At 48.7% G+C, this 57,671-nt stretch carries 47 protein-coding genes, 1 pseudogene and 1 riboswitch; of the genes and pseudogenes, 20 read left to right on the plus strand and 28 right to left on the minus strand.

The annotated features are described in order from the left end of the window. Positions 1-146 precede the first annotated feature (146 nt). Positions 147-1,295: a sporulation integral membrane protein YtvI gene (gene ytvI, locus H1R82_RS09575; RefSeq protein ID WP_181732467.1), complete on the plus strand. Its 1,149-nt coding sequence runs from the start codon at positions 147-149 to the stop codon at positions 1,293-1,295. A 51-nt stretch (positions 1,296-1,346) separates the two neighbouring features. Here ytvI and H1R82_RS09580 read toward each other — a convergent pair whose 3' ends face one another. From H1R82_RS09580 to H1R82_RS09635, 12 genes are all read right to left on the minus strand, one after another. After that, a complete protein-coding gene (locus tag H1R82_RS09580) occupies positions 1,347-1,751 on the minus strand; it encodes an FxsA family protein (protein ID WP_232333883.1) in 405 nt (134 codons plus the stop codon). After that, positions 1,748-2,179 carry an acyl-CoA thioesterase gene (locus tag H1R82_RS09585; RefSeq protein WP_198054046.1) on the minus strand — a complete coding sequence of 144 codons (432 nt, stop codon included), beginning with the start codon at positions 2,177-2,179 and terminating at the stop codon, positions 1,748-1,750. The genes H1R82_RS09580 and H1R82_RS09585 overlap by 4 nt, the downstream gene beginning before the upstream one ends. Positions 2,180-2,500: 321 nt before the next feature. Continuing rightward, positions 2,501-4,255: a pyruvate kinase gene (gene pyk / locus H1R82_RS09590; RefSeq protein ID WP_181732468.1), complete on the minus strand. Its 1,755-nt coding sequence runs from the start codon at positions 4,253-4,255 to the stop codon at positions 2,501-2,503. Between the two features lie 21 nt (positions 4,256-4,276). Next, positions 4,277-5,236 carry a 6-phosphofructokinase gene (pfkA, locus tag H1R82_RS09595; protein ID WP_181732469.1) on the minus strand — a complete coding sequence of 320 codons (960 nt, stop codon included), beginning with the start codon at positions 5,234-5,236 and terminating at the stop codon, positions 4,277-4,279. Positions 5,237-5,329: 93 nt separating this feature from the next. Then, entirely contained in the window at positions 5,330-6,295 is a 966-nt protein-coding gene (locus H1R82_RS09600; RefSeq protein ID WP_181732470.1) for an acetyl-CoA carboxylase carboxyltransferase subunit alpha, read from the minus strand. Continuing rightward, entirely contained in the window at positions 6,295-7,152 is an 858-nt protein-coding gene (gene accD / locus H1R82_RS09605) for an acetyl-CoA carboxylase, carboxyltransferase subunit beta (protein WP_181732471.1), read from the minus strand. Before accD ends, H1R82_RS09600 begins: the two co-directional genes overlap by 1 nt. 28 nt (positions 7,153-7,180) lie before the next feature. Then, entirely contained in the window at positions 7,181-7,903 is a 723-nt protein-coding gene (locus tag H1R82_RS09610; protein WP_232333884.1) for a FadR/GntR family transcriptional regulator, read from the minus strand. Between the two features lie 28 nt (positions 7,904-7,931). Then, a complete protein-coding gene (gene ystJ / locus H1R82_RS09615; protein ID WP_269747552.1) occupies positions 7,932-9,170 on the minus strand; it encodes an NADP-dependent malic enzyme in 1,239 nt (412 codons plus the stop codon). A 204-nt stretch (positions 9,171-9,374) separates the two neighbouring features. After that, positions 9,375-9,764, minus strand: coding sequence for a hypothetical protein (locus tag H1R82_RS09620; RefSeq protein ID WP_181732473.1), 390 nt, complete (start codon positions 9,762-9,764; stop codon positions 9,375-9,377). Between the two features lie 159 nt (positions 9,765-9,923). Continuing rightward, complete coding sequence (locus H1R82_RS09625; protein WP_181732474.1) at positions 9,924-10,382, minus strand: hypothetical protein; 459 nt, start codon at positions 10,380-10,382, stop codon at positions 9,924-9,926. 183 nt (positions 10,383-10,565) lie between these two features. Further along, positions 10,566-11,060 (minus strand): phosphatidylglycerophosphatase A family protein, encoded by a 495-nt coding sequence (locus H1R82_RS09630; RefSeq protein ID WP_181732475.1) that lies wholly within the window; start codon positions 11,058-11,060, stop codon positions 10,566-10,568. Between the two features lie 4 nt (positions 11,061-11,064). Continuing rightward, positions 11,065-14,538 (minus strand): DNA polymerase III subunit alpha, encoded by a 3,474-nt coding sequence (locus H1R82_RS09635; RefSeq protein ID WP_181732476.1) that lies wholly within the window; start codon positions 14,536-14,538, stop codon positions 11,065-11,067. Positions 14,539-14,642: 104 nt separating this feature from the next. Between H1R82_RS09635 and H1R82_RS09640 the strand changes: the two genes are divergently transcribed. From H1R82_RS09640 to H1R82_RS09650, 3 genes are all read left to right on the plus strand, one after another. Further along, a complete protein-coding gene (locus H1R82_RS09640) occupies positions 14,643-14,972 on the plus strand; it encodes a YtrH family sporulation protein (protein WP_037997636.1) in 330 nt (109 codons plus the stop codon). After that, on the plus strand, positions 14,973-15,509 hold the full coding sequence (locus H1R82_RS09645; RefSeq protein WP_181732477.1) for a sporulation membrane protein YtrI: 537 nt from the start codon (positions 14,973-14,975) through the stop codon (positions 15,507-15,509). It abuts the gene before it with no gap. Positions 15,510-15,635: 126 nt separating this feature from the next. Then, positions 15,636-15,950 (plus strand): YtpI family protein, encoded by a 315-nt coding sequence (locus tag H1R82_RS09650; RefSeq protein WP_181732478.1) that lies wholly within the window; start codon positions 15,636-15,638, stop codon positions 15,948-15,950. A gap of 72 nt (positions 15,951-16,022) precedes the next feature. Here the strand turns inward: H1R82_RS09650 and H1R82_RS09655 are convergent, their stop codons facing one another. The 3 genes from H1R82_RS09655 to H1R82_RS09665 form a co-directional block, all read right to left on the minus strand. Continuing rightward, complete coding sequence (locus H1R82_RS09655) at positions 16,023-17,333, minus strand: DRTGG domain-containing protein (RefSeq protein WP_181732479.1); 1,311 nt, start codon at positions 17,331-17,333, stop codon at positions 16,023-16,025. 139 nt (positions 17,334-17,472) lie between these two features. Next, positions 17,473-17,739: a hypothetical protein gene (locus H1R82_RS09660; protein WP_181732480.1), complete on the minus strand. Its 267-nt coding sequence runs from the start codon at positions 17,737-17,739 to the stop codon at positions 17,473-17,475. 183 nt (positions 17,740-17,922) lie between these two features. Continuing rightward, complete coding sequence (locus H1R82_RS09665; RefSeq protein WP_181732481.1) at positions 17,923-18,612, minus strand: metal-dependent hydrolase; 690 nt, start codon at positions 18,610-18,612, stop codon at positions 17,923-17,925. A gap of 237 nt (positions 18,613-18,849) precedes the next feature. On the opposite strand from H1R82_RS09665, the gene H1R82_RS09670 reads away from it, so the two are divergent. The 5 genes from H1R82_RS09670 to H1R82_RS09690 are packed head-to-tail and all read left to right on the plus strand — an operon-like array spanning position 18,850 to position 24,583. Continuing rightward, positions 18,850-20,274, plus strand: a complete 1,425-nt coding sequence (locus H1R82_RS09670; protein WP_181732482.1) for a YheC/YheD family endospore coat-associated protein — start codon at positions 18,850-18,852, stop codon at positions 20,272-20,274. Further along, entirely contained in the window at positions 20,271-21,371 is a 1,101-nt protein-coding gene (locus H1R82_RS09675; protein ID WP_181732483.1) for a YheC/YheD family endospore coat-associated protein, read from the plus strand. Before H1R82_RS09670 ends, H1R82_RS09675 begins: the two co-directional genes overlap by 4 nt. A 10-nt stretch (positions 21,372-21,381) precedes the next feature. Next, positions 21,382-22,749 (plus strand): YheC/YheD family endospore coat-associated protein, encoded by a 1,368-nt coding sequence (locus H1R82_RS09680; protein WP_181732484.1) that lies wholly within the window; start codon positions 21,382-21,384, stop codon positions 22,747-22,749. A 20-nt stretch (positions 22,750-22,769) separates the two neighbouring features. Continuing rightward, complete coding sequence (locus H1R82_RS09685; RefSeq protein WP_181732485.1) at positions 22,770-24,089, plus strand: YheC/YheD family endospore coat-associated protein; 1,320 nt, start codon at positions 22,770-22,772, stop codon at positions 24,087-24,089. Then, positions 24,086-24,583: a GNAT family N-acetyltransferase gene (locus tag H1R82_RS09690; RefSeq protein WP_181732486.1), complete on the plus strand. Its 498-nt coding sequence runs from the start codon at positions 24,086-24,088 to the stop codon at positions 24,581-24,583. Before H1R82_RS09685 ends, H1R82_RS09690 begins: the two co-directional genes overlap by 4 nt. A gap of 105 nt (positions 24,584-24,688) precedes the next feature. Here the strand turns inward: H1R82_RS09690 and H1R82_RS09695 are convergent, their stop codons facing one another. After that, positions 24,689-25,363, minus strand: a complete 675-nt coding sequence (locus H1R82_RS09695) for a C40 family peptidase (protein WP_181732487.1) — start codon at positions 25,361-25,363, stop codon at positions 24,689-24,691. 210 nt (positions 25,364-25,573) lie between these two features. Here H1R82_RS09695 and H1R82_RS09700 point away from each other — a divergent pair, with 210 nt between their 5' ends. Further along, positions 25,574-29,233, plus strand: coding sequence for a WIAG-tail domain (locus H1R82_RS09700; RefSeq protein WP_181732488.1), 3,660 nt, complete (start codon positions 25,574-25,576; stop codon positions 29,231-29,233). A gap of 42 nt (positions 29,234-29,275) precedes the next feature. Here H1R82_RS09700 and H1R82_RS09705 read toward each other — a convergent pair whose 3' ends face one another. Further along, positions 29,276-30,679, minus strand: a complete 1,404-nt coding sequence (locus tag H1R82_RS09705; protein ID WP_181732489.1) for a SpoVR family protein — start codon at positions 30,677-30,679, stop codon at positions 29,276-29,278. Between the two features lie 292 nt (positions 30,680-30,971). Then, a riboswitch (M-box (ykoK) riboswitch) is annotated at positions 30,972-31,138 on the plus strand. 91 nt (positions 31,139-31,229) lie between these two features. Between H1R82_RS09705 and mgtE the strand changes: the two genes are divergently transcribed. The 6 genes from mgtE to H1R82_RS09735 all read left to right on the plus strand — a co-directional run bounded on the left by mgtE (position 31,230) and on the right by H1R82_RS09735 (position 39,326). Then, on the plus strand, positions 31,230-32,582 hold the full coding sequence (gene mgtE, locus H1R82_RS09710; RefSeq protein WP_037994408.1) for a magnesium transporter: 1,353 nt from the start codon (positions 31,230-31,232) through the stop codon (positions 32,580-32,582). 275 nt (positions 32,583-32,857) lie between these two features. Beyond that, the gene (locus tag H1R82_RS09715) at positions 32,858-34,159 is read left to right on the plus strand and encodes a M14 family metallopeptidase (protein WP_181732490.1); all 1,302 of its coding nucleotides are present in this window, start codon (positions 32,858-32,860) and stop codon (positions 34,157-34,159) included. A 242-nt stretch (positions 34,160-34,401) separates the two neighbouring features. Further along, positions 34,402-35,955, plus strand: a complete 1,554-nt coding sequence (locus tag H1R82_RS09720) for a spore germination protein (RefSeq protein WP_181732491.1) — start codon at positions 34,402-34,404, stop codon at positions 35,953-35,955. 13 nt (positions 35,956-35,968) lie between these two features. Beyond that, complete coding sequence (locus H1R82_RS09725) at positions 35,969-37,072, plus strand: GerAB/ArcD/ProY family transporter (protein ID WP_181732492.1); 1,104 nt, start codon at positions 35,969-35,971, stop codon at positions 37,070-37,072. Positions 37,073-37,083: 11 nt separating this feature from the next. Beyond that, positions 37,084-38,259, plus strand: coding sequence for a Ger(x)C family spore germination protein (locus tag H1R82_RS09730; protein ID WP_181732493.1), 1,176 nt, complete (start codon positions 37,084-37,086; stop codon positions 38,257-38,259). Positions 38,260-38,321: 62 nt separating this feature from the next. After that, on the plus strand, positions 38,322-39,326 hold the full coding sequence (locus H1R82_RS09735; protein ID WP_181732494.1) for a zinc-dependent alcohol dehydrogenase family protein: 1,005 nt from the start codon (positions 38,322-38,324) through the stop codon (positions 39,324-39,326). Positions 39,327-39,364: 38 nt separating this feature from the next. Here the strand turns inward: H1R82_RS09735 and kynB are convergent, their stop codons facing one another. Both kynB and H1R82_RS09745 read right to left on the minus strand, forming a co-directional pair. Next, entirely contained in the window at positions 39,365-39,997 is a 633-nt protein-coding gene (kynB, locus tag H1R82_RS09740) for an arylformamidase (RefSeq protein WP_181732495.1), read from the minus strand. Positions 39,998-40,290: 293 nt separating this feature from the next. Beyond that, the gene (locus H1R82_RS09745; protein ID WP_181732496.1) at positions 40,291-40,782 is read right to left on the minus strand and encodes a hypothetical protein; all 492 of its coding nucleotides are present in this window, start codon (positions 40,780-40,782) and stop codon (positions 40,291-40,293) included. 168 nt (positions 40,783-40,950) lie between these two features. On the opposite strand from H1R82_RS09745, the gene H1R82_RS09750 reads away from it, so the two are divergent. From H1R82_RS09750 to H1R82_RS09760, 3 genes are all read left to right on the plus strand, one after another. Then, complete coding sequence (locus tag H1R82_RS09750) at positions 40,951-41,250, plus strand: hypothetical protein (protein WP_131470844.1); 300 nt, start codon at positions 40,951-40,953, stop codon at positions 41,248-41,250. Positions 41,251-41,336: 86 nt separating this feature from the next. After that, positions 41,337-43,040, plus strand: coding sequence for a pyruvate oxidase (locus H1R82_RS09755; RefSeq protein WP_181732497.1), 1,704 nt, complete (start codon positions 41,337-41,339; stop codon positions 43,038-43,040). A gap of 104 nt (positions 43,041-43,144) precedes the next feature. Beyond that, positions 43,145-43,696, plus strand: a complete 552-nt coding sequence (locus tag H1R82_RS09760; protein WP_181732498.1) for a flavodoxin family protein — start codon at positions 43,145-43,147, stop codon at positions 43,694-43,696. Positions 43,697-44,036: 340 nt separating this feature from the next. Here the strand turns inward: H1R82_RS09760 and H1R82_RS09765 are convergent. The 9 genes and pseudogenes from H1R82_RS09765 to ald form a co-directional block, all read right to left on the minus strand. After that, positions 44,037-44,631 (minus strand): annotated as a pseudogene (locus H1R82_RS09765) (GrpB family protein). A gap of 197 nt (positions 44,632-44,828) precedes the next feature. Further along, on the minus strand, positions 44,829-46,610 hold the full coding sequence (locus tag H1R82_RS09770) for an IucA/IucC family protein (RefSeq protein ID WP_181732499.1): 1,782 nt from the start codon (positions 46,608-46,610) through the stop codon (positions 44,829-44,831). 15 nt (positions 46,611-46,625) lie between these two features. Beyond that, the gene (locus H1R82_RS09775; RefSeq protein WP_198058689.1) at positions 46,626-47,996 is read right to left on the minus strand and encodes a lysine N(6)-hydroxylase/L-ornithine N(5)-oxygenase family protein; all 1,371 of its coding nucleotides are present in this window, start codon (positions 47,994-47,996) and stop codon (positions 46,626-46,628) included. Next, entirely contained in the window at positions 47,983-48,570 is a 588-nt protein-coding gene (locus tag H1R82_RS09780) for a GNAT family N-acetyltransferase (protein WP_181732500.1), read from the minus strand. Before H1R82_RS09780 ends, H1R82_RS09775 begins: the two co-directional genes overlap by 14 nt. Next, entirely contained in the window at positions 48,548-50,383 is a 1,836-nt protein-coding gene (locus H1R82_RS09785; RefSeq protein WP_181732501.1) for an IucA/IucC family protein, read from the minus strand. Before H1R82_RS09785 ends, H1R82_RS09780 begins: the two co-directional genes overlap by 23 nt. Beyond that, positions 50,373-51,899, minus strand: coding sequence for a pyridoxal phosphate-dependent decarboxylase family protein (locus H1R82_RS09790; protein WP_181732502.1), 1,527 nt, complete (start codon positions 51,897-51,899; stop codon positions 50,373-50,375). The genes H1R82_RS09785 and H1R82_RS09790 overlap by 11 nt, the downstream gene beginning before the upstream one ends. A 12-nt stretch (positions 51,900-51,911) precedes the next feature. Further along, positions 51,912-53,273, minus strand: coding sequence for an aspartate aminotransferase family protein (locus tag H1R82_RS09795; RefSeq protein WP_181732503.1), 1,362 nt, complete (start codon positions 53,271-53,273; stop codon positions 51,912-51,914). Positions 53,274-53,386: 113 nt separating this feature from the next. Next, positions 53,387-54,595, minus strand: coding sequence for an MFS transporter (locus tag H1R82_RS09800; protein ID WP_181732504.1), 1,209 nt, complete (start codon positions 54,593-54,595; stop codon positions 53,387-53,389). Positions 54,596-54,759: 164 nt separating this feature from the next. Continuing rightward, positions 54,760-55,875: an alanine dehydrogenase gene (gene ald / locus H1R82_RS09805; protein ID WP_181732505.1), complete on the minus strand. Its 1,116-nt coding sequence runs from the start codon at positions 55,873-55,875 to the stop codon at positions 54,760-54,762. Between the two features lie 134 nt (positions 55,876-56,009). On the opposite strand from ald, the gene H1R82_RS09810 reads away from it, so the two are divergent. Beyond that, entirely contained in the window at positions 56,010-57,668 is a 1,659-nt protein-coding gene (locus tag H1R82_RS09810) for a PucR family transcriptional regulator (RefSeq protein ID WP_181732506.1), read from the plus strand. Positions 57,669-57,671: the final 3 nt, after the last annotated feature.

Genomic DNA, 57,671 nt, shown 5'->3' on the forward strand with positions numbered 1-57,671 from the left:
GAACAATTTATCACATCAGTTATTCACTATTGTTTATAATTGAACAAATTAAACGAATATTTTGCTTTGATTTTCTCCTTGGTTTGTCTTTTTCCATGGTATAATAAAAATGGCAAAGAACGTTGTAACTGGGAGGTCCCCGTCAGATGGTTTATCCTAAATGGATGGGAATCATTCTCCGGTCCCTTCTGGTGGCCGGCATCCTGCTGGGTACATATTTATTGGTTTCGGTCACCATGCCGCTGGTGTATCCCTTTGTGATCGGCTGGTTGATCGCCATGTTCATCGAGCCGATGGTCCGCTGGCTGAACAAAAGGGCCAAAATCCCCCGTTGGGCGGGAGTGACATTGATCCTGCTGTTGCTTCTGAGCCTGTTGTTGACGCTGATTATTTTTTTGGTTGCCGAAATCGTGGTTGAATTAACGAAGTTGGCGGACTTCCTGCCGGTGATTTTCAATAAGATCGGGCAAACTTTTGTTCAGACATTCACGAAAGAAAACACTGATTTTCGCCGGATCATTGATACCGTGCAAACGTATCTGGAAAAAAATCCCGAGCATGAACAACGCATTTCCCAAAGTATCCAGGAAAACATCGGGGTGATTGCCGATAAAGGAAGCGAATTCATCACCGGAATCCTGGTGGCAATCGGCCAGTTTATCAGCAATCTGCCTTATTTAATCACGGTCCTTGTCTTTATCACGCTTGCCGCCCTTTTTATCGGTTGGGATTGGCCGCGCTTACGTAAAAAAATATTATGGGTGATCCCCGTTGACATACAAAAAACAATCCGGTCCATTTTAACGGATTTAAAAAAAGCGTTACTCGGATTTGTCCGTGCACAACTTGCCCTGGTCACCATCACGGCTGTGATCATGTTGGTCGGGCTGACGATATTAAAAATTCCGTATGCCTTTACCATCGCATTTATCATCGGGCTGGTGGACTTGCTGCCTTATCTGGGTGTCGGCGCCGTTTTGGTTCCTTGGATCATTTATCTGTTTTTGACCGGTAACCTCCAATGGGCAATCGGCCTTTCCATCACTTACGGAATCATTATCACCGTCCGTCAATTCCTTGAACCCAAACTCGTGGCAAGCAGCATCGGCATTGATCCGTTGCTCACCCTGATCTCGTTGTTTGTCGGCTTAAAGCTGTTTGGCATCATCGGGCTGATCCTTGGGCCGGTCACGGTTGTGATTTTAATGGCTCTTCACCGGGCACGAGTCTTCCAAGATATTTGGAAATACATCCTCGGTCATGAACCGCCGGTTCTCCGGCAGAAAAAAGATTGAAATGAAAAAATCCCGTCCAAAGCAAACAAGGAGTCCGATTCGGACTCCTTTTCAATATCTCCGGTACCATATGATTTCCCCACGTTCAAATTTTTTCTTCAACCATCGGATGATCCAATGCTTGACTATTGCACGGGTATAAGGAAAGACCAAAAGAAAACCGGCCGCATCCGTAAAAAATCCAGGCGTGATGAGCAAAATGCCTCCGCTCAAAATACAGGCCCCGTCAATCAAAGCTTCGCCGGGCAATTCCCCTTTTTGCATTTGGATCATGGCCAACCGGTACGTATTCCAGCCTTCCCGTCTGGCTAACCAGGCTCCCAGCACTGCACTCAAAAAGACGAGCATGATGGTTGGCAGTGTCCCGATCCAGCCGCCGATTTCAATAAACAACCAGATTTCCAATGCCGGGATGACAATGATCGCAGTGAGAAGAAGCAAAAACAGATTTCTCATTTTCCTTCCCCCGTGAAACGGATGAACCAATCATAAAGCTCCGGAACCGCTTTCTTCAAATTCACCCGCTTCATGTCCCGGTCCACCCATAAATGAGAGGATTCCCCTTTTGCCAGACATTGGCCGGTCTCATGGTTCAGCACTTCATAAGAAAAAATGATTTTCCACTTGTTCCAGTCTTTGATGCTTGTCCGCACAACCACCAAATCATCATATTTTGCCGAATACAGATATTTGCAGTGAATATCCACAACCGGCAGCAAAATACCTTTCTCTTCCAATTTTTTATATGAAAATCCGTGTTCTCTCATGAATTCGGTACGCCCCGACTCAAACCAAACCAGATAATTGGCATGATAGACCACACCCATTTGGTCTGTTTCCTGATAACGGACACGCAGCTTCGTTTCGGACGTCTTTTTCATCATACGGATTCCCCCTTCGAATAGCACCGGTGACTTTTGACATATTGTTTTATTTGTCAACCTTTTTTTATAATAGCCTTAGCATTAACCAAACGGGAGCTTTCTTCACACATAATTTAAATCTTCCTCTCACATAATGTGAGTAACCACCCTCTTCATCCAATCCATATACAAACAAGGAGGGAGATCAATGAGCCGCAAAAAGAAGAAAAAGTTGCGCAGGAAACTTCGCTGGTGGGTCTTTCCGCGTTTGGGCCTGGTTCCATTTTCATTTTAATCATAAACGTTTTAAAGAAAAAGCGCTGGTGGATCCAGCGCTTTTTTCTACAAAACGTTTGCCCTTCCGGAGTAAATTTGTCCGTGTTCCCCGTCGACGGTCACTTCACTTTCGTTTGCCAACAGTTTCACGGCGTCTTGCACTCCCACTACCACCGGGATGCCCAGGCTGACACCGACAACCGCAGCATGCGAAGTCAAACCGCCTTCTTCGGTAATCACGGCCGAAGCCTTTTTAAATGCTTCCATCATGTCTTTGTCCGTACTGTGTGTCACAATGATACCGCCTTTGACCATCTTGCGATTCAACTCATCCGCATTTTTTGCCACGATCACCGGACCGGTCACGACGCGTTTGCCGATTCCCTGTCCTTGCGCCAACACGCCGCCGATCACATGCACTTTCATCAAATTGGTGGTTCCTGATTTTCCGACTGGCACCCCGGCCGTAATGACGACCAGATCTCCTTGTTTCACATATTGGTTTTCCAGTGCCGTGGAAATGGCATAAGTGAACATTTCATCCGTTGTTTCCGCATTGATTCCCTTGATGGGATAAACTCCCCAAACCAGCGATAATTTTCGCAAGGTCGATTCATTGGGTGTCACGGCAATCACGGGAGTTTTCGGGCGGTATTTGGACACCATGCGTGCGGTATATCCGGTTTCGGTCGGGGTCACGATTGCCGAACATTCCAATTTGTAAGAGGTATGCACCACGGCCTGGCTGATGGACTCGGTAATCGTGTGGCTGATCTCTCTGATTTTTTGTTGAAAACGTTCCTGATACCGAAGCGATGATTCCGTGCGAATGGCAATCCGCGCCATGGTACTGACGGATTCCACCGGATATTTCCCGGCCGCCGTTTCCCCGGACAACATGATGGCATCGGTTCCGTCCAAAATCGCATTGGCCACGTCGCTGGCTTCCGCCCGGGTGGGCCTTGGATTGCGTTGCATGGAATCCAGCATTTGCGTCGCCGTGATCACCGGTTTGCCCAGGTGGTTGCATTTTTTGATCATTTCTTTTTGCACAATCGGCACTTCTTCAACGGGAATCTCCACTCCCAAATCGCCACGGGCCACCATCAAGCCGTCACTGACATCCAAGATACTGTCCAGGTTGTCAATTCCTTCCTGGTTTTCAATTTTGGAGATGATTGGGATATGGGCTTGGTGCTCCTCCAAAATTTCCCGGATTTCCAAAACATCCTGGGGCTTTCTCACAAAAGAGGCCGCGATAAAATCGACTCCCTGTTCAATGCCGAAAAGAATATCCTTGGCATCTTTTTCCGTGATGCCCGGAAGATTTATTTTGACCCCCGGAATATTCACCCCTTTGCGGCTTTTTAAAACGCCGCCATTGTCAATGGTGCATTCGATCTCGGAGCCATGGACCCGTTCCACGGTTAAACCGATCAAACCGTCATCAATCAAAATCGTGGCGCCCGGTTGGACATCCTGCGGCAATCCTTGGTAGGAGACGGAAATCCGTTCTTCATTCCCCAAGACCGGTTCTGTTGTCAGTGTGACCTTGTTTCCGGCAACCAATTCAATTTCCGGCTTTTCCAAATCGCCGGTGCGAATTTCCGGACCTTTGGTATCCAGCAAAATCGCAATATTTTTTCCTTCTTCTTTTGCCGCTTGCCGGATATTTTCAATCCGCTGTTTATGTTCTTCATGAGAGCCGTGGGAAAAATTCAAGCGGGCCACATCCATGCCGCTTTGAATCAGCTTTTTTAACACCGGGATCTTTTCACTCGCCGGGCCAATCGTACAGACAATCTTTGTTTTACGAAGCATCCTGCTACTCATCTCCTCATGTTAAATCGATAATATCTTTGCCAAGTCATATAGTTCCATATCGGGTTGATGCTTCATGGAAAAAGCCTCATCAAAGTCAATTCCGACCAATTTATTGTTTTGGATCGCCACCATTTTATCCTTTTCTCCCGCACGCAAAAGATCGACCGCTTTAGCTCCCATCCGGCTGGCTAAAACACGGTCGAAAGCAGTAGGAGACCCTCCGCGTTGCACATGTCCCAACACGGTCACTCTTGTCTCAACGCTGAGTTTTTCTTTGATTTTCTCCGCAAATTCGACGCCGCTGCCCACACCCTCGGCAACAATGATGATGCTGTGTTTTTTCCCGCTTTCCGTTGCTTGTTTCAACCGGCGCACCACATCATCCAGATCATACGGCGATTCCGGAATCAGGATGGATTCGGCCCCGTCGGCCAATCCGGACCAGAGGGCAATGTCCCCCGCATTTCTTCCCATCACTTCGATCACATATGTGCGCTCATGGGAAGTGGCAGTATCCCGGATCTTGTCAATGCAGTCGATGACGGTGTTGACCGCTGTGTCAAACCCGATCGTGAAATCTGTACCCGGAATGTCATTATCAATGGTTCCGGGAACACCCACAGCAGGGAAACCCAATGCCGTCAATTTTTGGGCTCCCCGGAAACTGCCGTCTCCGCCGATAACCACCAATCCGTCGATTTCATGCTTTCTCAATTGCTCAACCGCTTTTTTCCGGCCTTCCTCGGTTTGAAACTCTTTGCAACGAGCACTATATAAAATGGTACCGCCGCGATGAATGATATCCCCGACTGATCTTAAACTCAACGGACGGATATCCCCGTTGATCAAACCGGTATATCCGCGGATCACTCCATACACTTCCAGGCCGTGATAATGTCCGCTGCGCACAACGGCACGAATGGCGGCGTTCATGCCCGGAGCGTCACCGCCACTGGTAAGTACAGCTATACGCTTCATTGTTCAAATCACCTCATCAGATTCAGTATATCCCAGCCCTCAGGGACACAAAACGTCCAACCGGGACAAAAAGAGAAACCGTCAAAACGGCTTCTACTTTGTGACCATCGAAGTAAATTCTCCGATCTTGGAAAATTTTTGATACCGATCCTCAATCAGTTCGTCTCCTGAGAGCAAAAGCAAAGATGTCAGATGTTTATTTATTGCTTGTTTAATATATTTTGATTGTAACATGGGATTATGGTGAGCTCCACCTTTTGGTTCTGAAATAATTTCGTCAATGACTCCTAATTTTTTCAAATCGGCGGAGGTTATCTTCAAAGCTTCGGCTGCTTCCTGGGCTTTTGCCGCATCCCGCCACAAAATGGCTGCGGCCCCTTCCGGCGAAATCACCGAATAATAAGCATGTTCCAGCATCAACAAGCGGTTGCCGACACCGATGCCGAGTGCGCCTCCACTGCCTCCTTCCCCGGTGATGACACAGATGATCGGGACCGAAAAACCGGCCATTTCCCGCAAATTGCGGGCGATCGCTTCACTCTGTCCCCGTTCTTCCGCTTCAATTCCCGGATGGGCCCCTTGTGTATCGATGAAGCAAATGATCGGACGGCCGAACTTATCCGCTTGCTGCATCAAACGAAGCGCTTTTCGGTATCCTTCCGGATGGGGAAGACCGAAATTGCGGGCAATTTTATCTTTTGTGTCCGTGCCCCGTTCATGCCCGATCACCGTCACCGGACGCCCGTCCAACTTGGCAATGCCTCCGACAATCGCCGGATCATCCCCGTAGAGCCGGTCCCCGTGCAATTCCATAAAATCGGTAAAAATGGTCCGGATGTAATGCAAGGTCGTCGGACGGTTCGCATGCCGGGCAATCTGGATCTTTTGCCAGGTTGTCAAATTCCCGTATATCTCATTTTCCAAACGGGCGGCTCTGTCTTGCAACTTTGCAATTTCATCCGACAAATCAAGATTTTTTTCCTGCGAAAAATTCTCCAGTTCCTCAATTCTTTTTCTCAATTCAATCAGTGGTTTTTCAAATGGCAATGCATTTTTCATCAAGCTTCCCTCCTATCCGCGTGAAAATCCAAAATCCGTATCAGGGTTTCACGCATATCTGAACGGGGAACCACTTGATCCAACTGGCCGTGTTTCAACAAAAACTCCGCTGTCTGAAAATCATCCGGCAGTTTTTGGCGAACCGTCTGCTCGATGACCCGGCGCCCTGCAAATCCGATCAAGGCCCCCGGTTCCGCGATGTTGATATCCCCGAGGGAAGCAAAGCTCGCAGAGACTCCGCCCGTGGTCGGATGGGTCAAAACAGAAACAAACAATACATGATTCCGGTGCAATTTTTCCAGAGCCGCACTGGTCTTGGCCATTTGCATCAAGGATAAAATCCCTTCCTGCATCCGTGCCCCTCCGGAAGCACAAAACAGAATAAACGGGTACTTCTTCAGTATCGCTCTTTCCGCCGCACGGGCAATTTTTTCCCCGACGACCGACCCCATGCTCCCCATGCGGAAACGGGAGTCCATCACACCCAACACAACCGGATAGCCTCCCATGTTCCCTTCGCCGGTGACAATGGCTTCATTCAGGTTGCTTTTTTCCATATCTTTTTTCAGTTTCCCCTGATAGCCCGGAAACTCCAAAGGGTCGGCCGACTGCAAATCCGCGTCATATTCGATGAAACATCCGCTGTCCACCAATGACTCAATGCGCTCCCATGCGGTCATGGGAAAATGATAACCGCACGCCTTGCACACTTTCAGGTTTTTTTCCAGCTCTTTTGTAATCAAGATTGTCCGGCATTTCGGGCATTTTTGCATAATCCCTTCGGGAATCTCTTTTTTGACCTGTTCTGAAGGAATGGTTGCGTACTTTTTCTGTTTCCTGAATAAATCTCGTAACACGTTAACACCTTCTCTGAAAGTCTTCTTTTCAATCTGTCAAATCGAGTTCCATTCCACTTGTTGATTCATGATGACTGATTCCGGTCCGAATCGAACGCCAGGCGGCAAAGAGCCGTTCCAAGCAAGAGATGGCGGACCACTCCCGTTTTTCCTTGATTGCATCCACAATTTCCTCGTAGCACACGATCATCTTCGGATAGATCTTCTCCTCATCGCCCTTCTCTTTGCTGATCGCCTTTTCAAAACAAACGACGGGATGCCAAACACGGGTTAACAGATAGTTGTCTGTTAACTTGATCAAATAAGCATGAAAATCCATCATCACTTTTTTTGGATTTTGATGATCATAAACCAGCCTTTTCATTTTTTCCACCAGATATTCCAAATGAGCCGTTTGCTCTTTGGTCACCTGGTGCCTTTGAATGAGACGAACCGCCCCGATCTCCAGGATCATCCGCATTTCCATGACGTCTTTCTTGGCATTTTCGTTTTTTAAAATGAATCCTGCCAACAGATCGACAAATTGATGGGCATAGACAGGCTCCAGGAAAGTTCCTTCCCCTCTCCGGGTACTGATCAATCCCAACAGTTCGAGTGAGCGCAAAACCTCCCGCACCGACGATCGTCCGGCATTCAACCGCTCGGACAATTCTCTCTCAGAAGGGAGGCGGTCACCCGGCCTGAGCCCGTCTTCTTCTATCAGTTGGTGTATTCCTTTAAAGATTGCTTCAAATTTACTGGATCCACTCATCGTTTTCATCCATCACGCCTTATTTCTGTCATGGTACATATACTTTGGTCAATTGCATGGTTTTTTGGCGAATTTCCTCCGGGTCGACTTGAATTCGCGCCTCACCGGTTTCCATCGCCGCTTTGGCAACTTCCATGGCCACTTTCGGGGCCACCCGCGGATCAAAAGGAGCAGGAATCACATAATCCGGACTCAACTCATGCTCCTCAATCAGACTGGCGATTCCATACGCGGCGGCAATTTTCATTTCCTCATTGATCGCTTTGGCCCTCACATCCAGGGATCCCCGAAAAATGCCCGGAAAGGCCAGCACATTGTTCACCTGATTGGGGAAATCGGAACGTCCGGTTCCCACCACTTTGGCCCCGGCTTGTTTCGCTTCTTCCGGCATGATTTCCGGAACGGGATTGGCCATGGCAAAAATAATCGGGTCTTTGTTCATGGATCGTACCATTTCCGGCGTCACCGCACCGGCAACCGAAACACCGATAAACACATCGGCGCCTTTCATCACATCGGCCAATTCCCCGCGAAGCATCCGGTGATTGGTCATTTCAGCCACTTTTTCCTTCACGGGATTCATCCCGTAGGGACGCCCTTTGTAAATGGCGCCTTTGCTGTCACACATCACCACATCGCGGACGCCCATATTGAGCAACATTTGAATAATGGCAATTCCCGCGGCTCCGGCACCATTGGCGACAACCCGGATTTCTTCCATCTTTTTGCCAACCACTTTCAAAGCGTTGATCAACCCGGCCAAGGTGACAATGGCGGTGCCGTGCTGATCATCGTGAAAGACCGGGATGTCCAGTTCTTTTTTCAACCGCTCTTCAATGATGAAACAGTTGGGAGCCGCGATATCCTCCAAGTTAACCCCGCCAAATGTGGGGGACATGAATTTGACCGTCTCTACAATTTTATCGATTTCTGTCGTATCAAGGCAAATCGGAATTGCATCCACCCCTGCAAATGATTTGAACAGGACCGCTTTTCCTTCCATCACCGGCAGGGCGGCTCCGGGACCGATGTTTCCCAACCCCAACACGGCGGTGCCGTCCGTAACGACAGCAACCAGATTCCCTTTCATCGTATAATCATAAATGACACCCGGATCCTTGTGAATTTCCCGGCAAGGTTCGGCAACACCCGGTGAGTAAGCCAAACTGAGATCATACGCCGACTCGACAGGAACCTTTGATTGCATCGTCAGCTTCCCGCGCTTTTCCCGATGCAACCGCAATGCTTCTTCGCGCAAATTAGCCAATACCGACTCGCTCCTTTTCTCCGAATAAGTGGTCTGACCACTAATAAGTCACATTATACCAGAACAGCCGGGGAAGTGAAAATGGCTGTTGTGACTTTGTATAACCCCTCACAAAGCCTGTGCTTGTCTCATCGAATGCACACAGTTATTTTTCTTTATTTTCAGACTTTTATTCATCGTTCCGGATTTTTGCCCCTTAACCCGTTATTTTGTCAGCAAAACCTCCTCTTTTTGTTCGTCCCACCGGATTTCCAGCGTCAACCGGTCCGTTCCCTCCACCGGGGAAGTGTCTTTCAAAACCGAATTCATGACCACCTGGCCATTGCCATCCAAAAACGTTTTCTCCTCGCTTAAAACGTTTTGCCCGGATTTCAACAGATAGTGAACCGGTCCCACAAAAGCCGCTTCCCCGCCGATATACCGGATCATCAGTTTTTCTTCGCTGGTGTCTTCTCTGTGATGGTATTCCACCGACGCTTCCCAGTGTTTCGTTTTTCCGGACAAACGCTCTGTCGTTTCCGGACGGGCACAAGCCGACATCAAAATCAAACCAGCCAAAAGAGAAAGAAAAACCGGAAACCGGATGTTTTTCATCTGCTCTCCACCTTTCTGAACCATCTTTTCTTATGTATCCAATCAGCTTTTCATCCCGCTGACCATTCTCGGTGTTTATGTTTTTATTCATTCGGATAAATAAAATCTATGATCTCCCGCAGAAGAAAAGCCCGCATGCGAGCTTTTCCGTATTTCCTTTCACAGCACCAAACCCATTTCTTTTTTGGCTTCCCGTTGAAACCAGCATTCCCCCTTTGTGATCAATCCCAAAACATATTCCCTCGCTTCCCGGTGCTGCAAAGTCAAAAAGCTTAAATCTTCTCCCATCCACACTTCCCATCCGGGCTCTTCCTTCTGACGGTTCACCCTGATATCCAACCCGTAATTCACATCAAAGAAACGCCAAACTTTTTGGGACGCAAACACATTTTCCAGATAATCATCAATTCCGGATTGAAACCGTTCGTACAAAGGCTCCAGTTTTTGCGCAACCAATTTTTCATTTGTAAAAACTTCTTCTTTTTTTATTTCATTTATAAACGAAACGAAAAAAATCTTTTCTTTTTCAAAATAGATACAGTATTGCTCATGATAAACGGGATCCAACAGTTCACGGGACTCTTGCTGTTTCCACAGCCTGCGGATGGCCTTTTTCATTCACATCCTCCTTGTCAAATATAAAAAAATATTCTAAAAACAATTTGTGAATGATTTCATCTACTTTTATTATAAACAATCAGGGGAATTTTTCATTAAAGAAAGCAAATAAAAAGAAAAACTTGTGAACAAACGGTCAAAAAAAGAAGTGTCCGCCTCCCGGCAAACACTTCTTTGCAAAGATCAAGGTTGATTTTTCATATATGGATTGGTATCGGGATGTTGATGAGCAATCCTGGCGGATGCCGCCGCCGCCACGCCGGCGACAATGTCATCCAAAAACACATGAATCTGTTTCCCGTGGTTATTTAATTTCTCCATGATCCCGACTTTGTTTTTATCCAGATAACCAAAACTGGTCAGGCCGATGGTTCCATAGACATTCGTGATGCTGAGTGCCAGAATTTCATCAATTCCGTACAGCGGTTCGTCCACTTCCATGATGGTTTGAAAAGGCTCGGGCAACTTCTTTTGTTCTGCCAGCATATCCAAGGACACACCCGTGATAATGGCATGTTGCACTTCCCTTTTTTTCAATACGGCTTTCACATTTTCAACGCAGGTTTGAAGCGACAGATCCTTGTTGTACGGCGATTGCAACTGATAAACGATCTCCGCGATTCCTTCGACGGTCACCCCGCGTTCTTCCAGCAGCTTCAAGGAATGTTCATAAAACAAAATCTCACCTTCTCTTAGCGGCTTGTCGCCTGTTTGTGCCTTCCGTCTCTCTTTTGACCCGCAGCCCTTCTTCCCCGACAATCTGTTTCAGTTGGTTGACACACGCCTCTGTCCATGCGATCCCGTATTGATCAACCGGCAACGCACGCACTTGTTTCATCCGCTCATAATAAAGATAAACGGGAATCCGTCCCCGGTTTCGAAGAATGACTGCTTTTAACCGGTTTAATTTTTCCGCTTGTTCCAACTCAGGGGTAATGCGCAAATACACCCCCTGCGGATTATCCGGCCGGCGTGCTTTCACCGCTTTCAAATCCATCAATGCATCCACAACCACTTGAACCCGGTCATCCGGGTCGGTTTGGACGCTTCCTTTGACCAGCACCATCGTCCCGTCTTTCACATCATCCCGGTATCGGGAGAAAGCTTTGGGAAACAAGATCGTTTCCACTTCGCCGTGCCGGTCGGCAAGCGTCATAAAGCCCATGGGTTCCCCTTTTTTGGTTTGAATGACTTTTAATCTGGTGACTTGCCCGGCAATCCAAACCCGGCTTTTGTCCGGCAGGCACTTTAATTCCGGAATCGTATGAGTGGTGGATTTCCGGATCTCTTCTTGATAAGCATCCAGAGGGTGGCCCGACAAATACAATCCCAAAAGTTCTTTTTCCTTTTCCAACTTTTCTTCCCGCGAGTAAGGGGTCACCCGGCTTTGGGACAGGTGAAATTGAATGTCCTCCCCGTTGGAACCGGAAAATGCAAAGCTTAACTGGTCTTTGTCGGCCAGTTGTTTTTCCAGCATTGCCTGCTCCATAACATCGTCGAGAACGGATAAATTTTGTGCCCGGTGCCCCGGAAACGAATCCGTCGCCCCGCATTCGATCAACGATTCCAAGACACGCCGGTTGCAGATTCTTAAGTCCACACGCCGGCACAAATCCAACAAATCCTTAAACGGCCCTTCTTTCCGCGCTTCAATGATATTGCGGATGGCATGGGCGCCAACGTTTTTGACGGCCAACAGCCCGAACCGGATCGCCCGGCCTTCCACCGTAAACGTCCGTTGGCTCTTTTGAATGTCCGGAGGCAGGACCGGCAAATTCATCCTTTTCGCTTCCTCAATATATTCGGCCATTTTGTCATGATTCCCCATCACGGTGGCCAAAAGCGCCGTCATGAATTCAAGCGGATAATTGGCTTTCAAATAAGCCGTCTGATAAGCAAGCACGCCATAGGCCGCCGAATGGCTCCGGTTAAACCCGTAATCGGCAAACCGGACAATCAAATCATAAATTTGTTCTGCCGTCGATTCATCATAGCCTTGTCCGATGCAACCTTTGACAAACGCCTGCCGCTGTTCCAACAACAAGCTTTTTTCCTTTTTGCTGACGGCCCGTCGCAAGATATCTGCCTGCCCCAGTGAAAAGCCGGCCATTTTGGCGGCGATTTTCATGATTTGCTCCTGATAGACGATAATCCCGTACGTACCTTCCAGGATCTCTTCCAGATCCGGATGCAGATAATCCACCTTCTCCAGCCCGTGTTTGGCGCGGATAAACCGCGGAATCTGTTCCATGGGGCCCGGACGATATAAGGCGAGCACCGCGATCAGATCCTCAAAACGGGTCGGCTTTAATTCTTTGAGCACTTGCCGCATCCCGAAAGACTCCAACTGGAAAACGCCGACGGTCTCGCCACGGGACAACATCCGGTAAGTGGCCGGGTCATCATATTCCATTTGCGAAAAATCCGGTGTCTGTCCGTGGGTTTCTTTGATGAGTCGAAGCGCATTTTCAATAATGGTCAAATTGCGAAGCCCCAAAAAATCCACTTTGAGAAGGCCGATCTTCTCCAAGACCTCCATCGGATATTGCGTCAGCGGAATTCCTTCACTTCCTTCCTGTAACGGAACGAAGCGGGTCAGGGGTTCGCTGGAAATGACCACACCGGCGGCATGCGTGGATACATGTCTCGGCATCCCCTCCACTTTTTCCGCCGCTTTCAGCAATTTACCCACAGCCGGGTCCAAGGTTTGCTGTTTCAACCGTGGTTCAGATTGATAGGCCTTCTTCATGGTCATCCCGGGGCTTGCCGGAATCATTTTTGCCAGCCGGTCCACCTCTGGATAGGGATAATCCATCACACGCCCCAGATCCCGGACCGCCGCCTTGGGGGCCATGGTTCCAAAGGTAATGATGTGCGCAACGTGATCCGCGCCGTATTTTTCGACAACATACCGAATCACTTCATCCCGCCGCTCATAGTTAAAGTCGATATCGATGTCCGGCATGCTGATCCTCTCCGGGTTTAAAAACCGTTCAAACAACAGACCGTACCGGATGGGATCGATCTGGGTGATGTTCAGCAGGTAGGCCACCAGGCTTCCGGCGGCCGAACCGCGTCCGGGACCGACCGCAATCCCGTTTTCATGCGCAAAACGGACAAAATCCCAAACCACCAGAAAATAATCGTTCAGATCCATTTGATCAATGGTTTCCAATTCATAGTGAAGCCGGTTTAATATTTCGTCGGTGATTTTTTCATACCTTTCCTCCGCTCCCTTTAAACATAGTTTTTTCAAGTAATCTCTCGCGCTCATCCCGTCCGGGACAGGGAAGCGGGGAAACCATTTTTGCCCGAGTGGAATCGTCACATGACAACGCTCGGCAATTTTGGCCGTATTTTGGATGGCTTCCGGCACATGCCGAAAACGCTCCTTCATCTCATTTTTCGACTTTAAATAAAATTGATCCGAACCGAAACGAAACCGATGCACATCATCCAATTTACTGCCTGTTCCTATACATAATAAACAATCATGAATTTCATGATCATTTTTTTCCACGTAATGGACATCATTGGTGGCAATGAGTGGAATCTTGAATTCTTCCGCCCACTTGATCAGCACCCGGTTCACCTGCTTTTGTTCCGGCAACCCATGATCCTGCAATTCCAGATAAAAGCAATTTTTCCCAAAAATATCCAAATATTCCCGGATCAAACGACTGGCTTTTTCATATTGGCCGTTTAAAATCGCCTGCGGAATCTCCCCCTTCAGACAAGAACTGGTTGCGATCAAACCGGCAGCGTGTTTTCGAAGCAAGTTCCGGTCAATTCGCGGTTTATGGTGAAATCCCCGCAAATGGGCTTCGGTACATAGGCGGATCAAATTTTGGTATCCTTCATTGGACTCGGCAAGGAGCAGCAAATGGTATGTTTTTTGCTCCTTGAGGGGCGTTTTTTTCGTGTAATCGTCCGTCAAATACATTTCACAACCAATGATGGGTTTGATTCCTTCTTCCAGACAGGCCCGGTAAAAAGGGATCACACCGTACATCACGCCGTGGTCGCTGATGGCCAGCGCCTTCATCCCCAGCTGTTTTGCTTTGGCAACCACCTCTTTGATCCGGGCCGCCCCGTCCAACAAACTGTATTCCGTGTGCAGGTGTAAGTGGACAAATTCATCCGGTTCCACAGCCATCACCTCCCATCTTTCTCCCATTATATCAAAGAAGGTCGTCCTCATATTTTACAAGAAGCGTTCATAGGGTGAATAGAAGAAACCAAATGGAGGACGGTTAAGCGATGGAACAGGAATTTTGGACCACAGCCATTTTGGATTTTCTGATTGCATTAGGCGTCGTGTTGGGCGGAGTCATGTTGGGAGGATTGGGTGCTTTTGTGGCGGATGATTACCCGATGTACAAAATGTTGCGGTTGTCCGAACAGCTGAAAATCTGGGCCATGGTTGCCGCCATCGGGGGAACGTTTGATACCATCAAAAATTTTGAAATCACCATTTTGGGGGGACAATTAAACTTAGCATTCCAACAATTGATTTTTATCGTCAGTGCTTTCTTGGGTGCCCACACAGGAACCATTCTGGTTCGTTGGTTGATCCAAGGTGAATTTTAAATGATAAGTGGCGTTTGGCAAATGCTGAAAAAAAACCGCCGTTCTTTTGTGATGTTCCTGTTGGGCGTTGTCACGGGCAGCAGTGTCTTTCTGATTCTCTACGGGCAAAAACTGGACGGTTTGCTTTCCGAGAGAAACACCATCTATTATGCAAACAACCAAAAATACAAAGAGATCCTGAAATTGGAGAAAGAGATTGAGCAACTCACCAAAAAAGGAAACCGGCGGCAAGACGAGGAAGAACGAATCAAAAAAATCGTCGTGGAGGTGGATGCTGAACAGCCTTTTATCTCGGATGCCGTCAAAACGCGGATCGAGAAAAAATTATCTCCCTTTCTGGACAAATCCATGCAATGGATCAGCAATAATCCGGATATCATTGAACTGATCCTTGAAAAAGAACAAGTGACCATTGATGACACCCAACGCACCAAAGTGGAAGTTCACTTAAAATATGTCTCGTTGTACGATGAAACGCTGAAAATCTGGCTGGAAGCCAAAAGCCTCACCAATGACGTGGCAAACACGAACAGTTGATGCAATGCGTTAAGATATACGATATGATGGAAAGGAAACAGGACTTTCAGCCGAAACAAGGCAAAACGCCTTTGTTCCATCTTGAATGTGACCAAACGCCGCATGCGGTTTCAGGAGGTATTATCAGTGGAAGCCCTTGTCATCCTGTTGATTTCATTGATTTGCATCAGCATTTTCGGAACTTTTTTCAACAGCATTTTATCACGTCGCAAACAAGGAATAGCCAAACATCTTCACCGGGCCCGGATGAATATTCATATGGGCGTCATGTTTGTTTCCATTGCCCTTTTGCAATTTGTCACCATCCAAACGACAGCGATTCAGAAAGCGTTCATCGCCATCATTTTTGTGCTTGGCCTGATCAACGGCTATTACGGAATCAAAAACCATCACTATTTCAAACAACAAAGGCAAGAAAATCAAGAAGCCTCACAGTCCTGAAAAAACAAAAGGCTCAAACCTGAAAAGATTTGAGCTTACCATGACGGCATGGGCATGAAGTCCATGCTTTTTTTAACGGTCGATGGCGTGCGCCGTGATGAGCGCTTTGGCCACAACTTGTTGGTCCAAAAGCATTTCCACATCCATTTTCGCCTGTTTCCGCCCCAGATCCAAAATTCTGGGTTGAATTTTTACGTGACTTTCGATTTGAACCGGTTTTAAAAAATACAGGGTCACATTTTGAATGGTGAGATCCCCGCGCCGTTTCCGGCGAAGGGCCCGAATGGCGGCCTCCGTCATCAACGTGGTGCACACCCCCGTGCTTAACATCCCCAAAGAATCCGTCATTTGCGGGGTAATTTGCCCGCTGAACACGGTTTCTCCATTGGTCCCTTCTTCCGAGAATCCGCGAAAACTCAATTCCTGGATCGTTTCGCCGACTTGCGGCTGTTTTTGCATATAGTGCAGCGATTTGATCACATCTTCGCGGCTGATCACCCCGATGATTTTCCGGTAATCATCCACGACCGGCAACAATTCAATGCCTTCCCACACCATTTCATGCGCGGCGGAAGCGAGGGAGGTTTTTAAATTCACCGTGATCGGATTTTTGGTCATCACTTTTTCAATTTTCTCTTCCGGGGGAAATCCCATCACGTCTTTCGCCGTCACCATCCCGACCACGCGGTCTTTGTCATCGGTGACCGGATACCGGCTGTGCGAGGTTTCCCGCAACAACTCGTGAAAACGGGAAATGGTGTCATTCGCCCGTAAATAAACGGGGCGGTTGGATGTTTTGATCACATCCTCCACCATCAAAATCTCTTTTTTGATCAGCCGGTCATAAATGGCCCGGTTGATCATCGTCGCCACCGTAAAGGTGTCATAACTGCTGGAGATCACCGGCAACTCCAGCTTGTCCGCCAACCGCTTCACTTCATCGGTTGTGTCAAACCCGCCCGTAATCAGCACGGCGGATCCTCTTTCCAGCGAAACCCTGTGCACATTGTCCCGATTTCCGACGATCAGAAGGTTCCCCGGTTCCACATAACGCATCATGGCTTCCAATTTCATGGCGCCGATCACCATGCGGTTCAACGTCTTGTGCAAACCGGACCGGCCGCCAAGAACACTTCCGTCCACAATGTTGACCACTTCGGCAAATGTCAATTTTTCTATGTCGGAACGTTGCTTTTTCTCGATGCGCACCGTTCCCACCCGTTCAATGGCATGGACAAGCCCCTTCAACTCTGCGTCTTTAATCGCCCTGTAAGCGGTTCCATCGCTCACATTTAATTCTTTCGCAATTTGCCGGACAGATATTTTATGTCCCACTTCCAAGCTCTCAATGTACTTGAGAATTTGCTCATGCTTTGTCGCCAATTGCCTTCCCTTCCTTCGCCGTTACTGTTACACTTATTATATTACAAAACGGGGGACAGAAAAAATAAAAAGGAGCTTTCCAAGAAAACTCCTTTCTGTTTGCAATAGAAACAGACTTGCCAAATAGAAAGAAACAGATTCAATATCCGGTGATCTGACGGTGTTTTAAAGTTTTCCTCAGTTCCAACATTCTGAAATATTGCCGGATCATTTTTTCTTTGCGTTCTTTTTTCAACAACCGTTTCATCTCCAAAATATTGGCCGTGAGATTCAGAAATAACCCCGCCAACCACATCAGGGAAAAAAATGTTCCTCCCACTCCGTGCAGATCAAAGGGAAGCTCAGGGACGGCGATGATCAAAAGGGAGACACTGATTCCAAGTTCCATCATCCGTTTTCCTTTCAATTCCCTTCCCCCCTCACCATTTACCAACAATATATTCTTTTGTTTTTTTATATAGCACCGGCCTGAAAGCAAACAAAAACGAGACGGCTTTAAAACCGTCTCTACCAAAGGGGGTTTTCATCTTCGTCTATTGTAGTGGAAAAAGATTACGAGTCAATTACAGTAAATTTACAAATCGTTATCTTAAAGGGTGAATGTTTCGCCGACGCCCAGCACACTGCCGCCAATGCCTTTGGCATTCAGTTTCTCCACGAAAGCACCGGCATCTTGCCGGATCGGCGGGAACGTGTTGTAGTGCATCGGAATCACATGCTTGGCCCCGATCCATTCCGCCGCAGTCAGCGCATCTTCCGGTCCCATGGTGAAATTGTCCCCGATGGGGAGAAGGGCCAAATCGATTTCTTTGCCTCTTCCGATCAGTTTCATGTCGGAGTAAAGCGCGGTATCCCCCGCATGGTAAATGGTTTTTCCTTCCAGAGTCAACACAAAACCGGATGGCGGTCCCAAATAGATGATTTGTTGTTCTTCATTTTTGACGAATCCGGAACCATGCAGCGCATTCACCATTTTGACATGGCCAAAATCAAACGTATAGCCTCCGCCAATGGACATGCCATGGGCATTCACCCCTTGAAAACCGAGCCAGACGGCCAATTCATGGGGGGCGATCACGGTCGCTTGATTCCGTTTGGCAATGTCCACCGTATCCCCGACGTGGTCATCATGACCGTGCGTCAACAAAATCCAATCGGCTTTGAGCTCTTCCGGTTTCGCTTTTGCCAGCGGATTGCCGCTTAAAAACGGGTCAATGACAATGCGATGTTTCGGGGTTTCAATTTCAAAACAGGAATGTCCGTGATATGTAATGTTCATCCGTCATCCTCCTTCTTTGCGATCCTTTTCATCCACCTGCCTGACCATCCCGGGAAACCGTGACTGTGGAAAAGGTTGTCTTCCAACCTGTCCGGCTTCAGGCTCCCCTCTTTTTCATCCTAACGATTTTCCCGCTTTTTTTCCATCCCTTCCGCCGAAGCCAAGCCTGTTTTATTCACCATGCGGTTGACGCCCACATACCATACATTAGTATTTTACAGGCGGAAGGGGATTGTCATGGGGCTGGCACAAGTACAAATTCAAATCTTGTCACAACATCAGCTTCCTCACCACATTGATCTGGTGATGAGTCAGGCTTTGGCCAAAAAATTGGAGATTAAAACCCCGGTTTTCTCGGTCGCATTTGGTTCAGCCATCGCAAAAGGACGAGTCGCTTTCAGTCGCATGAACCATAAACTGATTTGCATCAGCTCTGATCTTGCCGAGCAATTGAAAATGAACCCTCAGCCATGGATTCGGGCCCATTTTGACGCACATTCTCTCCGCTTGCGTTTTGGACCTGTTTTTGGCATTTTGATCAATGCCCATCCGCAGGAAAAGCGTGCTCAACCTTTTGGACTGATGACCAAATTTCTGGATGAATGCATCACTGCCGGTCAGATGAGAGGAATCCGGGTCGCTGTCATCACGCCGGAACACATCGATTTAAACCGGAATGAAACGACCGTCTGGATCAAACAAAAAAACCGGTGGCAATGTGCAAAATACCCGCTTCCGGATGTGATTTACAACCGCATCAACTCACGCCGCATCGAGCAACAAGAATCATTGCAGATAAAAATGTCTCTGTTGAAAAACCATTTCCGGATCCCCATCTTCAACGAAAGGTTTTTGGATAAGTTACAGGTTTATCAAATCCTGGCCCAAGACGAATCGATCCGTTCGCGATTGCCGGAAACCTATTCATTCCGCGATCCGAGGGCCTTAACCCTGTTCAAACGATATTCCACCGTTTATCTCAAACCGACCAACGGCAGTCTGGGAAGCGGGATCATCAAGATCACCCGATCCAAAAAAAGTTGGATCTATCAACTGTCCACCCCAGGGGGAACGGTTCGCCGAACCTTGAAGAACCATTCCAGCCTGATGAAATTGTTAAAACAAAAAATCAGAAGCCAGCCTTATATCGCCCAACAGGGACTCAGGCTGATGAAATTTGACAACCGGCCGGTCGACTTTCGCATTTTGGCACAAAAAACCAAGGAAGGGGTTTGGAAAATCACTTCTTCCGTTGCGCGGATTGCCAACATTTCACATATTGTATCCAATCTGGCCCGTGGAGGTACGATCCGCAAAGCAAGTGATGTATTGAGGGAATGGTCCTATCCAAACAAACCATCCATCCACCAGCTGCGGGCCGCCGCACTTGAAATCGCCAAAACGTTTGAACGTTTGGCCGACGGCCATTTCGCCGAACTCGGCATCGATCTGGCCGTCGACGTGCACGGGAAAATCTGGCTGATTGAAATCAATTCCAAACCATCCAAAACCGATGACACCGTGATTAATCCAAACAGCCATTTTCGCCCGTCCGTGTTGCGGTTGATCGACTATGTGCTGTATCTTTCCCAGCAAGGAAAACATGCTCCCCCCCCTTCTCCTTCGACGACTTCCGGGATCATGAGGAGGCAACGGCGATGACCGATCAAAAAAACAGGCTCGGCATTATGGTTTGTTACGGAAACAACCAAAAACACCCTCCGTTTAAAGAGCAATCCTTCTTTGAACAACTGACGCTCGAAGGAAAAAAACAGGGGCTGGAGGTTTTCATATTCAATCCGGGCCGGATTCATTGGAAAACCAGAACGGTTCCGGCTTGGCATTATCACCATCCGCGTTGGAAACAACAGACGGTCCCGCTGCCGCATTTGATCTATGACCGCTGTTATTATGTCAACGCCCGGCATTACATGAAGTATAAACCCCACGTTCAGAAAATCACCCAAGACCCGCAGATCCGATTGCTCGGAAGAGCTTTGGGCGGGAAATACCAAACCTATCTCATCTTGAAAGAGCATCCGGAAATCCGGACTTATCTTCCGGAAACCAAGCGGTTGACCCATGCCCAAGAGCTGTTCTCTTTCCTCCGGAAACATACCCGCGTTTTGATCAAACCCAATGGCGGCAGCCACGGAAGAGGAGTGGTCGCCATCGAACAAATCACCCCCTCCTCTTTCCTGCTGAAAGGGCGGACGAAATTCAACCAGCCTTTTTCCGTTCAATTTCAAACCCCGGTCCGACTCAGCCATTGGGTGGAACAAACCATCCGGGACACCCGTTACATCCTCCAACCTTTTTTGTCACTGAACACACCGGATGGGCGCCCGTTTGATGTCCGGATTCTGGTCCAAAAAAACGGACAAAAACAATGGGAAACAACGGGGCTTGCCATCCGGACCGGCCAACCCGATTCCATCACCTCCAATTTGCACGGCGGTGGGCAGGCTTTACCGTTCCAACCTTTTTTAAAACAGCATTACACCCCGCAAGAAGCAGCCAAAATTTTTTCGACCATCCACTATCTGAGCGAAATCGTGCCCCCGTTTATCGAAAGCCGTCACGGTCCTCTGGTAGAACTGGGAATCGATATCGGCATCGATGAAAACAAAGATGTCTGGATCATTGAAGTCAACTCAAAACCCGGGCGGTCCGTTTTCTTAAAAACCGGAGAACTGGAAGTGCGGCGGCGTGCCATCCAGTTTCCCATTCAATATGCGAATGCTTTATTGAACAGCTAGGAGGGTCAGTATGAAATCAATCCTTTGCCAAATACGAATTCACTCCAAAACTCCGGCCAAAGCCATTGTGATCAGCCAGGCATTAGGGAATTTATGGGGATGCCAAAGCGGGCAATCCATTAAAGTTCAACTTGGAAACAAAACGGTGATCACCCGGGTGATCATCGCTCCACTAACCGGAAACAAGATTTTCCTTTCCCCGGCGGTCGCCAGACAGTTGCTCTTTCCTTACACGGGAACCATCCGGGCCCTGTTTACCGACAAAACGTTGAAGTTCGGACCCGTGATCGGCATCCTCACCACCGGTTTCCGCCACCACCCGGAACAACCTTTCGGCAGCCGGACCCAGTTATTCCGCAGTTTCATTCAAGCCGGTTTTGACGAAAAGCCCTTCATCTATGTCTTTACTCCGGAAATGGTGAATTGGCAGAATCAAACCGTCCGGGGATGGTACTTCATCCAAAATCGTTGGCATCCGCTTCTCTCTCCGTTTCCCGATGTCATTTATGAGCGGATTCCCAATCGCCGGGCTGAATCCATGGCCCAGGTTCAGTCCTGTTTAAACCGCTTCAAAAAAAGCACCGCTTGCAAAATCTTCAACCAAGGCTTTTTCAACAAATGGTCCATCCATCAGATGCTGAACCACCATCCGGCAACATCCACTTTTATGCCCGAAACTTACATGCCTCCCACCCTGGAGATCATGGAAAGAATGCTGAAGGAACACCGGATGGTCTATTTGAAGCCCAGCGGCGGCAGTTTGGGGCTGGGGATTTTCCGCATCACGTACCACCCGGGGAAAGGTTACTATTGCCGGTTCCACAAAGGAAACAAAAACGTCCTTCACCTGTTCCGGTCATTAAAAGCGTTAATCAGCCATTATTTTGGCAGCATCCACTCTCCCCGGTTCAAAAAATATCTCGTTCAGCAGGGAATCCGGTTGATCCGGAATAACCACCGCCCCGTCGATTTCCGGGTTCACATGCACAAAGACAGTAAAGGACACTGGAAAGTGGTTGCCATCGGCTCCAAAGCGGCCGGATTCGGCTGCGTCACAACGCATGTCAGAACGGGAGGCTCCATCATCCGGACGGATGAACTGCTTCTCAAAACATTTCATCAGCATGCCTCCGATGTGAAAAAAATGATCATCCGCGCCGCTATCACCATTGCCGAAACATTGGAAGAACAGATTGACGGAACCCTGGGAGAGTTGGGGCTGGACATCGGGGTGGACCGCAACGGCCGTGTTTGGCTTTTTGAAGTGAATGCCAAACCGGGCAGGCACATCTTCTTGCATCCGAGTTTGCGCGAAGCCGGGCGCAGGTCTGCAAAATATATAACCGATTATTGTTTAAATCTGACCAACTTCATTTAACAAAGGGGGAGCGCCATCTTATGAAATTACCCAAAGCCGGCTGGCTGTCCATCGTACCGAACAAAAACACCCTGGAGTTTGTTCCGCTCAGACGATATCCGAAAAAACAGTTTCCCGGCATGGTTTCTGCCATTATCGGCCATCACACGAAAGCAAAAATCAGATTCAACCCCCACGGCAGGCCCAGCCAATCCCATCACACGCCCGCCCGCCTCAGGCATTTGTCCCGCAATCATTATCAAGCCGGCCCGTTTGTCGCCATATTAACCTCGGACAACAAAAAGCCGTTTGGAGGCAATCACCAAAACTTTGCCGACTTGATCCGGACGGGAAGAGAAATGGGGGTCACCGTGTTTGTCCTCACCCCCCAAGGCATCGGCAACCATTCCACCGTCCACGGATATCTGCTGAATCCTCATTCGTTGAAACCGCAGTGGAAAGCAGCCAGGCTTCCCTTCCCGAATGTCGTGTACAACCGCATCCCCAACCGGATGATCGAAAAAACCCCGGAAGTCCGGCAAACCATCCGGCAACTGCAGCAAATGCCAGGCGTTTACCTGTTTAACCCCGGCTTTTTTGACAAATGGACGCTGTACCAACAACTCACTGCTTCTCCCGAATTGCACCGGCTGTTACCGGAAACCGTCCGGCTTCACCACATGGAACAACTGGAGCGCATGGCCGCCAAACATCCGGTTCTTTATTTTAAACCGATTGAAGGAAAAGCCGGCATCAAAATGATGCGCCTTGTCAAAAAGAAACGGCACTATGAACTCTCCTACCAAACCACCAGGGAAAAAAAGAAATACCGGGTTGGGACTTTGAAAGAAGTTTGGGATTTGTACAACCGGTTGAAACAAAAAACCTCCTATATTTTGCAACAAGGCATCCCTTTGGCCACCTTTCAAGGCCATCCGTTTGACATCCGCATTTTGCTCCAGAAAAACGGCTCCGGCCGGTGGGGATTATCGGGAATGGGAGTCCGGGTGGCCGGCGAACGGGCGATTTCCACCCATGTTCCCATGGGAGGGCGCATTGAAAAAATCGACACGGTACTTCAATCCGTGTTTGGCAGCGAAACGGATCGCATCAAAGAGCGGATCAAACGAGTCGGTATCCGGACCGCCCGGTGGATCGAAAACCAACAAAACGCCCTTCTGGGGGAAATGTCAATGGATCTCGGCATTGAAGAAGACGGAACCCTTTGGATCTTTGAGGCCAATTCCAAGCCGATGAAATTTGACGAACCCAACATCCGGAGACGGTCTTTGCGCCGTTTGATTGAATACTCATTGTACCTGAGCGGATTTTCGCATACATCGGAGGGGACGGCCACATGAAAATTCACGCCTTTCCGCCACAATCGCTGGAGCGGATCCGAAAACCCCTGCTCCGCTTTTTGAGGCGGTACGGAGACGGGAGAATCACCCATCAGGCCATGCGGTGGTTCCACCGGTTAACGCCTGAAGAATTGAAGGAAGGAACTTATATCGCCGCTGCTTATGACGAAAAAAAAGTGGCGGGAATCATTGTCTTTGGAAACTACGGAATCGAAGAATCTTTTATCGCAGTCCATCCGGATTACCGCCAAAGAGGGGTGGGAGAACAACTTTTGAAGCAAGCGATCCAATCCTTGGGGAAAGTATATGCCCGGGTCGCTTCCGACAACATCCCCAGCTTAAAACTGTGTTTTTCATGCGGATTGATGGCTTTTTCGCTATGTAAAGGCCCGACCGGAAAAGACACCCTCTGGCTGGGCGGGGGAAATTTCGATCCGGCGGACGTGTTGAAGAAATCCGAACCGTCTGTCAGAATCCCGGTTCCGGAAAATTAAACAAATGACTGCTCAGAAACAAGATCTGAGCAGTCATTTTCATTCGTTGGAGCGACAACGAATATTTTCAACGGATGTTTTTTCCGAATTTACCGAATCACACGTTTACTGAATCACACGTTGGGCTTTGACAAACCCTTCTTTCAACCAGCGGTCGGACAAATCGTCATACCGGACACCACCCGGTCCCCAGGTATGCAAGATTTTGTTGTTCCCGGCATAAATGCCCACATGGCCGATCCGGCCCGGATTGCTGCTCAGCTCAAAGAACAACAAATCCCCCTTTTGGATTTCACTGAAAGGAACCGTTTGTCCAACCGTTGCTTGTTGACGGGAAGTGCGCGGCAGATCAATGCCGTTTTCTTTAAACACATGTTGAACGAAAGAAGAACAATCAAAGGTTTTGGTTTGTCCTGATTTAGCGCCAAACTGGTAAGGTGTTCCCAAATATTTTTCTCCTGTTGCAATAATCTGGTCTGCTTTGGTCGTAGCTGTTTGTTCTGTATCCGTTTGCCCGTTATCGGACGGTGCTTGTCCAGTTTGGTTTTCAGGAACCGTGGTTTGTCCGGACGGTTCTGAAGCTTCCGGATTTTCAGGCTGTGCATTTGCCGTTTTTCCCTTGAACGCCCAACCAAACTGTTTGAAAATCTGGGAAATCAAGGAATGGTTGGCCGTTTCCAAAGTGGCGGCATGTGTGATGCCTGCCGGAAGTCCTGTAGAAATCACAAGAGATGCTGCGACAGTAATTCCCAATTTAATAAATTTTTTACTGTTTTGCATCAAATCCTCCTCTTCCATTTTTGCCGCTCCCAAAGCTAGGTTCATACTAACATAAATCCACGCTCCTTTAATATGTAATAAATGGTTATTCTTAGGAAACCCGATGAATACTGGCGTTGTGCGATTTTGATTTGACATGTTTCCATTTTTCATTTTGATGCATATACCTAAAAGAGAGTGGAAAATGCCCGATAGAAAGGAGTACGACCTTTGAAGAAGAGAAAGTCTCATTCAGCCAAAAAAAGGGAACGTCCCTCTCCTTACATGGCCGATGAACGAATTTTGGAGGAACTCATTCAATTGGAGCAAGCAGAATTGAAAAAGAAACGGAACAAAACCGGTCTGTTGGAAGACATGGAAAACACCGCGGAACTGTCCGATTTATCCAAACCTTTAAAAACTTCATCCACCCAGACCCGGCAAAGCCATTCGCCGATTTACACCAATGACATCGCCGACGCCGCCGTCACGGAGGAAAAAATCGCCAACCAGTCGATCAGCGGGAAAAAGATCAAACCGGACAGCATTGGCACCGATCACCTTGAACAGGCGGCCGTAACCGAATCCAAATTGAAAAATGAAGCCGTCACCTCACAAAAAATTGCCAAAAATGCAGTCCGCTCCTTCCATCTGGATCATGATTCCATTGAAGGAAGCCACATCAAAAAAGATTCCATTCAAGCCAAACACATTAAAGACAATGAAATTCCCGGCAGCAAATTATCAGACGGCAGCATCAATGAAAGCAAACTCAAAGAACGCTCGATCCAAAGCAAACATTTGTCACTGGGCCATATTTTAAATGAGCATTTGGCCGATCAGTCCATCAGCGGCGAAAAATTAAAAAGCGGTTCCATCCGCACCATTCATTTGGAAAACGAAGTCGTGAACCAAGCAAAACTGGCCGATGAATCCGTCTCCGAAAGCAAATTGCAAAACGGCGCTGTCACCAGCGACAAAATCGCATCTCAATCCATCGAATCCCAACACATTCAACCCGGCTCCATTCAAGGTTCCCACATTCAGGAAAAAGCCATCAGCCCCCACCATTTCGGGGAACAATCCATCCCGGGGGAAAAAATCACCCATCAATCCATCACCGGACAACAAATCCGAAATCAATCCATTCACAAAGATCATTTGCAGCCGGGCATCATCACCCATGAACATTTGACCCCGGATTCCGTCAAAGAACAACACATCGCCCCAAACAGTGTCCATGCCGAAGCCATTGCCGAAGGCGCCATTCAGGAAAAACATCTGAACAGGAAAATCATCGGCGAAGAACACCTGCAAGAAAACAGCATCAACAAACGCCACATCCAGGAAGCAAGCATCAATGAGCAACATTTGGCCAATCATTCCATTTCCGGTTCCAAGTTGATCGACCATTCGATTTCCACTTCCAAACTGGCTCCGGAATCGGTATCCACCGACAAAATCAACGACTTTGCCATCACTTCGAACAAACTGGCCAACGGATGCGTCACGTCCGAAAAAATCGGACACCACACCATTTTGCGGGAACATCTGGGAGAACAGATCATCCAGTCCAGACACATTGACCGGGGGCAAATCCAACACAAACATCTGGCGGACGAATCCGTCTACGGGGATAAACTGGCCAATGAAAGCATTCAGGGAAAACACATCGGATCCGCCACCATCAGCGGCCATCACATCGCACCTTTTTCCGTCCAGTCCACCCACATCGTCGACGGAGCCATCACCAAAGAAAAACTGGACCACTCCGTCATCGAAAACCAACATATTGCGGATCAGTCCATTGAGGACCATCACATCAAAAACGGGCAAATTCACACACGGCATTTGAAAGATCAAGCAGTGACCGCAGAAAAAATCGGAGAAGGCGAAATCGATTCCCGCCATCTCCACAGCGAATCCGTCACCTCCCGCCACATCCGGGAAAAACAAATTGGTCCGGAGCACATCAAAGACCAGTCCATTTCCAACGAACTGATCCAAAATGAAGCGATCCATGCCCGCAACCTTGGAGAAAAATCGGTCGAATCCCGACATCTTGACGCTGAAGCCGTATTATCCCGGCATATCGGGGAAAAGCAGATCCAAAGCCACCATCTGCAAGACCAATCCATCGGCGAAAATCACATTGAGGACGGGGCAATCAACGCAAAACATCTGAAACACGGCGAAATTCACACGGACCATTTAAAAGACCATGCCATCGTCAGCGAAAAAATCGCCAATCACCAGATCAAATCCCGTCATATTCAAGATAAAGCCGTCAACGCCGAGCATATTCAGGATAAGCAAATCAGCGCCCGGCACATTCAGGAACAATCCATTTCCGGGGAGCTGCTCTGTGATGAAACGGTTTCTTCCCGGCATTTGACATCCGACTCCATATCGTCCCGGCATCTGTCCGCCGCATCCGTTTTGTCTCACCACATCGGGGAACAACAGATCCAAAGCGGACACCTGGATGAAAACTCGATTTGCGAACATCATCTGAACGAGGAAGCTGTCGGGTCATTGCACATCTCAGCCGGTGCCGTTTTGTCACGTCATATCAGAAAAGAACAGATCCAAGGCCACCATATTGAAGATACAGCCGTCTCCGGCCGGCACATCCAAGAAGAGGCCATTCAATCCGGGCATATTCAGGAAAAGCAAATCGAGTCGAAGCATATCGCGGAACAATCCGTGGCATCCGGACACATCCAGGATGAAGCCATCGCGGCCCGCCATCTGGCCCAAAATGCAATCTTGTCCCCGCACATTTCAGCCGGTGCCGTTTTGTCCCGGCACATTGAAAAAGAGCAAATCCAAGGCCACCATATTGAAGATACGGCCGTCTCCGGCCGGCACATCCAAGAAGAAGCCATCACCAAAGCCCATCTTCAAGATGACGCGGTCGATGCCGGCAAACTGGCTTCGCATTCCATCTTGCCGCGCCATATCGCAGATGATTCCGTGCGCTCTTGGCACATTGCCCAACGGCAAATCCAGGAAATGCACATTGAGCAAGGAGCCATTTCAACCGATCTGCTTCAAGATCAAGCCGTTCATTCCGACAAGTTGGCATCCCAGTCCATCTTCCCCCGCCATATCAACGATGATGCGATTTTGTCCTGCCACATCGCCAAAAAACAAATCCAGGGAACACACATTGAATCCGGCGCCATTTCTGCGGAACATCTGACGGACCAAGCAGTGACCACCGAAAAAATCGCGGATCAAAGCATCGGCTTGGAGAAATTGAATTTCCGTCCGCTCCTTGCGGATGAACAACCCGCCACGGCTTCAGGCATTGCCCGTTTCCAACTGGAAGAAAATGTGTCCGGACGGACATTTAAAATCCCTCTGTCCACTCCGATCGAACCGTCCTATGCCGTCACAGCCATCACCAATCAACCGGGATGCTTGGTGACACTGAAAGAAAATCACGCCGACCACTTTGTGATCCAAATTGACCGCATCCATGAATCCACGACCGCCATTGAAGGATTGCTTCACTGGTTCGCACAGCAAACCCCGGCGGATGACATCCCTGCCGCCATCCCGGTTACAGACACGGACGATGTCGCCAATGAAGAGGAAAAACCGGATAACACAAATGCCGACCCACATCCCAAAGCGGTGGAACAGGAAGAAGAAAACGAACCAAACCACAGCCCATTATCCTATGATCCGGTTCAACCCTTCCTCCCGTTAACCATTTCCTCCGCAACGGATATCGCGGACACCGAAACAGCCGTGGAAGAAAAACCGCTGGAGGAAGAAGAAACGGAATCGCCGGGCGAAGAGGAAATGGAAACCCGGAGTGAAGAGGAGCCGGAAACCGGAACCGAAGATGTTCAACAAAAGGAGCCGCATTCCGGTGAATAAACAAAATGTCCGCTTCAATCCCGATTTGAAGCGGACATTTTTTTACATAAAACGCCGTGTGCATTTTTTCCCGTTATAACAAAAAACCACTTTTCTCTCTTCAATCACCGTCTCCAGATAGACCGGGCGGCCCCATAATGCATAAACATGCGGCAACGTTTTTTCCAGATATTTCGTATCCAACTCAACGCCTTCATACCGGTGGAGCAAATACAACCCTCCGTTTTCCGCATAATCCCCGTCTTTCACCACAATGAACGGATGTCCCCCGTTGATCCGGCTCATCACCAGCTCATCCCGGACCGACTCCCAGTTTTTGTCCGTGATTTTCCACTCGTCGCCTTTGCGTTGGAATACATACAAATCCAGTTTTTCCACCAACTCTTCGGTCAGGTAATTCCGCAAAAAGGAAATATCGGAATCCAACTCACGGACTTCAAAGATTTTTTTCCGCCCTTGCCCGGGCTTCATCCCCAACTCCCTCTGCTCTTTTTCGGTTGGATGATCCCACCGGCGTTCAATGTCTTCAAACATCTTCAATCCCAGGTAATACGGATTGATGGATGTTTTGGAAGGTTGCAAGACAGAGGCATTCAAACCGGCAAATTCAATCGCCTCTTCTTCATTCAAATCCAACTCGCGCATGATGCGGATGTGCCAGTAGGAGGCCCAACCTTCATTCATGATTTTGGTTTCCAGCTGCGGCCAGAAATACAACATCTCATTGCGCAAAATGGTCAAAATGTCCTGATGCCAATCTTCCAGCACCCGGCTGTGTTTCATCAAAAACAGAACCAAATCTTTTTCCGGCTGTTCAGGGAATTGTTTCTTTTTTGGAGAAGGCTTCGGGTGTTTTTCCGGTTGATCCAATTCCCACAAGTCATCATAAGGAGTGGAAGGTTTGGAAGGGGTTGACGGATTCGCTTTCTTCCGGTTGGCTTTTAAATCCAACAGGCTCGGATTGATGTGCTCTTGAATGGCGAGGGCATGATCCAAAAATTCCTCCACCACTTCTTTCCCGTACTTCATTTCATATTGGCGGATCCGCTCCGCGCTGGCGGCCATTGTCTCCACCATGTCTCTGGAAGTTGCCGAAAAACGGACGTTGTTCTTAAAAAAGTCGCAATGCGCCAGGACATGAGCCACGATCATTTTGTTTTGCGTCAAGCTGTTTCCCTTGAGCAAAAAAGCATAGCAAGGATTAGAGTTAATGACCAATTCATAAATTTTGCTTAAATTTAAATCGTATTGCAGTTTCATTTTGTGAAAAGCTTTGCCGAAGCTCCAATGTGAAAACCGCGTCGGCATGCCATAGGCACCAAAAGTATATATAATGTCTGCCGGACAAATTTCGTATCTCATCGGATAAAAATCAAGCCCGAAACCCTTGGCTATCTCTGTAATTTCGGCAATCGCCCGTTCCAACGCCTTGTGGTCCACACTCATCTCGCATCTCCTTCCCGAAAAGGAATTCCTTTCTATATCTGATTCAGACCCACATAGAACTGGAACGACTGCTTTCATGGAAGAACGAAATTTATATTAATATATAAGTATATTTTACTAAATTTTCCGTAAAAATTCAATCTTTCCGGTTGCAGGATGGCACCCTCCCCGCCCTTGTTTAATAAAATATAATGACAATATGTCCTTTAAGAAATTTCAACACAAGATCAATTGACAACCCTTTCTGCCAAGCGTTATACTTGACAACGTTCAAAACCTTATATTGTCATGGTTTTATCTCTGTTAGGTGAGGTTCCTGTTCGGAGATACGCTACTGCCCAAAAATGTCGAGAGACGCCAATGGGTCAGCAGAAAAGATCGGAACGAAGGTCTTTTCTAATGTAGCTGGTTGTTACAACCTATGCCGTGCAGTGCCAAAGCTCGATGAGGGAGATAAAGGCCGGCTCATGCTTCAATGGGCTTGTTTTGCTCTGTCTCCCGCTCTCATCGTCAGTGGGAGTTTTTTATTTTATAAAAGGGGGGAAACGAGATGAGTCAAGCAGCTTTCGTCAAGGAAGAGTTGCAAAACCTGTTCTGCTCCGAAAAAAAAGAAACGCGCTTGTTGGAGCTTTTGCGCCAAATGCAACCATACGATTTGGCCGAGATTTTCCGAGATTTGGATGTGGATCTCCAACGGGAACTCATCACCCATTTATCTTTGGCTCATGCCGCGGAAGTTTTGGAATATCTCGAGCCGGAAAGAACCTATGAGTTGCTGAGCCGCATGGACGAAACGGTCACCTCGTTATTGATCAAGCAAATGTCCAGTGACATGGTGGTGGACCTCCTGCTCGCCATCCACCCGCTGCAAGCCGAAAAGTTGCAACGGCTGCTCCCGGCGGATTACCGGAAAAAGATCAAACAGCTAATGACTTATCCGGAGGATACGGCCGGCGGCTTGATGACAGTGGATTATGTATCGGCCCGGGCCTATTGGACGGGGGAACAAACCATCCGGCACATCCGGAAAGTGGGTTATGAAGCGGAGATTGTCTCCTACATCTATGTCACCGACCAACGTGGCAAACTTTTTGGCGTGGCTTCACTCAAAGAAATCATTTTGGCCGATCCGAAAACCCCGCTTTCCGACATCGCCAAAACCGATATCATTTCCGTTCCGGCCGAAACCGGACAGGAAGAGGTCGCATCGGTTTTGTCCCGTTACGGTTTTTATGCCGTACCCGTCGTGGACCGGCAACACCGGTTGATCGGAATCGTCACCTACGATGATGTGGTCGAGGTCATTCAGGAAGAAGCAACCGAAGACATCCAAAAAATCGGAGGAAGCCAACCGTTGACCGAACCTTACTTCAAAACCTCCATCTGGAGTTTATACCGGAAACGGATTGTCTGGCTCTTCATTTTGTTTGTCGGAGGTGCTTATACCGCAACAGTTTTGGAAAGTTACCAGAGCACGCTGGATCAAGTGGTTGCCCTATCCTTTTTTATCCCTTTGTTAATCGGGACAGGCGGAAACACCGGTTCGCAAATTGTCACCACACTGATCCGGGCCCTCGGTGTCGGGGAAGTCAAGTTTCAAGATTTGTTCCGTGTCATCAAAAAAGAACTCCTCACCGGAATGTTTCTCGGCATGTCGCTGGGACTGATCGGCTTTATCCGGGCTTGGATCATGGGCGTCACCTTTGACGTGGCTTATGTGGTCGCGTTGGCTGCGATGTTTATTGTCATCTGGTCGTCCGTGGTTTCCGCAGCATTGCCACTGATCCTGAGCCGGCTGAAAGCAGACCCGGCGGTCGTTTCCGGACCATTGATCAGCACCTTGGTGGATGGAACCGGATTGATCATTTACATGACGATTGCCAAAATGATATTGGAACTTTAAAATCTGATGAATCGAGGTTGATGAAACTTTGAGTACCGATCAAAGTTCTGATCAGGAGATGAAGGCAGGTGCCTTTGGTTAATCCTCTGTGAAACAACACCAGGACCAAACCAAAAGCACCTGCCTTTTAGTATGCAAGAAAAAAGAATTTCAGAAGGTTTTGATATTTTTACATAGAATTATTCATATGGATAAAGATTGCCTTCTTTTATCAATTGAATAGTTTCAATCTTTATCCAATTCATTATATTTTTGAAAGGAGTGCCTTTGTTCCCATGCTTTCCCGTAAAAAACGGTGGTTTTCCCTGACTGTCTCCCTGATGCTTTTGGCGGCCTTTCCGATGACCGGCTTTGTCAACAGCGCAACAGAATCCTTGGATGAAAACCGTTTTTCCACCACCGGATTCTACCACATCCCTGAAGTCAAAAGCAAAGAACAACGAACCGAAATTGCCCGGACCGGTGCATCCATCGAAGAGGTCGGAGCGGATTATGTGAGAGTGCTTGCAACCGACACGGAACTGAAAAGCCTGAAAGAAAAAGGCTTTCAACCCAAAGCCGAGCCGGTGTTGGGAACCCTCGATTTCCCCGATGCCGACTCCCGCTACCACAACTATGACAAAATGGTAAAAGAGATTGATCAAGCCGTTTCCGATCACGGCGACATCGTCCGCAAATTCAGCATTGGAAAATCATATGAAAACCGTGACCTGTGGGCGGTGAAGATCAGCGACAACGTTCAAGAGGATGAAGACGAGCCGGAAGTTCTCTACGCCTCCCTGCATCATGCCCGCGAACATTTAACCGTTGAAATGGCTCTTTATCTGCTCCACCTGTACACCGACAATTATGCCACCGATCCGAGAATCAAAGAGATTGTCGATTCCCGGGAAATCTACATCCTCTTTAATATGAACCCCGACGGGGGAGAGTACGACATCTCCACCGGCAAATACCAATACTGGCGCAAAAATCGCCAGCCCAACAGCGGATCTTCCTCCATCGGCACCGACTTGAACCGGAACTACGGTTACCAGTGGGGTTGTTGCGGAGGTTCCAGCAGCAATCCGTCCAGTGAAACCTATCGCGGACAAGCTCCTTTTTCCGCACCGGAAACCGCTGCTCTCCGCGATTTCGTCAACAGCCGGGTGATCAACGGGGAACAGCAAATCAAAACGGCCATCAGTTTTCACACCTACAGCGAATTGATCTTGTGGCCCTACGGATACACCTACGAAAACACCCCGGATGACATGAGCGCTGATGATTATCAGGTATTTAAAACCATGGGGGAAGCCATGGCTGAAACCAACGGTTACACCCCCCAACAATCCAGCGACTTGTACATCACGGATGGAGACATGACCGACTGGGCATACGGCGAACATAACATCTTCGCCTTCACGTTTGAAATGTATCCGAAAGGAACCTCCGGCGGAGGCTTTTATCCACCGGATGAAGTCATTGAACGCGAAACGGAACGGAACCGGGAAGCGGCTCTTTATCTGGCGGAACAAGCCGATTGTCCCTATCGGGTCATCGGAAAAGAGGCACAATATTGCCAAGCTAAGGATTAACAATATAAGATTTAAGATCCTTTCTCACAAAATCTGTGACGGCCCATGTCCGGCCGTCTTTTTTTGCGCATGAAAAACAAAACATTGAAACACACTAACCATGAAGGTGATACCATGTGGGAATTTATCGTGGAGCATATTCCGGATAAGAAAATATTCATTTTTGCCATATTGATTCTCGTGATTCCTTGTGCCGTGACCCGCCTCTTTCAATGGATTCGTTCATGAAAGGATGACTGACGTTGATCAAGCGCCATTTCTACCGGAAACGGAAAAAAGACATACATGAAAACAAACAATCAGCCGATACGGATCGTTTGAAAAACAACCTTGAAACCAATGTGAATTATTTCAACAAACTGACAGAACAACATCCGGACTTGACCATCCGTTCCTTTCGAATCGGCGGGACCAACATCCAGGCGGCCTGTTTGTTTATGAAAGAAATGGTGGATGAAAAAATCATCAGCGAACAAATTCTTGACCGGTTGATGCACAACTGGGATGAATTTTCCACCCGGGAGACCGGATTCATCCAGTCAGATGAAATCATCCACTTTATCAAAAACCACGTTTTAAGTTTCTATAAGCTCAAAGTAATCCAAAGCTATTCGGAGATTTTCACGCATTTGATCCGGGGATCCACGGCGGTGTTGGTGGACGGATGCGACCAAGCAATTGTAATGGCCACTAGCAAGAAGTTGACAACCAGCTTGGGACCCTCCGAAACCGAAGCAATTGTCCGGGGACCCCAAATCGGTTTCACCAACTCGCTGGAAGTCAATTTGGCGCTGCTCCGGCAAAGTTTGGCCACGCCGAATCTTACTTATAAGTCCTATGTTCTCGGAAGGCGGACACAGCGCAAAGCGTCAGTCGTCTACATCCAGGACCTCGCAGACCCGGAATTGGTCAAAACGGTGGATCAACGCATAAAAGAGATCGACATCGATGAAGTATTGGACACCAGTTATATTGAGCATTTGATCGAAGACAACACCTTTTCTCCATTTCCGCAAGTGCAAGACACCGAACGTCCGGACCGGGTGGCGGGGGCGCTGACAGAAGGACGGGTGGCGATACTTCTGGACGGGACCTCCTTTGCCCTGATTGTACCTGTCACGTTTTGGATGTTTTTGCAATCGCCGGAAGACTACTACACCCGTTGGATTCCGGGGATCCTGCTACGTTACTTGCGGTACATGTCTGCTTTTCTGTCGATTTCCCTGCCGGCTTTCTATATCGCCTTTACCTCCTTCCATCAAGGGCTGATCCCGACAAGGCTGGCGATGAGCATTGCCGCCACCCGGGAAGGTGTGCCTTTCCCGTCGGTTTTGGAGGCGTTGTTTATGGAAGTGGCAGTTGAAGTGTTGCGGGAAGCCGGGCTCCGTCTTCCCAAATCGGTCGGCCAGACCGTGGGTATTGTCGGCGGGTTGGTGATCGGGGAATCCGCTGCGCAAGCTGGCATTGTCAGTCCCATCTTGTTGGTGGTGGTTGCGGTGACAGCGATCTCATCCTTTGCCATCCCCCAATATAACGCCGGGATCGCTCTCCGGTATTTGCGCTTTGTGCTCATGTTATTTGCCGCCTTTTTCGGTTTGTACGGGATCATCATCTTTTTCTTGTTAACAATGACTCATCTCGTCCGCTTGGAAAGCTTCGGATTCCCTTACTTGGCACCGATTGTCCCCATACGAACCCAAGATTGGAAAGACATTTTGTTCCGGTCGCCGCTGAGTCGCACAAACCGCCGTCCGGTCACCTTAAAACCCCAAGACCCGGTCCGGCAAAAACAATGAAGGATGTGTCGTGATGCTAGACAGCAATCGGAAACAGATCACCACCATTCAAACATCGATATTCATCGCCTCGGTCATTCTGGGAATGGGCGTCCTAACCCTTCCCCGGAATGTCACGGAAGACACACAAGGACAGGACGGTTGGATTTCGGTCATTCTTGCAACCCTGATTCTTCTGTTGATGGGATGGTTGATTATCCGGTTGAACCGGTATTATCCGGATCAAACTTTTTTTCAATACAGCACGCAAATCTTTGGCAAATGGATCGGCAATTTGGCCAATTTGATCTTTCTCTCATATCTTTTTATCACTGCCGGCTATGAATTGAGAGGCATGGCCGAGGTGACACACTTCCATTTGCTTCCCAACACCCCGCCGGCTGTATCCATATCGCTCATGGTGTTTGTCGGGATTTATCTGATGACCGGCGGAATCGTTGCCGTCGCCCGGATGTTTGAAATTTTGCTTCCCATCACTCTCTTCTTTTTCTTTGTCGTATTGGCCACCAGCTTTAAAGTGTTTGAATGGCGAAACATTCTGCCGGTCATGGGAATGGGGGTGGAACCGGTGATCAAAGGGATTCACGGTTCATCCCTGACGTTTTCAGGTTATGAATTCATGTTGGTGTTAAACGCATTCATGCAACGAAAAAAAGAAGCATGGAAAGCGATTTCCGCCGGGATTTTGGTGCCCGCACTCTTTTACGTTGTCATTGTGATTGTCGTGGTGGGCGGATTGGGACCGGATCAGACGATCACCCTCACTTTTCCGACCATTGAATTAATCCGCTCCTACGAACTGACAGGCATATTTTTCGAACGATATGAAGTGTTTTTGCTGGCCGTCTGGATCTTGCAAATCTTCGCCACCTATGTGAGCATGCAATACATCTTTTGTCTGGGGATTTCCCAAATTACCGGAAAAAACATCCGTTTTTTTATCTACGGAGTCTCTCCCTTGATCTTTTTGATCGCATTCCTGCCGGCGGATATCAATGAATTTTTTAACCTGGGCACCATTTTGGTGCACATCGAGCTCTTCGTGGTCTTCATCATTGTGCCGATCGCACTGGTGGTTGCCTGGATCCGCAACCGGCGTTCAAGACACCATAATTAACGGAGGTCAACATGAACGGAAAAAGGCGACTGTTTGTCAGTTTGATTCTCGTAAGCCTGATCATGCTCACAGGCTGTTGGGACTACCGGGATATTGAAGAAACTTCAGCCAATATCGGACTGGCCCTTGATCTGGGTGACACAGAGACCGGTGAAGTCCGGATTGAAGGGGAAAAACCGGTGATCAACGCCACCCTTCAAATTATGGATCCGAAACAACCCTCCAGCGGAGAAGGGACAATCGATTATGAAAATACAACGATCACCGGCAACACCTTAGGCAAGATGGCTGTGGAAGTCGCTTTATTCAACCGGGGTCCGCTCATTGGACAACACCTGAAGATCACGTTGATCGGGGAAGAATTGGCCAAGCGAATGAATTTTCGAAACATGCTGGGCTATCTGTTTCGAGGCCCGTACGTCCGCTTAAGCAGCACCATCCTGTGCACGAAAGGAAAAGCGGGAAAGTTTCTGGAGGGCGAGGAAAAAGGCCAAGGCAATGAATTGCCGGCTTTTAAAATTCTCAGTATCGCAGACAACACCAAATATTCACTTCGGATATTGGAACCGGTGACGTATGGAAGAGCAGGAAGATTTTTGGCAAGCAACCAAAGCTTTTTGCTTCCCTGCATCGCCAAAAAAAATAATGAAATCGTACTGGAAGATGCTGCTGTCATCAGCGGGAGAAACAAGAAAATGATCGGTTACATGAATTCCGAAGACATCGCCGGGGTCAACTGGATTACCGGAAAAAAGGGAGGCGGCGTGTTAAACGTTTATGATGAGGATCAAGCCATTTTCGCCGTCAGGATTTTTAACATGTCCAGCAAAATCAAACCCCGTGTGGAAGGTGACAAAATTTCTTTTGATGTCCACGTAAAAACCGAAGGCTATTTGACGGAAGACTGGATTGAAGAAGACGACGCCACAGATCCGAAATTTCTTGAACGCTTGGAACAAAAGGCAGAAGAAAAAATCGTCCATCAAATGCGTTCGGCATTGTATAAAATGCAAAAAATTTATCAGGCTGATGTGGCCGGTTTCGGAGACGCCCTCCGCATCCATGACAACAAATTGTGGCACCGCATCAAGAATGAATGGGAAGAAAAATGGTTTGCCGATGTTCCGATTCGCATTAAAGTCGATCTCAATTTGCGGGACTACGGTGTCAAAACCAAAGACGAGTGATCCTCCTCCTTCTCACACCAAAGATATGTTATATTTGTTAAAAAATAAAGGAGGAGAAAACCATGCATGCACAAATCATCCGCCAATTCGGTTCCCCGGATGTGTTTGAACCGGCAACTCTCCAGCGTCCGGCGGTGTTGCCCGGCCATGTCCTGATCCGCGTTGCCGCCACCAGTGTCAATCCGATTGATACAAAAATCCGAAGCGGAGCCGTGCCGAATGTTGCCCCCGGGCTGCCGGCCGTTTTACACGGCGATGTGGCCGGTGTTATTGAAGAAACCGGCGCAGGGGTCACCTCTTTTCAAGTCGGGGATGAGGTTTTTGCCTGTGCCGGAGGGGTTAAAAACACGCATGGCGGAGCTCTGGCCGATTACCTGCTCGTCCGTGAAGAACTGGTGGCGCCAAAACCCCGCACGCTCTCCTTCCAAGAAGCGGCCGCCCTTCCTCTGGTGTCGATCACCGCTTGGGAAGCCGTTTTTGAACGGGGACGGATTCAGGAAGGGCAAAACGTGTTGGTTCATGCCGGAACCGGGGGCGTCGGCCATATTGCCCTGCAACTGGCCAAACTCACCGGTGCCACGGTACATACCACCGTCTCCACAGACCGGAAAGCAGAAATCGCCAAAAGGTTGGGAGCCGATCACCCCATTTTTTACCGGCAAAGCGAAGTGGATGACTATGTCAAACAATATACCGGCGGCGAAGGCTTTGACGTGGTGATCGACACCGTTGGCGGAGCCAATATCGATCGCTCTCTGCAAGCAGTCAAAATCCACGGCCATGTCGTCACCATCGCGGCCCGTTCCACGCATGATTTGTCCCTCATGCACAACAAAGGTTTGACCTTGCATGCCGTCTTTATGATCCTCCCGATTCTCACCGGCAAAGGCCTGCAACGCCACGGTGAAATCTTGAGACAAATCAGCCGGTGGGTGGACGAAGGAAAAATCAAGCCGTTGTTGGATGAAAAAACTTACGCTTTTGCTCAAGTGGCCGAAGCCCATCGACGACTCGAATCGGGCCAAGCAGTTGGAAAAGTCACGCTGATCAACGAAAACTTCTCCTGAAAAAAAGAGGCGGAAATGCTCCGCCTCTTTTTGCCGCTTCAAAGGGGTTCTGCCACCGGGCGAATCACGGCCCTGACCGGGCTCCCGTCCCCTCCGAGAATGGGAAGCGGCAAAGCGATCAATTCATAGATCCCTTCTTCCACGTTGTCCAAAACCGCCCCCTCCAAAATGTGGATGCCAGCATCCCATAAAGCATGGTGTGCCGGCAACGTCTTGCTGTCGATCGGATCCACGGACGGAACATCCAGCCCGATCAGGCGGATCCCCTGTTTCTTCAGATACGGGACCGTATCCGGATCCAAATGACAAATTTCTTCGGGAAACACGTTCCGGTCCCGCCACGAATCGGTCCGGATCAGAAGGCGGCTGATTCCGCCCCATTCTTTTTCCATCAAGTCTTCCGCCTTGATTTTTTCTCTTCCCGGCAAATGAATGACCCTGGCTTTGCCGATATAAAGATTCACATCCAATTCATGCACCTTGCTCCCCGCATCGTCAAAGTGAAAAGGGGCATCAATATGAGTCCCGGTATGGGTACTCATTTGCACTTGGCCGACATGGACCGATCCGCTTTCTTCTTTGGTAGAAATGAATTCATATTGAAACGGGGCATCTCCCGGCCACACCGGGATTCCGGAATGAAGGGGCTGGGAAATATCAATCCAGGTCATCAAGTCACCTCTTTCGGTTTCTCATCCATCATCTGCTTCAATGGTTTCACGGCTTCAAACGCATCGATGAACGAATCATCCAAAGCCTCCGGAGCAATCGTATCACATTTGGCGGGCAAAAGTCACAGAGATGACTCCCTCCGCCTTTGATTATGAATATATCGGGAAGGACGGCGATTGGTATTGCTTCCAAGAACGAGGCTATGGTGCTCCCGACTCAGAAAAGATGAAAGATTTCAAAAAAAGACATCCGCAGTTGGGATGTCTTTTTTTCCTTTATCGGAGTCAATGATTCATCCTTTTAAACCGCTGTCCAACAAGGTGATTTTCACGCCGGATAAGGGGAAAAGCCGGATTTGCATGGTTTCCCGGTCTTTGAGCGCAACCATGTTTCCGTCATGGGACCAATTGGCCAAATATCCGCGATACGTTTGGCCCTTATACTCCAACTCCACCAGTTCATACGGCTGCAACAGTTCGCTCATGGAAAACGCCTCTTTGTTCAGTTTGGTATCCAATGGAAATTGCAATTGAAACCGGTTTTCATAAACCTGAAAACACCGGGTCAATCCTTCCATGCGGTAAAATTCCTGCGTCACGCAAGAAACGGGAATCTTAAACTTGGGTTCTGATTTCAGGACTTTTTGCACCTGGTCCGATACCGATTCCACGATCAGCTCGATATGGCCGGAACTCTCTTCATAATCATAAATCAATTGCCCGTGCAAAAACGGGATCTCTGTACGGGATATCACAATTTTGCGCAGCAAATAACTTTCTTTCATAACGGCTCTCATTCTCCCTCTTTTCTTAATTTTATTATAAACGAACCGGCTTCGGCTTTTCAGCACCCTCCCGAAAACGGCAAATTCATAACACGAGCGCGACCCATGCAGGGATCATTCCTTCCAAAAGAGAAATCATTGGAAAACCATTCCAAAAAGGAGTATCATATGTCAGTCCGCAGATACCGCTTATTGATCGAAGAGATCAAACGGGATATCGAAGAATGCGAAAAACAAATGTTTTATCATCTGGATGAAATGCAGCGCGCCAAACATCAAGGCAACAAAGAGGTGGAACGCCATCACCGGCTGGAACAATTGAAATGGGAACGCAAGCTTCGCGAAGCCACCCGCGCATTCATGCACACGGAACAAGCCTTGGCCAAGGCGGTGGAAGAAGAACATCTTCACCGTTTTCAGGAAGATCAGGCACGTCGCGAGGGAAAAAGCCGGAACACGTGGCAATGATCCTTCTTTCTCCGTTTCAAAGGATGTTTTTATCACCGCTTGCGCACAATAAAAACAACCGAATGAACGAGAAGGAGGATTTTTCGATGTTCCGAAAAAAAGCCGGTGAATACCTGGTTGATCTGCTGATCGATTGGGGAGTGGATCATATATACGGAATGCCCGGGGATTCGATCAACTCTTTGATCGAGCCGATCCGGAAAGCCAAAGACAAAATCAAATTTATACAGGTCCGGCATGAAGAAGCCGGTGCGTTGGCCGCAGCCGCCTACGCCAAATTGACCGGAAAATTGGGCGTTTGCACCGCCATTGCCGGACCGGGGGCCATTCATCTGTTGAACGGATTGTATGACGCCAAGTTGGATCACGCTCCCGTTTTGGCCATAACCGGCCAAGTGGAATCCGATTTGATCGGTATTGACTATTTCCAGGAAGTCAATCTGGATCGCCTGTTTGACGATGTGGCCGTTTATAACCAGCGGATCATGTCGGCCGAACAACTGCCGGCGGTGGTCAATCAGGCCATCCGGACCGCCTATGCCAAAAAAGGGGTTGCCGTTTTAACCATTCCGGACGACATTCCCCGCTATGAAGTGGAACGGGAAGTGCGCACCACCACGTCGTTTTATTGCAAACAGGAAATCCGCCCCGATAAAAGCGATCTTCTCCAGGCCAAAGAAATCCTGTTAAAAGCGAAACGGCCGGTCATCCTGGCCGGAAAAGGAACGAAACATGCAAAAGAAAATCTGATCCACCTTGCGGAAAAAATGGCCGCGCCCATCATTCTCAGTTTGCCGGCCAAAGGCGTGATCCCCGATGAACATCCCCTTTGTCTCGGCGGTCTGGGGCTGATCGGGACGCGTCCGGCTTATGAAGCCATGCAAAACGCGGACACCCTGATTCTGGCCGGCACGTCGTTCCCGTTTACCGGCTTTTTGCCCCGGGAGGCAAAAACCATTCAAATCGACACGGATTCCACCCAAATCGGAAAACGCATGCCCGTGGATATCGGACTGGCCGGCGACGCCGATTACACATTGGGCTGGCTCATTGACCAAGTTCCTTATCAAACGGACCGCAGCCATTTGGAAACCCATCAAAAAATGATGAAAGACTGGTGGGATCATCTCGCGAAACAGGAAGAAGCCGATGAGGTTCCGATCAAACCGCAACGGGTGCTGAAAGCTTTGCAACAAGTCGCCGATGATGATGCCATTTTATCGGTGGATGTCGGCAATGTGACGGTATGGGTGGCACGTCATTTCCGCATGATCCGCCAACAATTTCTCACCTCCGCATGGCTGGCCACTTTGGGTTGCGGGCTTCCCGGAGCCATTGCATCCAAAATCGCACATCCGGATAAGCAAGTGTTCGCCATCTGTGGGGACGGGGGCTTCGGCATGACGATGAACGACTTTGTCACCGCCGTCAAATATGAGCTTCCCATCGTGGTGGTGGTCTTGAACAATCACAAAATCGCCATGATTAAGTTTGAACAGGAAGTGATGGGCAATGTTGAGTTCGGAACCGATCTGACCAACCCGAATTTTGCCCGCTATGCCGAAATCTGCGGCGGGATCGGCTACCGCGTGGAAACCCCCGATCAACTGCTTCCGGCCTTTGAGCTAGCAGTCAAGCAGAAAAAGCCTTGCATCATCGATGTGGTGGTTGATGCGGACGAAGCACCCATGCCGGCCAAGATCACCTTTGCTCAAGCTGCCGGTTACGCAAAGCACATGGTCAAAGAACTGTTTGCTCAGGGAAAAACCGATGTTCCTCCTCTGGTTTAAGTCCAATGCCATAAAAAATCGAAAAAAGAAGGGACAAGCAGGGGTTTAGTAGAAGATTTTGTAGTTACAACTTACTTTTACGTTGGAGAGGAAGGAAGAAACCCATGAAATGGATGGCCATTCACGGAAGTTCACGTAAAAATGGAAACACGGAAAAACTGACCCACTATGTACTGGAAGATATACCGGCAACGCATCTTTATCTCCGGGAATACTCCATCCGCCCGATTGTGGATCAGCGTCATGACCCCGACGGCTTTGATCCGGTGGATGATGATTATGACCGCCTCATTCAACAAGTCATGGAGCATGACGCCATTGTCTTTTCGACGCCTTTATACTGGTACGGGATGAGCGGGCACATGAAAAATTTCATTGACCGCTGGTCCCAAAGCTTGCGCGATCCCCGGTATGATTTCAAAGAAGCCATGCGCGGAAAACAGGCTTACGTTGTGATCACCGGCGGGGAAAACGCCCGGTTGTTTGCTCTTCCGCTCGTGCAACAGTTTGATTTGATCTTCCGGTTTATGTCCATGGATTTCAAAGGGTATTTGATCGGTTACGGAGGCAAACCCGACGGAATCCTGCATGACGAAAGAGCACTGGAAGAAGCCAAACAACTGAACCGACAACTGAAACAAATCCATGCCGGATAACTTTTTCCTTTCTCCGGCCCCGGTATCCCTGCCGGGGCTTCCTTGTTTTTCACGGCCACAATGGTCGGAAATTCCCTAAGCTTTTGTAAAACCCGCTCAGGGAGCATCCCTTACAAAAACAGAGATTCTCCAATCCGTGCACCAAAAACCCGGCACCCACAAACTCAAGGATGTTCTCTTCTTGAGGCAACTGCTTCCCCGTAATGCCAACGGAAAAGTGAACAAATCAGCGTTGCGCCGGATGTATCAGCAACAAGCCGGCAGCCCTGACAATTAAAACCCCCCCTTCTTCCAAACCGGAAAGGGGGTTTTTTATCAACGCCTCCACCTTTACAGAAAATCAGGTATTTGCATTTGCCCGTTCCATGATTTCCCGGATGATGGACGATTTGGCGTCGGCATAGTTTTGAATATGCCGCCATTTCTTTTTTGCCAGTCTCCGTTTGACTCGGGCATATTTCTTTCGGTCTGCTTCTTGGGAACGCAACCAATCCCGAAACCGCAACATCCGGTCAATTTCTTCCGCGCCCAAACTGAAGACATGCAGATTGATATCTGTATCCGGTCCTTTGAACAGGCGATGCTCAAACCATTCCGGCTCCCGGATCCGCAAGAGATAACCGGCTTTCTCCAACGCCGGGACATAAGCCGATTCATCCGATGAATCTTTCACCACCAGCAGGATGTCGATGACAGGCTTTGCACACAGTCCCGGCACGGAGGTGGATCCGACATGCTCCAAACGCAACACCTTGTCGCCGAGTGCCGAACGGATTCGTTTGGCTTCCCGCTTAAACAACTCCGGCCAACGCGGATCATACTCCTCGAGATGGATGGTTGCATTGTGGGGTTTCAACTTTTCCCACGGTAACCTTTTGAAGCTCTTCGTCACTCACGGGTTTAAATTCCCGACCCTGTCCGCTTCCCTCAACCATGGTGATTTTCCTCCTTTTCCAATCATCTTGACACCGGTTACAGGATGAACGTCCTTGACCCCATCAATCCTCTTCTTTGCTAATGATATTCAATTTTTGCCGGGTATCCCATGGTACCACTTATCCCCATCAACCGGCAAGAAACCGTTTTTGAACGTAAAAAATCCCCGGAGCGGCAAACCCCGGGGTTCGTCTTTTTAAGACAAAGCCAGTGCGTTGGTCACTTTTCCGTATTCAGAAGCGTGAGGACGGTCCACATCATCTTCATATCCGTAATCCAGCATCCGGTTGCGGTTGAGGCAGAGTTTGGTGAATTTCGGACGGAGCAAATCGAACAATTGGAAACGTTCTTTGAGTTCGGGGAACCGCTTTTGGTAAGCCAGGATGGTTTCCCGCGCTTTTTTCCAGAATGCTTCCTCCGGATACTGATGATGTTGTTCCAACAAATCCGACAGATAGCGCATATGGCAGATAAACAATCCGGTGAAAATAAATTGGCAAAGCCCTTCCGGCTCTTCACTGCGCAACACCTGTCTCAGGTCTTCCGACAAATCTTTCAATTCCGGCAAGGGTTCCCGGCTCACGTTGACATCATCAACAAAGTCTTTCATCGCCAGGCGGGACGGAACGGAGTCTTTCAACACCAAAATGGTGTTTTGCCCGTGAGGGGAGAAAACCACCCCGTAGCGATACAAGTAATGGAGCAACGGCGGCAAAATGGCTTCAAACAACCGATCCAGCCATTCATCCAGCCGGAGCCCCGATTTCTCCACCAACCGGGAGACAAACGGTTTTCCTTCCCCGTCCACATGCAACAGAGCCGCCAGGGTAATCGGTTTTTCTCCTTCCTCCATAAAGTTGTAGATGCTTTCCCGCCAAATGCAACCCAACATCTCCAAATATTGATAAGGCGCTCCCTGGAGCTTGGCATAATAAGGATGATCGTAGTTGATGCTGGCCACTTCCCCCGGCAAGATCAACCTGCACTCCTTGTGCAAATACGGATCGTTTTTCCATATGTTCCAGATATATTCCGTGATTTTGGGGGCCAACACGGTCCTTTCGCCGGGCAATCCGCGGTAAACCAAGGTGTTTAAAATGCTCATCGGCAACTTGACATGATGCTTCTCTTTGGAACTGGTATTGACAAAGGTGCGGATCGATTGTTGCGGCAGATATTCATCTTCCCCGGTTCCCAGCAGGACGATCCGGTTTTGCGCGAGTTCTTCCGCAAAAAATGGAACAATATAATGATCCCACTGCCAGGGATGCACCGGCATGAAGTAATAATCTTTGTCATCCAATCCGTTTTGCATGAGGACTTGCCGGAAGGATTCCACTTGTTTTTCTCCCAGTTCTTTTTTCACCAGCTCCTCATATTTGACACCGTCGACCGAATGAAAATCGGCTCTTTCTTTATGCACGGCGATCCAGGACAATTTGGCCTTATTTTTCTGTTCCGGGGCATACTTCAGGTAATCTTCATGGCTAAACCCGATTCTCCCCTTGTTGTAAGTGATCCACGGATGTCCTTCCATTTCTCCTTCCAGCTCGGCATAATCCAAATCGGTCAAATCAAGCTGTTGGTTTTTCTTTTTTTCAAGGATATATGCATCCGCCACCAGGGTGTGGGTGTATTCCCGAATCAAATGCCCCGCCGTCATCGAATTCATGCCGATGGTGCTTTGGATGTCCAGCAAAAATTGAATCGGATTGGTGGCTGGCTTCACCTCCCCGTTTTCCTGGCGGTAAATGGTGTCGCCATAGACACGGTAACTGTCAAACAACCGTTTTTTCACTTCGAAAGTGTATGTGACACCGCTTTTCAGCTCCAAACGGCAACGTTGATTCTCCCCGTCTGCCTTTTCCATTTCCGGATGAATGATGTCTTCATACAGAAACTCGGCAATCATCTTGATCAACAAATTCCGGGAAACGTTCTCCCATGTTTCCGGTTGAAAACGTTTCAGTGTATTCATGCTGCATCACTCCCTTTATACCGTTAAAGAGGATATTTGATGTACATCCCCGGTGGTGTTGATTTCCTCTTGGACTCCGAATTGCTGAAAAACATTCCGTTTTTGAACCGGGTAAATTTCCCGTCCGGTCAATGTATTGATAATCACGGAATTCCGGTAAGCCCCGAGTCCCAGATCCGGTGCCCCCACCCCGTGGGTATGAAGCTCTGCATTCTGCACAAAAATCTCGTTTTCGGTTTCTTTGGTCTTTTTGAGCCGGTAATCCAATGACACCTGATAACGTTGCTTTTCATCCCAGGCAATCAGGTCGGACAAATTTTTGACACAGGATGGAATCGGATGCTGGTAACCTGTTGCCAAAACAACCACTTCACTTTCATGCGTGAAAGTTTTGTTTTGCTCGCGGTGGTGACAAGTCAGGCGATACCTTTTTTCTCCCGGCACCGGCTCGATTTTTTGGATTTCCGTTTGAGCCAGCATCCGCACCGGCACGGTTTGATTTCCCACGGTCCGTTCGTAAAGCAGTTCATAAATATCGGCGATGGTGGCGGCACTGATGCCCTTGTACCACAAATCCTGGGTTTTCAACCGGGCCTCTCTCACCTCCGGCGGCAGGGAATAAAAGTAGTGAATGTAATCCGGCGAAAAATGTTCCAGCCCCAGTTTGGAATACTCCATCGGGAAAAATCCGGTGGAACGGGTCAGCCAATCCAGCCGGTAGCCGTGATTTTTTTGTTCCTGAAGCAAGGTGTAAAAGACTTCCGCCGCACTTTGCCCTGATCCGACCACGGTAATGGATTTGGCTTCTTTGCACCGGTTGAGCCGCTCCAAAAAGTGGGCCGAGTGAAAAATATCTTCTTCCGGCAACCCTTGAAACGCCGGATGAACAGAGGGAACACTGCCGACGCCGAGCACCAGGTGTTTTGCGTGATAAACCGAAGTTTGTCCGGTCGCAGGCGATGTGACTTCCACGCGGAAGTACGTTTCACTCTCTTCGATCCAGTCGATTTTCGTCACTTTTTGCCCGAACCGGCAGGTTTTCAGATTTTGTGACACCCAACGGCAATATTCGTTGTATTCCCGGCGCGGAATCAGAAAGCGCTCCAAAAAGTAGAAATGATAAAGTCTTTGCTGTTCCTTCAGATAATTCAAGAACGTATAGCGGCTGGTCGGATCCGCCATCGTCACCAGATCGGCAAAAAAGGGAACTTGCAAGGTGGTTCCTTCCATTAACAGGCCCGGATGCCAGTCAAAGCGGGGTTTCTGCTCAAAAAACACCGCTTTGACTTCCGTCACGGGATCAAGCAATGCCGCCAGCCCCAAATTGAAGGGACCAAGCCCGACACCGATCAAATCAAACATCTCATTCGACTCATGCTTCACCATGGTTCCATCTCCTTTGAAAAGTGTCCCGGCAGCAAAACATCAAAGCCGCCCGCTTGTCCGGCAAATCAATCTCCCGTTGAAATTCAAATCCGCATTTTTCAAAGATATGGATCATTTTTTTATTTCGGATATCCGGTTCGGCAACGACTTTTTGCGTCGGTTGATGCTGAAATAACCGGTACGTCATGGCCCTTAACAGGGGTAAAGCATATCCTTTCCCCAAAAACGAGCGCGGACCGATCAAAAGATGAATCCCTTGATCTTCGGGGTCATAGTCATAATGTTTTCCGAGAATATCCCCCCGGACCCAATAGGTTTCCCAATAGCTCATGGGCGTGCCGTCAAGGGAACCGATATGAAGGGTTTGGTGTGGATCCGCCAAGAATTTGCGCAAATGTTCACGGTATTGATCATAGGGAATGTTTAAATTCCAAAACGGAATGACATGCGGTTGATGCATCCACTCATGCAGCCTGTCCAAATCTTTTTCCATCTCCACCCGGCGAAATGATATCTCTTTGCCGATGTCAGGATCCTTCATCGCAAACGTTTCAGACATGACTGGGTATTTCATCGCAAACTTTCTCTCCTTGACGCAAGGGATTTTGAATTTGAACATAAACCGACTGGCTTTCCATCGGCCCCACCAGTTCGTCCATATCATGAAGACGGGTGAGCAGATTGGCTTTCCCCGGCAGCCATTCATCTTCAAGAAGGCTTTCGATCAAGCGGGAAGGTTTCCGGTTCTTGGGCAACCATTTTCGAAGCGCTCCGGCAAGCTCTTCCAACAGGATCTTTTCGTTTGCCAGGCCACATCCCCCGAAAGCATTGATCAGCCCGAATAAATGATTGATAAAAAAGTAGTAGCGGAAACGCTCATCGGCCACGGCATCGGCACACAGGGTATGGCTTTTTTCATTAACGCCCGGCAGGATTTCTTGCAGCTTGTCAAAGGTGGATTCACAATAGTAATAACCTTGGTTATCCCGGTAGAAGAACTCGCCCGGGTATCCGTCTTTCAGTTTCACCAGACTGTTTTGCTGATGGGCCTCCAGTGCGATGCCGTATTCCATATACAGCCACATCAGCGGTTCAAACGAAATCGACAAGTATTTCTTGAACCAATCCAAGCTCACTTGTCCGGGATCTCTGCCTTCCCTTTCTGCCAGTTCTTTGATCACTGTGGCCAAGCGGGGTTCAAATCCGGGCAGGGCATCTTGACAAAGCCCGGCAAGCAATGTGACGTCTTTTTTACCACCTCCCTGAAACGGGTTTTCCCGCAAAACCACCTCAAACCCCGACTCATCCGCACCCGGAAGCTCAATGGTGATAAAGGCAGGGTCTTTGACCACATGAAATCCGGGATATTTTTGCTGTAATCGGTTCCCGATCTCACTGTCCAACAGGCGGGTCACTTCCACCCCCCTCTCCAACTCCTTATACAGATTTTGCCGGACGGAGTTGGTGATCTTGATCCGGACAGAGAATTTCAACATGAAGGAAGATCCCGGATGGTAGACCGTGCGGATGGATGCGGTCGGATAATAAGCTTTTCCCAGGACCCCCAGATCTTCCAATAACCCCTTGTCCATCAACGACCGGACCCGTTCATCTTCCAACAAATGTTTGGCTTGCAACGGATGGACGGGCAAAAGGGAATATTCATCCTCTTTCAGATACTTTTCTTTAAAGGACGGATCCACTTCCCGGTCGTTCCAAAGCTCTTTTTTGATCCAGTCTGTCGCAGATTCCGGCAAGTTGCTTCCTTCTTTGACAATGGAACGGTGGGCACGGAAATAATGCAGGGAAAAACGTCCCTTCAATTCGGGAGAATAGGTTTTTTGCTCCTGCTCCGGAATGCCTTGCCGGCTTTTGGGCGTCGGATGCAGCAAATGTCCGAAAATGAGGGATTGTTCCGCATCCAAATAATCAAAGTGCGTACGGTACAGTTCTTCTGCATCTTGATATCTCTGCGCCACAAACGTTTCGATTTCATGGCAGCTTTGGATCACGCGCAGAACCAGCTCATCCGGAAAGACATTCAATTTTCGTTCAACGGTCAATTCTTTGGTCAGCATCGTCACCAACGTCACATAATCCAGTTCCCTCAGCTTTCCGCCTTCTCCCATCCGGTAGAAAAACGGGAAGTAAAAGAGATGCCGGCCGGTCAGGGACCAGTATTTCACCGGGGCGATGATCTCCATCTGATGGTGCTTTAAGGAAACAACCAAAAATTCTTTTGCCGGCGAATCGGCCAGTTTTTGGTTGTGAATCCGGTTTTTCTTCCACTCATCCTTGGCATACCGTTTGAATTGCCGGGTTTCTCTGAGGTAACAGTTGAAAAAGGCCAGCATGCTGGCTTGTTCCGCAATTTTTTTAGCCTCCATACGAATCTTTCTCTCTCCTCTCTTCTTCCAGTTCCAATCCGGTTTTCCTGACTTCCTCCAGTATTTCAGTCAAAACGGAAAGCGTGATCCGGGGATTGATGATCGTCAGTTTCAGCGAAGTCAGCCCGTCCACTTTGGTCAAAGCCATCACCGCTTTCCCCCGTTGCAACAACGTTTGGCGAATATCCCGGTTGATCTGATGAAGATCCACCGTTTGATCCCGGGGGACATAACGAAAAACAAGGGCATTCATTTGGGGCGGATCATTGACCAGTTGCAAGTGTCCGGCCCGCCGAATCCAGTCCGCTGCCTTTTTGGTCACCCCGATCGTATGGTCAATCATCCCGGCAAATTGTTTTTTTCCGACCGCTTGCATAGAAACAAACAGTTTTAATGCATCGAACCGGCGGGTGGTTTGCACCGATTTATGAACCAGATGAGGAATTCCCATCCTTTCATCTTCTTCTGAATTTAAATAATCTGCATGCCGCTTGATCAGTTGAAACCGGGACCCGTCTTTTAACAGAAAGGCTCCGCAACTGATCGGCTGATAAAACAGTTTATGAAAATCGACGGACAGGGAATCCGCCCGCCCGATTCCGTCCAGACGGTGCCGGTGTTTTTCGCTCAAGGCCAACGCGCCGCCGTAAGCGGCATCGACATGAAACCATGCATTTTCCGCTTCCGCCCTGTCCGCAATCCCCTGCAACGGATCGATGCTGCCAAAATCGGTGGTTCCGGCCGTCGCCACGATCGCAAACAGATGATAACCATCCTTTTTTAATTGACTGATCTTTTCATCCAAATCGGTTAAACTCATCTGATACTTGGTATCCGTTTTCACCGGAACCACCGCATTTTCTCCCAATCCGAGCAAGGCAGCCGATTGTTTGATCGTAAAATGCGCGATGTCCGAACAGAGAACCTTCATTTTTCCGGCCTCCGGCGGTAATCCTTGATGCATCCCGTTTATATTCAGCTTCTGTTTCAAGAAGTGATCCCTTGCCAAAAGAAGTCCCATCAAATTGGACTGGGTTCCGCCGCTGGTAAAGACACCGTCTCCCTGGAGGTTTCCGTAAAAAACGGAACACAGCCAGGAAACCATTTTTTCTTCCAGGATGGTCGCGGCAGGACTCTGATCCCAGGAATCCATCGATTGGTTGGTTGCGCTGATCAAAAGCTCCGCAGCCAGGGCCGGCGTCAGCGGGGGACAATGAAGATGTGCGGAACAAGCGGGATCATGCACCCGCACGGAATGCCGCAAAATGCGGACTCCGACATCCTCCAGCACTTCACCCAGATCCCGTCCCTCTTCCGGACAAACCGGCATGTCTTTGAGTAACGAAACCAGATCGTCAACCCCGGTTCCACTGAACGGTTGGTTCAACGATGCGTAATGTTCATACAAGACCGTTTGTGCTGCCGATATCGCCTGTTGGTATGAAGACCACGCTTCCGGTGAATGCCCCAAAAACAAGTCTTTTACCGGCAACTTTGTCATCATGTTGCTGCTCAATTGCCTTCCCCCTTAAACTAGGCCTCTCGATTGTTCGGCAGCTTTCACTGCTTCCGCAAAGATTTCAACGATGCGTTCGATCTGCTCCGAGGTGATGATCAGCGGAGGCAAGAAACGGACCACACTTCCGTGCCGCCCGCCCAACTCCAAAATGAGTCCGCGGTCAAAACACTCTTTTTGAATGAGCCGGGCCATCGCTTGGTCGGTTGGATAACTTCCCAGATGATCCGGTTCCTGTTGAGGATCCACCACCTCGACACCGATCATCAGGCCGCGGCCGCGCACCTCGCCGATCACATGGGATTCTTTTTGCACCTTTTTCAACCGGCTCATCAATTTTTCTCCCATTTCACGGGCATGTTGTTCGATTTGATTTTGGCGGATATAGCGGATCGTTGCCAGACCGGCGGCCATGGCCAATTGGTTTCCGCGGAACGTGCCCGCATGTGCTCCGGGAGCCCATTGATCCAACGCCTCATCATACACCACCACCGCGAGCGGCAGCGAACCGCCAATCGCTTTGGACAAGGTGATCACATCCGGTATGATTCCCGCATGTTCGAAAGCAAACAGTTTTCCGGTACGTCCGAGACCGGTTTGAATTTCATCCACAATCAACGGAATTCGATGCTCTCTGGTGATGGACCGGATTTCGCGCACCCATTCATCCGGCGCCGGGATCACTCCGCCTTCGCCTTGGATAATTTCCATGATCATCGCCGCCGGGGCAGGAATGCCGCTTTCCGGATCTTCCAGTGTCCTCCGGATAAACTGACTGCCAATTGAAGCTCCTTTTTCCCCGCCTTGTCCAAACGGGCAACGATAAGAGTACGGATAAGGCAAAAAGTGAACATCCGGCATCAATCCCGGAATCGGATCTTTCGGTCCTTTATTCCCCATCAGACTGAGCGCCCCGTGGGTCATGCCGTGGTAACCGCCTTGAAATGCCAGAACACTGCGCCTTCCGGTGGCGGTTTTCACAATCTTGAGCGCCGCTTCCACCGCATCGGCACCGGCCGGACCGCAAAACTGAATTTTCGCTCTTTCCCTGAACTCGCGGGGCAAGCTGTCAAACAGCTCCTCCACAAACTCATCTTTTACCGGAGTGGTCAGGTCCAATGTATGTAAAGGCAACCGGTCTTTGAGCGTCTGCTCAATAGCTTCGGTCACAACCGGGTGATTGTGCCCCAATGCCAACGTCCCGGCTCCCGCCAGACAGTCAACGTATTTTTTTCCCTCTACATCAGTGACAAAGATTCCGTATGCTTCCCGGATGGCAATCGGGATTCTCCGGGGATAAGAACGCGCATTGGATTCCGTTTGTTCCTGATGCGCAAGATAATACCGATTGGTTTGTGCATGTGTGATGCTCATTGGTGATCCCCCTTGGGCTCAGCTTATTATTGATAATGATTATCATTATCATTTATCCATCGACTATATTAACATGAAGTTTGTTTTTCTGTAAACGAATTTCCGTAAATTTTTTATCTTTTATGAAAGACAGGTTCCGTGTGCTCCTTGGTTTGCGGTTTGATCAGACAAGCCATCACAATCATTCCCGACAAGACCCACAGGCAACATTCAAAAGGCACAACCGGATGAACTTCATATAAAAACGATCCGGCAACGGGACCGGCCATCGCCCCGATGCCATTGGCGACCCCGCTCAATCCGGCCGCCGCCCCTTGCGACTCCTCCCCTGCGTTTAATGAAATGGCACTCAGGCACCCGGGCAGCATCAGGCTTACCCCCAATCCGATTCCCGCAAAGGAAAGAACCATGCCGGACAAAGACACACTTTGCAAAAAACCAAAAAACCCCAAAAACATGACCGGCGCTCCCAGTCGAAGCAACCAGGTATATGAAGGGTTCCATAAACGTACAATCACCATTTGTCCCAAAAACGCCGCCGTTCCCATGGCAAACATGGAAAGACTGATCCATTGAGCAGCTGTTTTCACACTGACACCCAACTGGTCCGTGAAATACAAACCTGCAGTGACTTGCAAGATGACAATGACCAAATGGACCAAAACCGTCATGAACAAATAAGGAAAAATTCTGCGGTCAAACAAGCTGAGTTTTTCTGAATGCGGATGGGATTCTTTTCTTCTGACAGGTTCGTCAGGTCCCTTTCTCATCCATATCCATCCCATGACCAGAGGGAAAAGCGCGGCAAAATAAACCGGAACCGTCCAATCCCACAAAACAAGGATACTTGCAAATGCCGGGCCCAATATCATCCCCAACCCATTGGCAGCTCCGAGAAGCGCCATTCCGGAAGTTCTTTCTTTTACATGGGTCAGATCGGCCATCAATGCCTGGGCCCCGGTTAAAACCGCACCAAAAACCACACCGCCATACAACCGGATCAACAAGAGAAACGCAAACAAAAGCGAAAAGGAAATCCAGTTTGCAAACCCCAGTTGAATGACAAACGCAAACAGCAGATAAGCAAAGGAAAAATGAAAAATGCCATGTACCAAAAGCTTTCTCCGTCCGTGTTTTTCACAATAATCCCCCCACACCAGGCTGGATGCAAACAAAGACACCGCAGCAATGGCAAAAACCATGCTGATCTGTGTCTCATCCAAACGCAATTCCCTCAACATGGGAGCAATAAGGGGATTGACCATCGATAAACCAAAATATGTACTAAACAGTGTGAAAAATAATAAATAATGATGTCTCATGGTTTACCACCTTAATAACCGTAATCGTGACATTGATAATGATAATGATAATTATTATCATCATAGCTTGCCTCAAAGCATGCGTCAATGCGCTCCATCCCTCTTTCCTCCATCAAAAAAAGCTGTGCAGATCCTCTGCACAGCTTTTTTCACTCTTTTTTACTTTATTTCAATAAATTCATCACATCAACATACTCATAGCCGAGATCACGGGCCACCGGAAGGCAGGTGACTTTTCCTTCCAACGTGTTCAATCCTTTGGCCAGTGCCGGGTTGTCCAAAGCCGCCTGGCGATATCCTTTATCCGCAATTTGCAATCCGTAATTGACGGTGACATTGGACAAAGCCATGGTGGCGGTACGTGGCACCGATCCCGGAATATTGGGCACGGCATAATGAAGCACTCCGTGTTTGACATACGTGGGCTCATCATGGCTGGTGGTACGGTCCACGGTTTCAATCGATCCGCCTTGGTCCACGGCAACGTCCACAATGACCGATCCCGGTTTCATTTGCTTCACCATTTCTTCAGTCACCAAGCGCGGTGCGCGGGCTCCCGGAATGAGAACCGCTCCGATCAGCAGGTCTGCTTTTTTCACTGCTTCGGCAATGTTGTACGGGTTGGACATCAGGGTGTTCACTTTGCCTTGGAACAGATCATCCAATTCCCGCAAACGGTTGGCATTGATGTCCAGCAATGTCACATTGGCTCCCATGCCCACCGCCATTTTGGCTGCGTTGGTTCCGACCACGCCGCCGCCGATAATGACCACTTCGCCGGGCAATACGCCAGGAACCCCTCCCAAAAGAATTCCTTTTCCACCTTTTACTTTTTCAAGGTATTGCGCTCCGATTTGAACGGACATTCTTCCCGCCACTTCACTCATCGGGGTTAACAAAGGCAAGGAACGGTTTTCCAATTGGATGGTTTCGTAAGCGATGGCCACGACTTTGTTTTTCACCAATGCTTCCGTCAGTTCGGGAGCTGCGGCCAGATGCAAATAAGTGTACAAAATTAATCCTTCTCTGAAATATTGGTACTCTTCCGGCAATGGTTCTTTTACTTTCACAACCATGTCTGCCGCCCATGCCTCTTTGGCGGAGGCAACGATTTTGGCGCCGGCATCCAGATAATCCTGGTCCGTGAATCCGCTTCCTTCACCGGCCGTGGTTTCTATCAACACTTCATGCCCGTGATTGATATAAGAAGCAACCGCCGCAGGGGTCAAACCCACCCGGTTTTCATTATTTTTTATTTCCTTGGGTACACCGATAATCATGAATATCACCTTTAATTTCCGTTGTAATTCGTACGCCTCCAGTATAATCTATTAATTAAAGCGGTTCCAATAGACACCATGTCATAAATCTGCCTGTCCTTTTCTTACACTCTATCCACAGAAGGTGAATCACATTGGCATCACTCATTTTACAAGATATCCTGAAACGTCCGACGTTTGCCGAGGCCAAGGTGGTTGCAGGCCATAACGGGTTGAACCGTCGGGTCCGGTGGGTTCATATTTTGGAAGTTTCCGAGTTTGACACGTTGATCAACGGCGAAGAAATGATCCTGGCCACAGGCATCCATTTTCAATCTTCTTCGGCTTCTCCCGCCCGTTACCTGGAAAAATTGATCCGGCTCAATGCTTCCTGTTTATGCCTGGAACTGGGATACTACTTTCACACGATACCGGATGACCTGATTGAAATCGCCAACCGGCATGACTTTCCGTTGATCGTGTTTCCCAACGACATCCGCTTTGTGGATATCACACAAGATTTGCACTCCGTTCTCATCAACAAACATTTTCAAATCCTGAAAAACTTGGAAGCCTTGTCCCGTGAATTTCACCGCTTGAGCCTGGAACCCAACGGCACCAACAAAATATTAAAAATGCTTTATCACAAAACCCATTCACCCATTCTCTATCTGCCTTATAAGGATCAGCCTTCTGTATTTCCAAAAATGGAACCGGAAAAAGAAACCGAACTCATTCAGTTTTTAAATGATAAACGGACGGCCCCCGGCATGGAAGCATCAGAACACCGGACCGCCCGGTATTGGCCGTTTCAAAACCAATATATTCTGCTGCAACCGGTGAGTGCCATGGGTCAAACCTGGGCACACATCGGCATGCTTCTGAAACAAAAGCCAACCCGTTATGAATTTTTGATTTTGGATTGGACCTCCTTGGCGATTGCCCAAGATCTTTTGCGCAAACGGTATATGGAAGAAAGACGGTTGCACTCCGAGAATGTATGGGTGGATGATCTGCTTCACAACCGGCTGGACGAATCCCAAATCCACCATCATTTGGGTGCCGATTTTTACGGATTGAATCATAAAAAAAGTTTTGTCTGCCTGATCGAGTGGCTTCCGCGTGCCGAAACCAAACAAGAACGGCAGGAAGTGGAGGAATATCTGCAATACGATTTCCCGATCATCATCCGCGCCATTTTTGAGCAACATCACTTTTATCCGCTGATCACCCGGAGCAACCAGGAGATCGCGATCATTGCATTCGATCTGGAATCGGATTCCTCATGGAAGTCGCGTGCTTCAAAGCTGTTGAAACAATTAAAAAAGCAGTCCGGTTTTCTGTTCAAAGCCGGGGTGGGACAACGTTACATCGGGTTTGCTTCCATCAGCCAAAGTTATCAAGAAGCCCGCCAGGTTTTGGATTTGAATACCCGCCAAAGCAATGAATTCACCTTTTATGATGAATTGGGCGTCTTCCAGCTGATCATGAATCTAAAAGATAAAGACCAGCAATTAAAAAACTTTATCCACCAACATTTGGGCCCGGTCATCGAACATGACCAGAAAAAAAACAGCCATTTGCTCTACACACTCAAAGTTTATCTGGATCACAACGGTTCCAAAAAAGCAGCCGCCGACCATCTGTACATCGCCCGCCAATCGCTCTATTACCGGTTGGAAAAACTTCAAGAATTATTGGGTGACGGCTTTTTGACCACAGAGAATCAGCTGACGCTGCAAACCGCCTTGAAAGCATGCCAGTTGATCTATCCGGAATTATTGACGGGCCGTGGCGAAAACCCGAAAAAATAGATT

The sequence above is a fragment of the Thermoactinomyces intermedius genome, from assembly GCF_013912365.1.
Classification (GTDB): domain Bacteria; phylum Bacillota; class Bacilli; order Thermoactinomycetales; family Thermoactinomycetaceae; genus Thermoactinomyces; species Thermoactinomyces intermedius.

Coding starts and splice junctions, on each gene's coding strand:
- ytvI (WP_181732467.1), top strand. CDS start 147: ATGGTTTATCCTAAATGGATGGGAATCATTCTCCGGTCCCTTCTGGTG.
- H1R82_RS09580 (WP_232333883.1), bottom strand. CDS start 1,751: ATGAGAAATCTGTTTTTGCTTCTTCTCACTGCGATCATTGTCATCCCG.
- H1R82_RS09585 (WP_198054046.1), bottom strand. CDS start 2,179: ATGATGAAAAAGACGTCCGAAACGAAGCTGCGTGTCCGTTATCAGGAA.
- pyk (WP_181732468.1), bottom strand. CDS start 4,255: ATGCTTCGTAAAACAAAGATTGTCTGTACGATTGGCCCGGCGAGTGAA.
- pfkA (WP_181732469.1), bottom strand. CDS start 5,236: ATGAAGCGTATAGCTGTACTTACCAGTGGCGGTGACGCTCCGGGCATG.
- H1R82_RS09600 (WP_181732470.1), bottom strand. CDS start 6,295: ATGAAAAATGCATTGCCATTTGAAAAACCACTGATTGAATTGAGAAAA.
- H1R82_RS09610 (WP_232333884.1), bottom strand. CDS start 7,903: ATGAGTGGATCCAGTAAATTTGAAGCAATCTTTAAAGGAATACACCAA.
- H1R82_RS09620 (WP_181732473.1), bottom strand. CDS start 9,764: ATGAAAAACATCCGGTTTCCGGTTTTTCTTTCTCTTTTGGCTGGTTTG.
- H1R82_RS09625 (WP_181732474.1), bottom strand. CDS start 10,382: ATGAAAAAGGCCATCCGCAGGCTGTGGAAACAGCAAGAGTCCCGTGAA.
- H1R82_RS09635 (WP_181732476.1), bottom strand. CDS start 14,538: ATGGCTGTGGAACCGGATGAATTTGTCCACTTACACCTGCACACGGAA.
- H1R82_RS09640 (WP_037997636.1), top strand. CDS start 14,643: ATGGAACAGGAATTTTGGACCACAGCCATTTTGGATTTTCTGATTGCA.
- H1R82_RS09645 (WP_181732477.1), top strand. CDS start 14,973: ATGATAAGTGGCGTTTGGCAAATGCTGAAAAAAAACCGCCGTTCTTTT.
- H1R82_RS09665 (WP_181732481.1), bottom strand. CDS start 18,612: ATGAACATTACATATCACGGACATTCCTGTTTTGAAATTGAAACCCCG.
- H1R82_RS09670 (WP_181732482.1), top strand. CDS start 18,850: ATGGGGCTGGCACAAGTACAAATTCAAATCTTGTCACAACATCAGCTT.
- H1R82_RS09675 (WP_181732483.1), top strand. CDS start 20,271: ATGACCGATCAAAAAAACAGGCTCGGCATTATGGTTTGTTACGGAAAC.
- H1R82_RS09680 (WP_181732484.1), top strand. CDS start 21,382: ATGAAATCAATCCTTTGCCAAATACGAATTCACTCCAAAACTCCGGCC.
- H1R82_RS09685 (WP_181732485.1), top strand. CDS start 22,770: ATGAAATTACCCAAAGCCGGCTGGCTGTCCATCGTACCGAACAAAAAC.
- H1R82_RS09690 (WP_181732486.1), top strand. CDS start 24,086: ATGAAAATTCACGCCTTTCCGCCACAATCGCTGGAGCGGATCCGAAAA.
- H1R82_RS09695 (WP_181732487.1), bottom strand. CDS start 25,363: ATGCAAAACAGTAAAAAATTTATTAAATTGGGAATTACTGTCGCAGCA.
- H1R82_RS09705 (WP_181732489.1), bottom strand. CDS start 30,679: ATGAGTGTGGACCACAAGGCGTTGGAACGGGCGATTGCCGAAATTACA.
- mgtE (WP_037994408.1), top strand. CDS start 31,230: ATGAGTCAAGCAGCTTTCGTCAAGGAAGAGTTGCAAAACCTGTTCTGC.
- H1R82_RS09715 (WP_181732490.1), top strand. CDS start 32,858: ATGCTTTCCCGTAAAAAACGGTGGTTTTCCCTGACTGTCTCCCTGATG.
- H1R82_RS09725 (WP_181732492.1), top strand. CDS start 35,969: ATGCTAGACAGCAATCGGAAACAGATCACCACCATTCAAACATCGATA.
- H1R82_RS09730 (WP_181732493.1), top strand. CDS start 37,084: ATGAACGGAAAAAGGCGACTGTTTGTCAGTTTGATTCTCGTAAGCCTG.
- H1R82_RS09735 (WP_181732494.1), top strand. CDS start 38,322: ATGCATGCACAAATCATCCGCCAATTCGGTTCCCCGGATGTGTTTGAA.
- kynB (WP_181732495.1), bottom strand. CDS start 39,997: ATGACCTGGATTGATATTTCCCAGCCCCTTCATTCCGGAATCCCGGTG.
- H1R82_RS09745 (WP_181732496.1), bottom strand. CDS start 40,782: ATGAAAGAAAGTTATTTGCTGCGCAAAATTGTGATATCCCGTACAGAG.
- H1R82_RS09750 (WP_131470844.1), top strand. CDS start 40,951: ATGTCAGTCCGCAGATACCGCTTATTGATCGAAGAGATCAAACGGGAT.
- H1R82_RS09755 (WP_181732497.1), top strand. CDS start 41,337: ATGTTCCGAAAAAAAGCCGGTGAATACCTGGTTGATCTGCTGATCGAT.
- H1R82_RS09760 (WP_181732498.1), top strand. CDS start 43,145: ATGAAATGGATGGCCATTCACGGAAGTTCACGTAAAAATGGAAACACG.
- H1R82_RS09770 (WP_181732499.1), bottom strand. CDS start 46,610: ATGAATACACTGAAACGTTTTCAACCGGAAACATGGGAGAACGTTTCC.
- H1R82_RS09775 (WP_198058689.1), bottom strand. CDS start 47,996: ATGGTGAAGCATGAGTCGAATGAGATGTTTGATTTGATCGGTGTCGGG.
- H1R82_RS09780 (WP_181732500.1), bottom strand. CDS start 48,570: ATGAAATACCCAGTCATGTCTGAAACGTTTGCGATGAAGGATCCTGAC.
- H1R82_RS09785 (WP_181732501.1), bottom strand. CDS start 50,383: ATGGAGGCTAAAAAAATTGCGGAACAAGCCAGCATGCTGGCCTTTTTC.
- H1R82_RS09795 (WP_181732503.1), bottom strand. CDS start 53,273: ATGAGCATCACACATGCACAAACCAATCGGTATTATCTTGCGCATCAG.
- H1R82_RS09800 (WP_181732504.1), bottom strand. CDS start 54,595: ATGAGACATCATTATTTATTATTTTTCACACTGTTTAGTACATATTTT.
- ald (WP_181732505.1), bottom strand. CDS start 55,875: ATGATTATCGGTGTACCCAAGGAAATAAAAAATAATGAAAACCGGGTG.